This is a genomic window from Streptomyces sp. NPDC031379 (assembly GCF_055569615.1).
On the sequence record NZ_JBVIIT010000025.1, the window covers coordinates 1 to 57671 of the forward strand.

At 69.4% G+C, this 57671-nt stretch carries 41 protein-coding genes and 7 pseudogenes; 28 read left to right on the top strand and 20 right to left on the bottom strand.

Annotated elements, in window-relative coordinates; translation table 11 throughout:
• Positions 1-940: 940 nt before the first annotated feature.
• Both ACZ5CW_RS31185 and ACZ5CW_RS31190 read right to left on the bottom strand, forming a co-directional pair.
• A pseudogene (locus ACZ5CW_RS31185) lies at positions 941-1296 on the bottom strand (nuclear transport factor 2 family protein).
• Between the two features lie 69 nt (positions 1297-1365).
• A complete protein-coding gene (locus tag ACZ5CW_RS31190) occupies positions 1366-1755 on the bottom strand; it encodes a hypothetical protein (RefSeq protein WP_468607260.1) in 390 nt (129 codons plus the stop codon).
• Between ACZ5CW_RS31190 and ACZ5CW_RS31195 the strand changes: the two genes are divergently transcribed.
• Together ACZ5CW_RS31195 and ACZ5CW_RS31200 are read left to right on the top strand one after the other, a co-directional pair.
• Positions 1727-3181, top strand: a complete 1455-nt coding sequence (locus tag ACZ5CW_RS31195; protein ID WP_468607262.1) for an SPASM domain-containing protein — start codon at positions 1727-1729, stop codon at positions 3179-3181. The two genes, ACZ5CW_RS31190 and ACZ5CW_RS31195, sit on opposite strands and share 29 nt — an antisense overlap.
• A 534-nt stretch (positions 3182-3715) precedes the next feature.
• A complete protein-coding gene (locus ACZ5CW_RS31200; RefSeq protein WP_468607264.1) occupies positions 3716-4525 on the top strand; it encodes a hypothetical protein in 810 nt (269 codons plus the stop codon).
• 390 nt (positions 4526-4915) lie between these two features.
• Here ACZ5CW_RS31200 and ACZ5CW_RS31205 read toward each other — a convergent pair whose 3' ends face one another.
• The 3 genes from ACZ5CW_RS31205 to ACZ5CW_RS31215 all read right to left on the bottom strand — a co-directional run bounded on the left by ACZ5CW_RS31205 (position 4916) and on the right by ACZ5CW_RS31215 (position 7189).
• Positions 4916-5050, bottom strand: a complete 135-nt coding sequence (locus tag ACZ5CW_RS31205) for a hypothetical protein (protein WP_468607266.1) — start codon at positions 5048-5050, stop codon at positions 4916-4918.
• A 640-nt stretch (positions 5051-5690) separates the two neighbouring features.
• Positions 5691-6476, bottom strand: a complete 786-nt coding sequence (locus ACZ5CW_RS31210) for an MFS transporter (protein WP_468607268.1) — start codon at positions 6474-6476, stop codon at positions 5691-5693.
• A 530-nt stretch (positions 6477-7006) separates the two neighbouring features.
• Entirely contained in the window at positions 7007-7189 is a 183-nt protein-coding gene (locus tag ACZ5CW_RS31215) for a hypothetical protein (RefSeq protein ID WP_468607270.1), read from the bottom strand.
• A 128-nt stretch (positions 7190-7317) separates the two neighbouring features.
• Here ACZ5CW_RS31215 and ACZ5CW_RS31220 point away from each other — a divergent pair, with 128 nt between their 5' ends.
• Entirely contained in the window at positions 7318-10428 is a 3111-nt protein-coding gene (locus ACZ5CW_RS31220; RefSeq protein WP_468607272.1) for an SEL1-like repeat protein, read from the top strand.
• A gap of 1132 nt (positions 10429-11560) precedes the next feature.
• On the opposite strand, the gene ACZ5CW_RS31225 is transcribed toward ACZ5CW_RS31220, so the two are convergent.
• On the bottom strand, positions 11561-12034 hold the full coding sequence (locus ACZ5CW_RS31225; protein ID WP_468607274.1) for a nuclear transport factor 2 family protein: 474 nt from the start codon (positions 12032-12034) through the stop codon (positions 11561-11563).
• A 1110-nt stretch (positions 12035-13144) separates the two neighbouring features.
• Between ACZ5CW_RS31225 and ACZ5CW_RS31230 the strand changes: the two genes are divergently transcribed.
• The 12 genes and pseudogenes from ACZ5CW_RS31230 (at position 13145) to ACZ5CW_RS31285 (ending at position 30431) form a co-directional block, all read left to right on the top strand.
• A complete protein-coding gene (locus ACZ5CW_RS31230; protein ID WP_468607276.1) occupies positions 13145-14455 on the top strand; it encodes an ABC transporter substrate-binding protein in 1311 nt (436 codons plus the stop codon).
• Positions 14452-15477: a carbohydrate ABC transporter permease gene (locus ACZ5CW_RS31235; RefSeq protein WP_468607278.1), complete on the top strand. Its 1026-nt coding sequence runs from the start codon at positions 14452-14454 to the stop codon at positions 15475-15477. The genes ACZ5CW_RS31230 and ACZ5CW_RS31235 overlap by 4 nt, the downstream gene beginning before the upstream one ends.
• Positions 15474-16364 (top strand): carbohydrate ABC transporter permease, encoded by an 891-nt coding sequence (locus ACZ5CW_RS31240; protein WP_468607280.1) that lies wholly within the window; start codon positions 15474-15476, stop codon positions 16362-16364. Before ACZ5CW_RS31235 ends, ACZ5CW_RS31240 begins: the two co-directional genes overlap by 4 nt.
• 636 nt (positions 16365-17000) lie before the next feature.
• A complete protein-coding gene (locus tag ACZ5CW_RS31245) occupies positions 17001-18530 on the top strand; it encodes an RICIN domain-containing protein (protein ID WP_468607282.1) in 1530 nt (509 codons plus the stop codon).
• Between the two features lie 157 nt (positions 18531-18687).
• Positions 18688-21108, top strand: coding sequence for a ricin-type beta-trefoil lectin domain protein (locus tag ACZ5CW_RS31250; RefSeq protein ID WP_468607284.1), 2421 nt, complete (start codon positions 18688-18690; stop codon positions 21106-21108).
• Between the two features lie 215 nt (positions 21109-21323).
• Positions 21324-21728: pseudogene (locus ACZ5CW_RS31255) on the top strand (class II fructose-bisphosphate aldolase); the annotation flags it as partial.
• Positions 21729-21749: 21 nt separating this feature from the next.
• Positions 21750-23417: an RICIN domain-containing protein gene (locus ACZ5CW_RS31260; protein WP_468607286.1), complete on the top strand. Its 1668-nt coding sequence runs from the start codon at positions 21750-21752 to the stop codon at positions 23415-23417.
• A gap of 35 nt (positions 23418-23452) precedes the next feature.
• Positions 23453-25444, top strand: coding sequence for a ricin-type beta-trefoil lectin domain protein (locus ACZ5CW_RS31265; protein ID WP_468607288.1), 1992 nt, complete (start codon positions 23453-23455; stop codon positions 25442-25444).
• A gap of 80 nt (positions 25445-25524) precedes the next feature.
• Positions 25525-26130: a (2Fe-2S)-binding protein gene (locus ACZ5CW_RS31270; protein ID WP_468607290.1), complete on the top strand. Its 606-nt coding sequence runs from the start codon at positions 25525-25527 to the stop codon at positions 26128-26130.
• 2 nt (positions 26131-26132) lie between these two features.
• Positions 26133-27110 (top strand): FAD binding domain-containing protein, encoded by a 978-nt coding sequence (locus ACZ5CW_RS31275; protein ID WP_468607292.1) that lies wholly within the window; start codon positions 26133-26135, stop codon positions 27108-27110.
• Complete coding sequence (locus ACZ5CW_RS31280; protein WP_468607294.1) at positions 27110-29344, top strand: xanthine dehydrogenase family protein molybdopterin-binding subunit; 2235 nt, start codon at positions 27110-27112, stop codon at positions 29342-29344. Before ACZ5CW_RS31275 ends, ACZ5CW_RS31280 begins: the two co-directional genes overlap by 1 nt.
• 4 nt (positions 29345-29348) lie before the next feature.
• Positions 29349-30431 carry an XdhC family protein gene (locus ACZ5CW_RS31285; RefSeq protein ID WP_468607296.1) on the top strand — a complete coding sequence of 361 codons (1083 nt, stop codon included), beginning with the start codon at positions 29349-29351 and terminating at the stop codon, positions 30429-30431.
• On the opposite strand, the gene ACZ5CW_RS31290 is transcribed toward ACZ5CW_RS31285, so the two are convergent.
• Positions 30382-33120: an ATP-binding protein gene (locus tag ACZ5CW_RS31290; protein WP_468607298.1), complete on the bottom strand. Its 2739-nt coding sequence runs from the start codon at positions 33118-33120 to the stop codon at positions 30382-30384. The genes ACZ5CW_RS31285 and ACZ5CW_RS31290 overlap by 50 nt on opposite strands.
• A gap of 800 nt (positions 33121-33920) precedes the next feature.
• Here ACZ5CW_RS31290 and ACZ5CW_RS31295 point away from each other — a divergent pair.
• The 6 genes and pseudogenes from ACZ5CW_RS31295 to ACZ5CW_RS31320 all read left to right on the top strand — a co-directional run bounded on the left by ACZ5CW_RS31295 (position 33921) and on the right by ACZ5CW_RS31320 (position 39593).
• Positions 33921-34046 carry a hypothetical protein gene (locus tag ACZ5CW_RS31295; protein WP_468607300.1) on the top strand — a complete coding sequence of 42 codons (126 nt, stop codon included), beginning with the start codon at positions 33921-33923 and terminating at the stop codon, positions 34044-34046.
• A 122-nt stretch (positions 34047-34168) separates the two neighbouring features.
• Positions 34169-36436, top strand: coding sequence for an MMPL family transporter (locus ACZ5CW_RS31300; RefSeq protein WP_468607302.1), 2268 nt, complete (start codon positions 34169-34171; stop codon positions 36434-36436).
• Positions 36437-36722: 286 nt separating this feature from the next.
• Positions 36723-37535 (top strand): annotated as a pseudogene (locus tag ACZ5CW_RS31305) (NADP-dependent oxidoreductase).
• Positions 37536-37599: 64 nt separating this feature from the next.
• Positions 37600-37985 (top strand): annotated as a pseudogene (locus ACZ5CW_RS31310) (OsmC family protein).
• 100 nt (positions 37986-38085) lie between these two features.
• Positions 38086-38634, top strand: a pseudogene (locus ACZ5CW_RS31315) (RNA polymerase sigma factor); the annotation flags it as partial.
• Between the two features lie 587 nt (positions 38635-39221).
• Positions 39222-39593, top strand: a complete 372-nt coding sequence (locus tag ACZ5CW_RS31320) for an RICIN domain-containing protein (protein ID WP_468607304.1) — start codon at positions 39222-39224, stop codon at positions 39591-39593.
• Here the strand turns inward: ACZ5CW_RS31320 and ACZ5CW_RS31325 are convergent.
• From ACZ5CW_RS31325 to ACZ5CW_RS31350, 6 genes and pseudogenes are all read right to left on the bottom strand, one after another.
• On the bottom strand, positions 39523-40809 hold the full coding sequence (locus ACZ5CW_RS31325; RefSeq protein WP_468607306.1) for an LPXTG cell wall anchor domain-containing protein: 1287 nt from the start codon (positions 40807-40809) through the stop codon (positions 39523-39525). The two genes, ACZ5CW_RS31320 and ACZ5CW_RS31325, sit on opposite strands and share 71 nt — an antisense overlap.
• Positions 40810-41091: 282 nt before the next feature.
• Positions 41092-41196: pseudogene (locus ACZ5CW_RS31330) on the bottom strand (precorrin-6A synthase (deacetylating)); the annotation flags it as partial.
• A gap of 243 nt (positions 41197-41439) precedes the next feature.
• Positions 41440-41964 carry a GtrA domain-containing protein gene (locus ACZ5CW_RS31335; protein WP_468607308.1) on the bottom strand — a complete coding sequence of 175 codons (525 nt, stop codon included), beginning with the start codon at positions 41962-41964 and terminating at the stop codon, positions 41440-41442.
• Between the two features lie 107 nt (positions 41965-42071).
• Complete coding sequence (locus ACZ5CW_RS31340; RefSeq protein ID WP_468607515.1) at positions 42072-42461, bottom strand: PPOX class F420-dependent oxidoreductase; 390 nt, start codon at positions 42459-42461, stop codon at positions 42072-42074.
• Positions 42462-42630: 169 nt separating this feature from the next.
• Positions 42631-43983, bottom strand: coding sequence for an aldehyde dehydrogenase family protein (locus ACZ5CW_RS31345; protein ID WP_468607310.1), 1353 nt, complete (start codon positions 43981-43983; stop codon positions 42631-42633).
• Positions 43984-44066: 83 nt separating this feature from the next.
• Positions 44067-45575: an MFS transporter gene (locus tag ACZ5CW_RS31350; protein WP_468607312.1), complete on the bottom strand. Its 1509-nt coding sequence runs from the start codon at positions 45573-45575 to the stop codon at positions 44067-44069.
• Positions 45576-45731: 156 nt separating this feature from the next.
• On the opposite strand from ACZ5CW_RS31350, the gene ACZ5CW_RS31355 reads away from it, so the two are divergent.
• On the top strand, positions 45732-46151 hold the full coding sequence (locus ACZ5CW_RS31355) for a MarR family winged helix-turn-helix transcriptional regulator (RefSeq protein ID WP_468607314.1): 420 nt from the start codon (positions 45732-45734) through the stop codon (positions 46149-46151).
• 458 nt (positions 46152-46609) lie between these two features.
• Here ACZ5CW_RS31355 and ACZ5CW_RS31360 read toward each other — a convergent pair whose 3' ends face one another.
• A complete protein-coding gene (locus tag ACZ5CW_RS31360; RefSeq protein WP_468607316.1) occupies positions 46610-46942 on the bottom strand; it encodes a hypothetical protein in 333 nt (110 codons plus the stop codon).
• 348 nt (positions 46943-47290) lie between these two features.
• On the opposite strand from ACZ5CW_RS31360, the gene ACZ5CW_RS31365 reads away from it, so the two are divergent.
• Positions 47291-47944 (top strand): class I SAM-dependent methyltransferase, encoded by a 654-nt coding sequence (locus ACZ5CW_RS31365; RefSeq protein WP_468607318.1) that lies wholly within the window; start codon positions 47291-47293, stop codon positions 47942-47944.
• Between the two features lie 157 nt (positions 47945-48101).
• Here ACZ5CW_RS31365 and ACZ5CW_RS31370 read toward each other — a convergent pair whose 3' ends face one another.
• Positions 48102-48602: a zinc-binding dehydrogenase gene (locus ACZ5CW_RS31370; protein ID WP_468607320.1), complete on the bottom strand. Its 501-nt coding sequence runs from the start codon at positions 48600-48602 to the stop codon at positions 48102-48104.
• A gap of 23 nt (positions 48603-48625) precedes the next feature.
• On the opposite strand from ACZ5CW_RS31370, the pseudogene ACZ5CW_RS31375 reads away from it, so the two are divergent.
• Positions 48626-48744 (top strand): annotated as a pseudogene (locus tag ACZ5CW_RS31375) (alcohol dehydrogenase catalytic domain-containing protein); the annotation flags it as partial.
• Between the two features lie 524 nt (positions 48745-49268).
• Here ACZ5CW_RS31375 and ACZ5CW_RS31380 read toward each other — a convergent pair.
• The 3 genes from ACZ5CW_RS31380 to ACZ5CW_RS31390 all read right to left on the bottom strand — a co-directional run bounded on the left by ACZ5CW_RS31380 (position 49269) and on the right by ACZ5CW_RS31390 (position 51815).
• Positions 49269-49964: a type 1 glutamine amidotransferase domain-containing protein gene (locus ACZ5CW_RS31380; RefSeq protein WP_468607322.1), complete on the bottom strand. Its 696-nt coding sequence runs from the start codon at positions 49962-49964 to the stop codon at positions 49269-49271.
• A 642-nt stretch (positions 49965-50606) separates the two neighbouring features.
• Positions 50607-51011 (bottom strand): DUF4345 family protein, encoded by a 405-nt coding sequence (locus ACZ5CW_RS31385; RefSeq protein WP_468607324.1) that lies wholly within the window; start codon positions 51009-51011, stop codon positions 50607-50609.
• Between the two features lie 42 nt (positions 51012-51053).
• Positions 51054-51815: an SDR family NAD(P)-dependent oxidoreductase gene (locus ACZ5CW_RS31390; RefSeq protein WP_468607326.1), complete on the bottom strand. Its 762-nt coding sequence runs from the start codon at positions 51813-51815 to the stop codon at positions 51054-51056.
• A 121-nt stretch (positions 51816-51936) separates the two neighbouring features.
• Between ACZ5CW_RS31390 and ACZ5CW_RS31395 the strand changes: the two genes are divergently transcribed.
• From ACZ5CW_RS31395 to ACZ5CW_RS31410, 4 genes are all read left to right on the top strand, one after another.
• Positions 51937-52545 carry a TetR/AcrR family transcriptional regulator gene (locus ACZ5CW_RS31395; RefSeq protein WP_468607328.1) on the top strand — a complete coding sequence of 203 codons (609 nt, stop codon included), beginning with the start codon at positions 51937-51939 and terminating at the stop codon, positions 52543-52545.
• 1168 nt (positions 52546-53713) lie between these two features.
• Positions 53714-54100 carry an ATP-binding protein gene (locus ACZ5CW_RS31400; protein WP_468607330.1) on the top strand — a complete coding sequence of 129 codons (387 nt, stop codon included), beginning with the start codon at positions 53714-53716 and terminating at the stop codon, positions 54098-54100.
• A 281-nt stretch (positions 54101-54381) separates the two neighbouring features.
• On the top strand, positions 54382-55983 hold the full coding sequence (locus ACZ5CW_RS31405; RefSeq protein WP_468607332.1) for a ricin-type beta-trefoil lectin domain protein: 1602 nt from the start codon (positions 54382-54384) through the stop codon (positions 55981-55983).
• A gap of 84 nt (positions 55984-56067) precedes the next feature.
• Positions 56068-56379: a family 1 glycosylhydrolase gene (locus ACZ5CW_RS31410; RefSeq protein ID WP_468607517.1), complete on the top strand. Its 312-nt coding sequence runs from the start codon at positions 56068-56070 to the stop codon at positions 56377-56379.
• A 54-nt stretch (positions 56380-56433) separates the two neighbouring features.
• Here ACZ5CW_RS31410 and ACZ5CW_RS31415 read toward each other — a convergent pair whose 3' ends face one another.
• Both ACZ5CW_RS31415 and ACZ5CW_RS31420 read right to left on the bottom strand, forming a co-directional pair.
• Positions 56434-56808: a GntR family transcriptional regulator gene (locus tag ACZ5CW_RS31415; RefSeq protein WP_468607334.1), complete on the bottom strand. Its 375-nt coding sequence runs from the start codon at positions 56806-56808 to the stop codon at positions 56434-56436.
• Positions 56805-57587, bottom strand: a complete 783-nt coding sequence (locus ACZ5CW_RS31420; RefSeq protein WP_468607336.1) for a hypothetical protein — start codon at positions 57585-57587, stop codon at positions 56805-56807. The genes ACZ5CW_RS31415 and ACZ5CW_RS31420 overlap by 4 nt, the downstream gene beginning before the upstream one ends.
• Between the last annotated feature and the right edge of the window lie 84 nt (positions 57588-57671).

The window sequence follows — 57671 nt, forward strand, 5'->3', positions numbered from 1 at the left end:
TCACTCCCGGCCAGCTCGCCGACCCTGGCTGGAAAGCGGATCCAGCCGTCTGCCAGGCCCTGCCCACCTACCTCCGCAACGCCCTCGCCTGACCGTTACGAAGACACCAGCGTGGTCGGACCGCTCCCCCGGCGGGATCGCCGAGGAGGCGGGCCCGGCCGGCTCTCGGTCCTCGGCGACAAGCTCCACCGGGCTCGGCGAGGCGTGGCGGCAGTTGCCGCTCATCCCGGACGGTGCCGTCCGGCGGGTTGCAGAGCTCGCGCGGCCGGGCTGTCGGGGCGGCCCGTACCAGAGTGCACAGCAAAAGGGCCGCCCCCAACCCCGCCGCCATGTCACAGCAGAGCATGATCGACGGTATCCGTCCGCCCGCGAGAGCGCTGCCTCATGGGGGCAGGTTCAGCGATCCGAGTGGCCTGAGCTGCCGTCGCAGGCACTCGTGCCTGCGCGCTGTCCGTGCCTGAGGTGCCGGGCCCCGCCCGCAGGGGCCGAGGTCGCCGGTCAGGGGGCCGCAACGGCGAGTCGGTTGCGCGCCTGGAAGGCGGCGTGACCTTTCTGCAGGCCCAGGCGTTGAACACGGCACGCGTGCAACCCCCCGTGGACGCGTGCGCAGAAGAGGGGCCCGAACCTTGCCCGGCTTGCGGGCCCCTCCTCGCGCGCCGTGGAGCCCGCCAGGACTCTCGCCGGCCCAGATCCCGACATCCTCAAAAGACGTGGCCGCGCCCAGCGGGCCGACGATCTTCGCCTCCTGGCCCTCAGTGGCTGCCCGGCCCGGGCAGAGTCCATCCTCAATATCAGCGGTGCGGACGGATGACGAAGACGACCCGAGGTTCGCGGCCGCATGCGACGCGGTCAGCGCCGCCAGCGGGCATCACGGCCGCGAGGCACTCGACCGGGCCGGGCTTTCCCCGGCTTGCTTCAGCCGGGGCGTGGGCCTGGGGGGTCAGGCTTGCAGGAGCCGGTCGAGGAAGCCGAGGACGGAAGTGATCCGGCCGTCCTCGGCCAGGGTGACCACGTCCGAGCCGGCGACCGGCGCCGAGCCGTCGGCGGTGGACACCAGCTCCCGTCCACCTCACCGGCCAGCTGGAACTCGAAGCCGGGGAACTGCTCGTGTGCCGCCCGGATCACCGCGGCGATCTCCACGAGCCGGGATGGTCCCGCAGACTCGGCGCGTACTTCAGGCACGGGCACGGACGGGCGCTGCGGCTCATCAACCACCAGAGGCCGCGCCTCGCCCGCAGCCTCTGCGGCTGCGGGCGACGCCAGCGCCAACGTGTGCGGGAAGCGGTCCGCCAGCACCGAGCGGCAGGCCGGCGGGCTTTCCCCGCCGGCCTGCCTAGGGGTCGGTTCGTCACTGGTAGCGAGCGGTCAGGTCACGGTGCAGGCACGCCTCGGGCCTGCGGCGGTGGTGACGTCGCTGACCAAGACACGGTGGTCCTCGTTCACCGAGTGCAGAAGGCAGTTTCGGGAACCGACACCGCGGTGAAGGATGTAATCGAACTTCTTGCCCGTTTTGACGTGCGTACCGTTGCACCGGGGGTCGTAGGTGCCTCCGCAGAATGGATCGACGTCCGAGAGCTTGGATTGCCAGATCGGTCGCATCTCGCTGTACTGCGGTTGTGCGTTGAAATCACCTGCCAGCAGCGACTGGCTGTAGGGCTGCGCGGCGTGAAGCAGTTCCCTGCTGCGGGTCCGCGACGAGCACGGGCGGCTGTTCGAGTACCCCAACGTGCGGCTGGCGACGACGTACCACAGCACCGTCGCCGCCGAGCACGACGCGGTCACCGGCCGGGACGGCTCGCACAAGGCGACACGGGCCAACATCGTCGAGGCCGTCAGGCGCGGCATCCGGCTGAAGGTCGCCGTCCTCGACGGAGGCGACCACGAGCGCGCTGAGCGGGCCCGCGCCGAGATGCAGGCCCTCGGCGTCCACGAAGTGCACGTCAGCGAGGTGCGGGCTGTCTGCAACGCCGCGGGCACCGCGCTGCCCTCGACCGCGTCGCTGTGTGGGCGGTACGGGAACCAGCAGGCGGCCGTCCTCCCGGACGGCAACGTGTCGGTGTGCGAGATGGGAAGGTTCCTGACCGCGGGCAGTGTCAAGGACGCGAGTCTGGCGTCGGTGCTGGCCAGCGACCGGTGGGCCGAGGTGACCGCGAACATCCCGCGCCGCGCCGGCGCGGCTCTGTGCCCTCCCGACTGCGCGCCGAACGACGGCAGCTCGTGCGGACCGGACAACTCCGGCCCCTGTGGCCCGGCCGACGACGGCTGGCACGGGCGAGCGAGCGGACACGGAAGGGACTGCAGGGACTTGGATCTGGACTGGGAGCCTCACGCACGCCGTCTCGCTGATGGGCACCTACGGCCGGAGTCACCGTGGTGGTGGCCGATCGCCTCCACCCCCCGGCACCTGTTCGTGCCGAACTGGTGGGAGCGGGACACCCACGGCCGGGTGGCCCGCAGCGGTCCCGGTAACCCCGAAGCCTGGCTGAAGGCCGCGACCGACCGGCTGGCCGGCATCGGCCTGCACCCGCGCACCGCCGTCTGCGACATCACCAAGACGCTGCCCGGCGACTTCGACCGCATCGTGTCCACCGTCTCCGTCCGCCCCGTGCCTGCCTCTTGGCTGACCGCGCTGCGCCCCGGCGGTCGGCTGGTCACCACCATCACCGGCACCGCGATGATCCTCGTCGCCGACAAGACGCCGGACGGCGGCGCCCGCGGCTTCATCGCTTCCGACCGCGCCACGTTCATGCGCGCCCGCCACGGCGACGATTACGACGATGCCTCACCGGCCACCGAGGTGTGGCAGGCCGCGGACGGAGACGGGGAGACGGTGTCCACCAGCCGCTACCCGCTCACCTACGTGCCGGACTCGTGGGCGGTGCACGCCACTCTGGAGTTGGAGGTGCCCGGCATCGAGCACCGTACCGAGCAGCACGAGGGCGGCGGGCGCACCGTGTGGATGGCCCATCCCGACGGCTCCTGGGCCCGCGGCAGCACCGAGAAGTCGCGTGAGCTGCCGCTGGTCCACCAAGGCGGGCCCCGCCGCCTGTGGGACCTGCTGACCGACGTCCTCGACCGCCTCATCATCGGTGGGGAGCTGCCCGTGAACGGAGCCCGGGTCACCATTACCCCGGACGGGGAAACCACGCTCTCCCGCGGCCGGTGGGCAGTCACGCTGTGAGAGGCCGGTCACGGGTGGGCCGGGGCCTGCCTGGGCGCCGCGTGTTGCGGGCCTGAACCTGGCCGCCCTGAGCCCGCTCCCCCGCGTCGGCCGGGTGCGCCGCACGCTTCACGTCGGCTCGAGAAAGAAGGGCGCCTGACGATGCCACGGCAGCCGGTGCGCGGCGGCCACGGTCATCACGCGCCCTGGTAGTCCCGGCAAGACGGTCGACGAACGTGACCAGCGGGCGGTGCAGGGAAGTGGTCATGGAACCGTCCACACGGCGAAGCATGGAAGCAGGAGTGGGACACCTTTCGAGGGGCCCGGCCCCCAAGCACACATGCAGGGTGTTGGCTGGACAGCACTTCGACACCAATTGGGGAGGCATGAGGCTCCCGAGGCCGGAACGGAATGTTCACGAGTTTCGACAGCACCGTCCTCTCCTCGGGCAGCTGACGCACCGTGTCGTCGCTCTCCGCATCGTTCGCCGCAGCGAGAATCTTGCCGATTGCCCCGGGCCGGCATGGTCCGAAAGAGACGGCCTAAAGTGGCGAAATGATCACGATTGCTGACCAGACCGCCCTGGACCTGCTGGATGCGCACCTGGAGGCGCTATGGGACGGAACGGACCTCCCGCTCCCGCAGGGGCCGGTCCGCCTTGCAGCGGAAGGAGGGGGCGAGCTCGTCCACTGGGCCCTTGACCAGCTCCGGCGCGTCCCTCGCGAGCCGAAGGACGCCTTTGCCCGTCAAGTCGGCAGTCTGCTGGCGGAGTTCCGCTACCGTCGCTGTCCCTGGAACGCGGCGGCGCTGCGGCTGCTCGACGACACGTACACCTTCGCGGCTACCGGCCCTCGGCGGTACGAGGACTGGGCGCACGACGTCCGCGCCGTGCTGCACCGGTCGGTCCCTGACCCCCGGGGCTGGGTCCGACTGGACTGGGACCGCACCAACGCCGCCCGCCACACGGTGCCTGCGTACCCCTTCGATCCCCCGGACTCATCAGAGTTGCCCGGCCGCCTGTATCCCCTGGAGCCGGAGGCGGCGGTCGCCGCGCTCGCCATCATGGCCGAGGAATGGCACTCGGAACCCGCCCCCGTCCGCTCCCGCCCGGACCGGGAAGCCGTGCTCGCGGATGCCCGGACCCTGCTCGACCGGTACGGGCCCACCGCGCGCTACTGGACCAACGCGACGGCCGCCGCCTCTGACCCGGACCCGGACTTCCTCGCAGCGGGCCTCCAGGGCACCGAATCCCATGCTTTCCTCACCTCCGAGTACCTCAACGGCCTCGACTTCCTCGGGGACCTGGGCCTGATCGCGGTGACCGACGACGAGGTTGGCGTCTTCTGGTCGTTCGGGGCGTACTGACGACGTTCAATGAAGGCACCTGGCGACCGTCTGCCCCCGGCCGGGCACCGCCGCCCCGTTGAGGCGGACCGTGCCTTGGCCGACCGCCTCGGGGTGCCGTTCCGCTTCCCCTCCTGGGACGTCCCCGACGACGAGACCCCGCGCTGGCGGACAGCCCAGGTCTGTCCGAGGGGCATGATCGGAAGGTGGATCGGGACGACTGCTCGGAAGCAAGGCCAGCCGCCGGGTGCCTCCCGTTCTCGTGAACACCGCCCCAGGACTGATCCGGCCGCCTCCCGAGATGGTGAACAACCGCTGTCGCAACTCGTGCACGTAGCCAGGCAGCGCCCGCCCGGACGGATGGACGAGCGGGGGCCCGGGCGGGCGCTTGGACGGGGAGCTGCCGTAGGGCTACGGGCGCGCCGACACCACGGCGAAGGGGCGCTCGGTGAGCTCCTCGCCCGGGCGGGCGGCCAGGCACGGTCGGGCGGACTCCAGCGGGCGGACGACGGACGGTGGACGGGACTTGAACGGGCACTGGTTCATCTCGATGGCTCCTCGGAGAAGACGGTGAAGCATTGGTTGGACAGAGGTGCCGTAGCAAAGGGAGGACTCGATGCCTGTAGTGCGCCAGCTCACCGCCTGCTCCGCGCCCGCCCCCCATGTGGTCGAGGACCGCAGCTGCACGAAGGGGCGGGATATGGAGTGCCGGGTGGAGGTGTGTGCGAGCCACCGGTGGCTCGCTGGGCACTGGCCGGGCCGGCACACGAAGCGGGAGTCGGGCCGGCGCTGCGGGACGATGGCCGACCACCGGGACTACCCGCTGGTGGTGCAGTCGCACGTCGACACGTGGATCCTTCCGCTGACCGGCGAGGACCTGGACATCCACGGAGGCGACGTGACCGACATGCCGCAAGCCGCCCACCAGCGGATGCGAAAGGAATACGCGACCGTGCGACGGCCCGCGGCGACCTCTGGGACACCCGTGGCGGTCGCGCTCGGACACGCGGCCTGGCTGGCCCGAGGCAGTCGCGGCCGACCTGCTCGAGCAGGGGGAGGGCGAGCGTCAGGTCCTGGCGGCGCTCAGCGCAGCCGAGACGCTCGACAGTACGGCCTGCGGGTGGTGACGGCACGATCGTGGTCAGCGGCCCGGGAGGCGGGAACGGAGTGCCGGGCGCGGCTCGTCTCATACCGGGGTGGCTGCGGCTGCGGGCGCGGTGCGGGCGCAGAGCAGCAGTGCGCAGCCGGAGGCGGCCATCAGCGGGACGGCGAAGTGGCCGCTGAGCGGGCCGGCCAGGGCATTGCCGCCGGCCAGCCCGAGACGGATCGCGCTGGACATCCAGCCGACCTCCTCGGTTGACGTGCCCGGCGGGGCGAGCGTGGTGACGGTCAGGCTGGCGACGGTGAGCAGGGGGACGAACAAGGCGCCCGGCAGCAGCGCCAGGAGGAGGACCACGGGTGCGGAAAGCGGGGTGAGCAGGGGGAGCCAGCAGGCCGCGTAGGCGGCACCCAGCAGCATCAGGTGACGCTGCCGCCAAGCGGTGGTGGGCTGGAAGCGGGCGAACAGAACGCCGCCCAGCAGCCCGGCGGCGGAGAACGCCGCGGGCAGCACGCCCGCCAGCCAGGATGCGTCCTGCCGCTCGGCCACGGCGATTCCGGCGACGTCGAGGGCCCCGACCGTGGCGCCGAGGAAGACCATGGAGAGCAACAGGGGCCGCATGGCGGGTGGGCGCAGTACGCCGAGCCGCTCGCTACGGCGTGGTGCGGCGCGCCAGGTACGGGCCGGTGGGGCGGTGGCGAAGGCGAGGGAGCCGGCCCCGGTGACGGCGGCGGCCAGGGCGAGGGCGGCGGCCGGGGGGATCCAGGTGGCCATCGCGATGGCCAGGGCAGGGCCGGTGACGTAGACGATCTCCTGGGTGGAGGAGTCCAGGGTGTAGGCGGTGCGTACGTGTGCGTCGTCGGGCAGTACCAAGTGCCACAGGGACCGCAGTCCCGCCCTCCAGAGGTGGGCATCCGGCTCCTGCCAGGGCGACGCACGCCGGTCCGCCTCACGGGTCCGCCGCCAGGGGGGCAAGAGCGGCGAGTAGCAGCGTCGACACCTCGCCACTGGTTCGTCGGCTATCGGCAGGCCGGAAGGCGGCGCGCCGTCAGCACCGCCGCGCGGGTACGCCCGTACGGCGCGGCACGCGACGGCGCCCCGGCGGCGCGCCGGACACAGGGCGAAGCGCGGGCCGATCAGCCTTGGCCCACCGCTTCCAGGTCCGCCGCTGCGGTGAGCTGTCGCGCGAGGGGGCGGCCGCTCGAAGTGTTGGACGGCACGAATGAGTTCAGTAGCCGGGTGCCTGACCTGGGCGCTGACCTCTTTTCTGCGCAGCTGGGATCGGGAAAGTGCGCACTGATTTGTTCAGTGCGCAGACCTTGGTAGGTGCCTTCCTGGGCACCGCCGACAACCAGGCCTGTGGGAAGTGCCGGTCCGTGACCTAGCAAGTGCTGATCACGTGGTCAGTGGTAGGCGCTGACGGCTGTCAGGTACAGGGCGCAGGCGGTGCCGGTGGCGCTGCCGCCGATCAGGAGGGCGGTGGCGGGGTGGGTGCCGGCGCGCCAGGCGGTGAAGGCGGCGGCGCTGCCAATGTGCAGGGCAACCGAGAGCGCCAGCAGCAGGCTCAGCGTCTGGAGCGTAGACATCGCGGTCTCCTTGGATGAGTGGTCCCCTCCGCTGTGTGGACCAGATGAGACCGACGCTGCCTGTCCGGGGGCGTGTCCTGCCGCTGTCTGCCGCAGAGTTGGACAGATCCGCTGCCGGGCAGCTGGTGGTGGGCCTGGAGATTTCAGGGTCCGACGCGTCCGATCAGGACACGCCGGACATTGGCACGTACGGGGCGGGCATGGGCGGGACGCCGGATTTCTTCGAGGACCTGCGGCGGGTAGGCGTGCTCAAGAAGGGCCTTCTGGGCGGTCGGCCGTCGGACAATGCGCTGTCCAAGATCCCGCGGCCTCCGGTGTCCCGGGACACGGTCGGCGCGTGGCTGCGTGGTGCACGCTTCCCGCAGCGGATGGAGCCTTTGTGGGCCGTCCTGCGGGAGATCCGGACAGAATGCGTCCGTCAGGGCTGGATGGACAGCCCGGTCGATGAGATCTCGGGGGAGAGCGTTGCCGATCTGCTGGCCGAAGACCGCTGGCGCCGGACGTGGCGGGCCGAGCAGCAGCGCCGGATGCAGTCGAACCAGGAAGGGCTGGAAAGTCAGCAAGCCCGCAGGGCTCTGGCGGAGGAGGAGCGGCGCGCTCGTCAGGCGGCGCTGGCGGACCCGCCGCGTCCAGTACGGGCCTGGACCCCGAAGCGGCTCGGGGTACACCCGGCCATCTCAGGACATCCCACCACGCCGTCCAGCGCCGACTTCGTGCTGCCCGCCTACGTGCTACGCCCCCACGACAACTGCCTGCGCGCACGTCTGGCTGCCGCGGTGGCCGACAGCGCGTCGCTGCTGGTGGTGGTGCGCGGGGAGTCATGCACTGGCAAGACCCGCACCGCTCTCGAAGCTCTCACCGCGGTGCCGGACGACTTCCAGCTGCTCTTTCCCACCGACACCAGTAGCCTCCTGTCCATGCTGGCCGCGAACGTCCTCGGCCCACGTACTGTGCTGTGGCTGGACGAGGCCCAGCACTACCTGAACGGCCCGGCCGGCGAGCCCGCTGCAACCGCACTGCTGCGCCAACTCGATTCAGAGGGCCCATTCATCGCACTCGCCACCTTGTGGCCCGCTTACGACAAAACCCTGACCACTGCTCCCGAGCGTGGCAAGGAGCAGGAGGATCCTCACCGTCAAGCCCGAACGCTGCTGGCTCAAGCCCACTACATCCATCTGCCCCCCTCCTTCGCCGAACACTTGGACGCCGTCCGCGACGCCGCTGGTCATGACACGTCCTTGGCCACCGCGCTGGAAGCTGGAGGACCCGACGTCACCCAGGTTCTGGCTGCCGGACCGAACCTGGTAGCCCACTACGAACACCCCAGCGGCCCGCACGGCGTCCATGGCAAGGCCCTGATCAGCGCGGCCATAGATGCGTACCGCCTCGGCGTCACTGGGCCGCTGCCCCTGGCCCTTCTTCAAGATGCGGCGCCCGGCTACCTCACCGGCAGCGAACGCGCCGCCGCCGACCCCGACACCTGGTTTTCCGGCGCCCTCGCCCACGCACGAAGTCTGATCAAACAGGTCACCAGGCCGCTTCAGGATGTGCCTTGCTCCTCCGGAATGGGCGCGCTGCCTGGCGTGGTCACCCTCGCTGACTATCTGCAACAGCACGGCCGCCGTACCCGTGGGCTTCTCTGCCCACCCGCCACCTTCTGGAACGCTGCCGCCCATCACCTCACCAGCCCGGAAGACCTTTATCGCCTCGCCGACGCCGCCCTCAAGCGGTACCGGATCCACCACGGGGCACTCCTGCTTTGCGCTGCCGCCAACGCCGGAAGCACCAGCGCCTTGGCACGGCTGGCGGAGATGCGGGAGGAGGCCGGGGACCAGCAAGAAGCCGAGCGGCTGTACCGCGCCGCTGCCGAAGGCGGAATCCTCAACGCCCTGGGGTGGATGACCAGGATGCTGCGGCAGGCCGGGGACCAGGAGGGAGCAGAGCGGCTGTGCCGCGCTGCTGCCGACGCCGGAAGTCTCGAGGCCCTGCTGTGGCTGGCGAATTGGCGAGTGCAGGCCGGGGACCAGGAGGGAGCAGAGCGGCTGTGCCGCGCCGCCGCCGACGCCGGAAGTCTCGACGCCCTGCTGTGGCTGGCGGAGATGCGGGAGGAGGCCGGGAACCAGCAAGAAGCCGAGCGGCTGTACCGCGCCGCCGCCCGCATTGACCCCGAAGCCCTGGTGTCGTTGGGGCGGCTATGGAAGATGAACGGGGACCAGGAGAGAGCTGAGCGGCTGTACCGCGTTGCCGCCGATGCCGGAAACCACGGCTCCCTGGTGCGGCTGGCGAAGATGCGGGAGAAAGCTGGGGACCAAGAGGGAGCCGAACGGCTTGCCCGCCAGGCCGCCGACGCCGGAAACCTCGAAGCTCTGATATGGGTGGCGAAGATGCGGGCCTGGGCCGGGGACCAGCAGGAAGCTGAACGGCTTGCCCGCCAAGCCGCCGAAGCCGGAAAGTTCGACGCCCTGGTGTGGCTGGCAGAGATGCAGGAGGAGGCCGGGGACCAAGAGGGAGCCGAACGGCTTGCCCGCCAAGCCGCCGACGCCGGAGCAGCCAGCCACCTGCTATGGCTAGTGCAGATGCGGGCTTGGGCCGGGGACGAGGAGGGAGCCGAGCGGCTGTGCCGCGCCGCTGCGGATGCCGGAAGCTTCGATGCCCTGGTGTGGCTGGCAGAGATGCGGGAGAAGGCCGGGGACCAGCAGGAAGCCGAGCAGCTTGCCCTCCAGGCCCGCGCCGGAAACGTCCTGGCGTGGCTGGCAAAGGTGCGGGAGGAGGCTGGGGACGAGCAGGAAGCTGAGCAGGTGTGCCGTGCCGCCGTCGAAGCCGGAAACCTCGACGCCCTGTGGTGGCTGGCAGAGATGCGGGAGGAGGCTGGGGACCAGCAGGAAGCCGAACGGCTTGCCCGCCAGGCCGCCGAAGCCGGAAACCACAGCCCCCTGGTATGGCTAGTGCAGATGCGGGCTTGGGCCGGGGACCAAGAGGGAGCCGAGCGGATTGCCCGCCAGGCCGCCGACGCCGGAGCAGCCAGCCACCTGATGCATGTGGCAGAGATGCGGGAGGGGGCCGGGGGCCGGCATGGAATCGAGCGGCTATGCCTCCCCGCCCTCCCCAACGACAGCCCCTGGGCCTGGACGTGGTCGAAGAGGCTGAAATATTGGCGCCACGGCTTTGAAGCAGACGGAACGGCCTCCCGGCCATGGGTATGGCCAGAACCGTGCACGGCTGCCAACGGCTACTCGTAGGCACGCCTGCTCTGCCCGATTTCACTGCGCTACTCAACTCGGCATGTTCGCAACCAGGGCCCCGCTGCGGTGTCGGCGCCTCCACGGGGCGGTTCGTCACCGAGCGGGTAGCAAGTCCGCTACCGCCGCGCGGGTACGCCCGTACGGCGCGGCACGCGACGGCGCCCCGGCGGCGCGCCGGACACAGGGCGAAGCGCGGGCCGATCAGCCTTGGCCCACCGCTTCCAGGTCCGCCGCTGCGGTGAGCTGTCGCGCGAGGGGGCGGCCGCTCGAAGGGGCTGCGTAGGTGTGGGTGGTGGTCCACACCGCGCCGTAGGCCAGGGCAGTGCGAGGTCGGCCGTCTGGGCAGTTGAAGCCCACGGTGCGTTACGGCGGCGGAACAGGGTCTCCAGCACCTCGTAGGCGGCGATGAGTTCCGGCGCCGTGCGGGTGCGGTGATATCCGACGTGGTCGCCCAGTGCTTCGACCGCCCTTTGGCGGCGCGTGTGGCACCGTCGCGTCGACCGGGACAGGCCCGCCAGGTCCACCGGCAGCGGCACCGTGGCGTAGAGGGTTTGCTCTGCTGGGCGATGAGTTCACCGGCCGTGTATGCGTGCAGCCGGCCGTCCTCGGTGCCGATGAGGGCGAGCTGTTCCTCCGGGCTGTCGAGCTGGAGCCAGCGGCGCAGCGTTTCGGGCCGGCCGTGGGTGACTTCCTGCAGCAGCAGGCGGGCAGGGTCGGTGCCGGGCAGGGCGATGCCGGTCTTGCCGACGGCGGGTGCCAGGGCGGTGGTCCAACGGGTGGGATCGTTGCCCTGGCTGACCCAGGCCAGGGCGTAGGCGTCCGTGCCCCCGCTCGGCCAGCCAGGTGGGAAAGTCGTCGGCGCGGGTGTCCTGCTCGCTCATCGAGGGGCTTTCTGCTCGGCGGTGGGACGCCGCGCGGCCCGTGGACGGCGGCCGGCCGCAGCTTGCCCGCGCCGCGACCGCCTGGCCGGCGGGCCGACGAGCCCGTTCCGCCACGCGGAATCCGGCACGCGATCCGTGGCGGGGTTGTCCCGCAGGGCGGGGCGCACACCGAGGCATTGCCGCGTTTGGCTGCGGGCCGCCGGGAGCGTGCAGGGCGTGGCTTTGTTCGCGGGCTGATCATCCGAGGGTCATGGCTGACCAGGGTCGTCGAGGCGTTCCGTGGGGCCGGCGAAGGAGAGGAACAAGGTTCGGGTGGACAGCAGCCAGGTGTCTTCTACCTTGCGGAACTTGTCTTCGTAGTGCCCCACCTGAACTGGGGGCCGGGGCGGTACGAGCCCTTCGGAGTAGCCGTCGACTCGGTACGTCGTGAAGTAGGTGGTGGCGGCAGCCGTGTCCCCGGAGGTCACGGTGACCAGGATGTTGGTGCATATACGGCGTGACAGCCGGTCCGCCGGTCGGCCACCGAAGTAGGTGCGCAGTGCGTCGTGACCGGCTATGCGGCGATCGCCGGCGGGCCATTCCCAAGTGCCGTCCTGCGTGAACAGATCGGCCACTGAGCTCGGGTCCCCGAGGTCGAGCCGGTGGACGAACTCCACGATCAGCCGCTCACAGGCCCGCTCTGCGAGCAGCCGTTCCATCGGGTCAAGAGTTTCAGCATTCATGATCAACTCATATCAGTTCAAGCACGGCCGAGGGAGACTCGCTCCGAGCTGCGGCCAGGTGCCGGGGGTTCTGGAGCCGTGCCGCCCCGACTGCCAATCTGTGGGACTAGCGGTTGTCCAGGGCGTCGCCGACGGTGTCCAGTCGGGCCTGGGCCCAGTCGTTGACCCGCGCCTGGGAGCCGACACAGGCGATCATGGTCGATGTCTGCTGCGCAGCGCGGTAGGTAGAACGCGCCGCACTCATCGGCCGAGATTCAGCTCTCCGCGCCTGATGCTGCCATGGCGAACCGCTCACCCTTTTGCCGGAAGTGTTGCGTGGGTGGAGCCGATGGAGCGCCAGGTGGTTTCAACGGTGCCGCCTCCGACGCGGACCCGCAGCAGTGCTTGGACGTTCAGCGTGGCGCCAGAGCTGTGGCGCGCGGTGCCGGTCTGCCGCCTGCTTGATCGGTAGGGCCGCGATCAGCTTCTGGTCGAGGTTGTTGCCGAGTGGTATGCGCGCGGACGTACCGCAAGAGTGAAGCGGCCCAACCTGGCTCGCTGTCAAGGCCGTTGTCGCTACGCAACCCGGCCTGCCTGCGGACGGCTTTCCGGAGTGGTCGACGTTCCCAGTTGCTGCTCATTGCCGACATGCTGACGTCCCTGTCCGGAGTGGGGCTACTGCACTTGCGGCTCGGCGTGAAATGGCTCAAATGGCGCCAGGTGCCGGAACGTTAGGGCTCCACCGGAGACTTTGGCTAGGGGTTGGACGAAGATCTCTCAAAACTCCTCGGGAACCGCATCGGTGTGTGGATGGATGAGGCCTGAACCCGTCTCGGGGCTCTCGGCGTGTCTTGCAGCTACTTGCTCGATGTGCGGTACACGCACACTCGCGCCATGGGAGCGCACCCATCGCGTCGGTCCTGCGGGAATCCGGCAACGGGCGCCAGGTGAAAGCGATTTCCCCAGGTCGTCGGTTTTCGCAGGGGTCACATAAAGGTCGTGCGCGGCTCTTGACGTTCGGCAGGCCGAACGGATCTCATGGGCTTGCTGTTCGGTCTCGTTTAGTTCTGATCGATCGTGTGCCCTTGCGGCCTGGAACTCGATGGCCGCTGCCCTGCCCCAGGAGTCGTCATGCAACTCTCTTCCTCCGATCTCTCCTCTCCCGGCCCCGACCGCCGCACGCTGCTGCGAGGGATGGGCGGGGCCGTTGCGCTAGGCGCCGGCATCCCCTTGCTGAGCGCCTGCGGCGGCAGCGGCACGGCGAGTGACCCGAAGACCGTCACGGTCGGTTCCAACGCGTCGGACGCGGTGCCGAAGAAGGCGTTCGCGGACATCTACGCGGCCTACAAGAAGAAGTCCGGGGTCACCGTCGACGTGAACACCAAGGACCACAACACGTTCCAGGAGCAGATCAACTCGTATCTGCAGGGCACGCCGGACGACGTGTTCCACTGGTTCGCCGGCTACCGCATGCAGTTCTTCGCGGGCAAGGGACTGGCCACGCCGATCGATGACGTGTGGAAGACCATCGGGGACAACTTCTCCGTCCCGATGAAGGTGCTCAGCCAGAGTGAGGACGGCAACCACTATTTCGTCCCGCTGTACACGTACCCCTGGGCCCTCTTCTACCGGAAGAGCGTCTTCAAGCAGTACGGCTACGAAGTTCCCACCACCTGGGACCAGTTGGTCGCGCTGTGCAAGCAGATGAAGAAGGACGGCCTCGTCCCGATCTCCTTCGGCGACAAGGACGCCTGGCCCGCGATGGGCACCTTCGACCAGATCAACTTCCGCGCAAACGGCTACGACTTCCACGTCGAGCTGATGGCCGGCAAGGCCTCCTGGACCGACGCCAAGGTGCGCAAGACCTTCGACCTGTGGACCGAGCTCCTCCCCTACCACCAGGACGGCGCCGTCGGCCGCACCTGGCAGAACGCCGCCCAGACTCTGGCCTCGAAGAAGGCCGGCATGTACCTGCTGGGCACTTTCGTGGCCCAGCAGTTCACCAACCCGGCCGACCTGGACGACCTCGACTTCTTCGCCTTCCCGGAGATCGACCCGGCGTACGGGCAGAACACCGTCGAGGCGCCGACCGACGGCTTCATGCTCAGCAAGGCCCCGAAGAACAAGGCCGGTGCCGTCAAGCTCCTGGAGTACCTGGGCACACCGGAGGCCGAGGCGCTCTACCTCAAGGCCGACCCGAGCGTCGTCGCCGCCTCCACCCACGCCGACACCTCCTCGTACAGCCCGCTGCAGAAGAAGGCGTACGAGATGATCTCGGGCGCGAAGAGCCTGACACAGTTCATGGACCGCGACAGCCGCCCCGACTTCACCTCCGCGGTGATGCAGCCCGCGCTGCAGAAGTTCATCCGCGATCCGAAGGGAATCGACAGCCTGCTCTCGTCGATCGAGCGCCAGAAGAAGACGATCTTCGCTACCTCATGACTGTCACGCGGAACACCGGTACCGGGACCGGACTCACCAGCACCCCGGGAGCGACCAATCCCATGCCCCCGCACCCGGGGCCCCCGGAGACACTGTCCGCAAAGGGGAGGAGCGAGCGGGTGCGACAGGGGCACCGACGGCTGTTGACCCGCCGCGACCGGCTCACGCTGTGGCTCATGGCCGGCCTGCCGACCGTCCTGCACATCGCCCTGGTGTGGGTCACGGCGCTGGCTTCGATCGGGCTGGCCTTCACCACCTGGGACGGCATCGGCTTCGACTCGATCCAGTGGGTCGGGCTGCAGAACTTCAAGGAACTGTTCACCAACAACCCGCAGTTCTGGCCCGCCGTCCAGCACAACGTCATCTGGCTCGCCGTTCTGATCCTCCTACCCATGCCGCTGGGGATGTTCCTGGCGGTACAACTGGACAAGAAGATCCGCTTCAGCAGGGTCTACCAGACCGCGTTCTTCCTGCCCGTCGTGATGTCCTTCGCCGTCATCGGCTTCGTCTGGCAGCTCGTCTACAACCCCGACACCGGCCTGATCAACAGCCTCATCGGCGCCAACAAGCCCGGCCACTACATCGACTGGATCGGCGACCCCGACCTGAACCTCTGGGCCGTGCTGGTCGCCGCCTGCTGGCGGCATACCGGCTACCTGATGATCCTCTACCTGGCGGGCCTGAAGGGCGTCGACCCCTCGCTGCGGGAGGCGTCCGCGATCGACGGCGCGAACGAGTGGCAGACGTTCAGGAACGTCATCTTCCCCACACTGCGGCCCACCAACACCATCGTGCTGGTCGTCACCATCATCGAGGCCCTGCGCGCCTTCGACCTGGTCTTCGTCTTCAACAAGGGCGCCGAAGGCACCGAGCTGCTCTCGATCCTCGTGACCAACAACATCATCGGCGAGTCCAGCCGCATCGGATACGGCTCCGCGATCGCCGTCGTCCTGCTGGTGATCTCGCTCGCCGTGATCATCCCGTACCTGGTGGCCACCTTCCGGAAGGAGCGGCGATCGTGAGCGCCTTCACCACCGCGCTCAGCAAGCAGCGCACCCCCCTGCGCCCGGCCCGGATCCTGCTGCACGTCTTCCTCGCCGGCACCGCACTGGCCTGGCTCGCTCCGCTGCTCTGGGCGATCCTCGCGGCCCTGCGCCCGTACGGCGAGACCAGCGAGAAGGGTTACGTGTCCTGGCCCGACAAACTGAGCCTCGACAACTTCACCAACGCCTTCCAGCAGTCGGACATGATGCACTACTTCGGCAACACGCTGCTCATCGCGGTGCCGGCCGTGCTGGTGACGCTGTTCCTGTCGTCGATGGTCGCCTTCTACGTCAGCCGCTTCGACTTCCGCCTCAACCTCTTCCTGCTGCTGGTCTTCACGGCGGGCAACCTGCTGCCGCAGCAGGTCATCATCACCCCGCTGTACCGGATGTACCTGCTCGTCGACCTGCCCGGCATCACCATGTCCGGCAAGCTCTACGACTCCGCCCTCGGCCTGGTCCTCATCCATGTCGCGTTCCAGTCGGGGTTTTGCGCCTTCGTGCTCAGCAACTACATGCGCACGCTGCCGCACGAGCTCACCGAGGCCGCGCTGGTCGACGGCGCCTCGGTGTGGCGGCTGTACTGGCAGATCACGCTGCCGCTGTGCAAGCCGGCGATGGCGGCCCTCGCGACCCTGCTGTCCATCTGGATCTACAACGACTTCTTCTGGGCCATCGTCCTGATCTCCACCGGCGAGAACATGCCGATCACCTCGGCCCTGAACAACCTCTCCGGCCAGTACTTCACCGACCCCAACCTGATCGCCGCCGGCGCCTTGCTCACCGCGATCCCGACGCTGATCGTGTACTTCGCGCTCCAGCGCCAGTTCGTCAGCGGTCTGACCCTCGGCGCCAACAAGGGCTGACCATCGGCCGCGCCGGCCCCTTTCCGCCTTCCCACCCCTCATTCCTCTGGAGCCGGTATTGAGCACAGGGCGGCAGTTGCCCCTCCCCAGCACGAGCGCCAACGCCCCACGACGCCAACCTCGATCAAGAGCAGGAGACTCCGGACAGATGAATGCCGACCTCTGCTGTAGGTGCAACCGCTGGACAGACGCCCCCATTTCCGTGGGCCACATCCAGCGGTCTAGTGCCCCCGACCGGACGCTATCCGTCTGCCCGGACTGCATCCCCCGTTTCACCTGAGCCGCTCTCGCAGCCGACGAACCCCATCCATCCCGCACCAGTAGCCGTCGGCGGGGCGCCGATGACGGCGTCGTCGGCCGCGGCGACGGCCTCGCCAGGCTCCTGCCGAGCTGCCGTTGAACACCTCCGGGAAGTCCGCTGAACGGGACTCGGCCGAAGGCCGACAGCGGACGTACCCGACGTCCAATCCCTCGATCCTGGCCCCACCTCACACATCATGTCAGCCCCGATCCGGGGTGGGGCCAACCCTCATTCTCGATCAGGCCCAGCGCAGATCGACCATGGGGCCGAGAGCCGCCCGAGGGTGGGTTCGACCTCCTTCCCGAAGCCGCCCTCCCGTTCACGAAGGAGCAATGATGCTCAGACGTGTTCTCACGGCAGTGCTGGCCGCCTGTGCCGGCGTGCTCGCACTCCTGGTGGTCGGGCCGCCCGCCCATGCCGCCCCGGTCACGTCGACCAACCCCATCGATTTCACCGGGACCAATGGCGATCCCGTCGACGCCCATGGTGGCGGGGTGATCAAGCACAACGGCTCGTACTACTGGTTCGGGGAGAACCGCCACTCGGACGACACCTTCAAGGCCGTCTCCGTCTACAAATCGGCCGACCTGAAGACGTGGGAGTGGGTGGGCGATGCCCTGAACGAGGCGAGCGATCCCGAGCTGGAGTCCGCCAAGATCGAGCGTCCCAAGGTGATCTACAACAGCACCACCAAGAAGTTCGTCATGTGGATGCACAAGGAGAACGCCACGGACTACCTCGAGGCCCGCGCCGCCGTCGCCGTCTCCGACACGATCGAGGGCCCCTACGACTATCAGAGCAGCTTCCGGCCGCCGAGCGGCACCGAGTCCCGGGACATGACGCTGTTCGTCGACAAGGATGCGAACGGCAATGAGACCGCTTACCACGCCACGGCCGCCAAGGACAACGCAGACCTGCGCATCTACAAGCTCAACTCCGCCTTCACCGGGTACGACACCAACTACAAGATGAAGGAAGAGGTCGCCCTGGTCGCCAACCCCTGGCCGGGCCAGTATCGGGAGTCCCCGGCGCTGTTCAAGCGAGACGGTGTCTATTTCATGTTGACCTCCGGCACCAGGGGCTGGAATCCCAACCAGCAGAAGTACGCGACCTCCACCAGCCTCAGCACTGGTTGGTCGGAGATGAAGGATGTCGGTAACGACATCGCCTACGACTCCCAGACCACGTTCGTCCTGCCCATCCAAGGCACGTCGGGCACGTCGGGCACCTCGTACCTGTACATGGGCGACCGGTGGGCCGGCGCCGATATCAGGGGCAGGCGCCCGGTCAACGAATCCACGTACGTCTGGCTGCCGCTGACCTTCCCGACCAAGACCACCATGAACCTGCCCTGGTACCCCCAGGTCGAAATCGACACGGCGGCGGGGACGGTCAAGGGCGTGGGCGGCGGCCCCTACTACAACCTCGTGGCCCGGCACAGCAACAAGTGCGTCGACGTCAAGGACAACTCCTCCGCCGACCACAACTCCTCCGCCGACGCACCCGATACCCAGAAAGCCCCCGTCATCCAATTCACCTGCCACGACGGCCTCAACCAGCAGTGGCGCCTGGAGGGCGCAGGCGACGGCTATTACCGCATCCTCGCCCAGCACAGCGGCAAGTGCCTGGACGTTGAGCATGCGTCCACCGCAGACGAGGCCTTCGTGAACCAGTACAGCTGCGGCAGCGGCCAGAACCAGCAGTGGAAGTTCGACGACCAGGGCAACGGCTACTACCGCCTGGTTGCACGACACAGCGGCAAGTGCCTGGACGTCCCGGCTGGCTCCAAGAACGACGTTGTCCGCCTCATCCAGTACACCTGCGGTACCGGCACCAACCAGCAGTTCACGCGGCCCAAGGTCTGAACCTCCTGGGTCAACGCATCTATGCGCACCACCGCACGCTGGGCCCGGGCCCACCCCGGTCCGCGCCTCGCGTCGGGCGCTCCCCGGACATGCTCGGTACCTCACCGTCACCGACACGAGAGGCGACACCATGCGCAGATCGGTTCCTCGTGCCCTCTTGGCAGTCTTCGTGGTCTGCCTTTCACTGCTCGCCCTTCCGCCGACGCCGGCCGCGGCGGCCGCCCCAACGACAAACATCACGGTCGACGGGACGTCCGGCGGCCGGACCTTCGACGGCATCGGGGCGATCAGCGGCGGCGGCGGTAACAGCCGCCTGCTGGTCGACTACCCGGAGCCGCAGCGCAGCCAGATACTGGACTACCTCTTCAAGCCCGGCGTCGGCGCCTCGCTGCAGACACTCAAGCTTGAGATCGGAGGGGACACCAACTCCACCGACGGCGCCGAAGCCAGCCACGAGCACACCAAGGGCGATGTGGACTGCGACGCCGGCTATGAGTGGTGGCTGGCCCGCGAGGCCAAGGCTCGCAATCCGGAGATCAAGTTCGCCGGCCTGGCCTGGGGCGCGCCGGGCTGGATCCCCGACGGGAACTTCTGGTCCTCCGACACGATCGACTACCTGATGGGCTGGATGGACTGCGCGAAGCAGCACAACCTGACCATCGACTCTCTCGGCGGCTGGAACGAGCGGGGCTGGAAGGCCTGGTGGTACGTCGACCTCAAGAAGGCGCTGGTCTCGAAGGGCTACGCAACCAAGGTCGTGGCGGCTGACACCGACTCCTGGGCAGTTGCCGACGACATGAAGGCGGACGCGGCGTTCCGGGACGCGGTGGACGTCATCGGCGTGCATTACCCGTGCGGCTACAGCAACGGCGGGGCCATCGGCAACAACGCCCCGTTCACCACCTGCAACAGCACGAGCACCGCGCAGAACATCGGAAAGCCACTGTGGGCCAGCGAGAACGGATCACAGGACACCGAGGCGGGCGCCGCACCGGTGGCACGGGCTCTCAACCGGGACTACATCGACGGTCGGATGACCGGGTACTACAACTGGCCGCTTGTGGGCTCGCTCTATCCGAACACGTACTTCGCCTTCAATGGACTGGTGTCGGCCAACCAGCCCTGGTCGGGCCACTATCGCGTCGGCAAGACCACATGGGTCATGGCCCACACGACACAGTTCGCGCAGATCGGGTGGCGGTACCAGGATTCCGCCAGTGGCTATCTGGGCGGTGACCGGTCCAACGGCAGCTACGTGACGCTGCGAGCGCCCGACGGTGGCGACTACAGCACGATCATCGAGACGACGGAGGCCACCGCCCCGCAGACCTTGGATGTCCGGGTCACCGGCGGCCTGTCCACTGGTCAGGTTCACGTGTGGGCCACGAACCTCAACACCAACTCGGACAGCGCTGCTGACAACCTGGCGCACACCACCGATGTCACGCCTTCCGACGGCCGGTACACCGTGACGCTGCAGCCCGGCCGTGTCTACACGCTGACAACTACGACCGGGCAGGGCAGGGGCACGGCGGGATCGCCGGCGGCCTCGTCACTGAGCCTGCCGCAGTTCAATGACTTCGAGGCCAAGGGCGTCACCTCGTCTCCGAGGTACTTCACGGACATGAACGGTGCCTTCCAGACCGTGTCCTGCGGTGGCGGACGTGGGGGCACGTGCCTGCGTCAGATGGCCACGGCCGCCCCGATCCGCTGGACCGGTGAGCCGTACTACGCGCCGTACACGTTCATGGGCGACGACTCGTGGAGCAACTACACCGTCAGCGCGGACGCGATGCTGGAACAACCAGGCGCGGTGGAACTCCTTGGCCGCGTGACCATGCAGGGCAGGAACAACAACGGCCTGGAGGCCTACCACCTGCGGGTGAGCGACACGGGTGCCTGGTCGATCCTCAAGAGCGACTCCGCGTGGAAGTTCACCATCCTGAAGAGCGGCACCACAGCGGCCCTCGGCACGAACCGCTGGCACTCCGTCGCCCTGACCATGCAGGGCTCAACGATCACGGCCAGGGTCGACGGCACGGTGCTGGGCAGTGTCACCGACTCGACCTACGCTCACGGCCGCGCCGGTCTGGGCGCGGTCGATTCCGCCGACGCGACGACCGGCGGCGGATACAAGACGCAGCAGTTCGACGCGTTCTCCGTCACGCCCGGGACCGATCCGACCCCTGCACGTGTCGGCTCCGTCCCGTCGGGCATCTCCGGCATGTGCTTGGACCTCCCCGCAGGCAACACCGCTGACGCCACGCCGGTGAAGACCTACAGCTGCAACAACAGTTTCGCGCAGATCTGGACCCATAACCCGGCCGACGGCACGATCAGGATCGGCGGCAAGTGCCTGGACGTCCCTGAGCAGGCCACGAAGAACGGCACCAAGGTTCACATCTGGACCTGCAACGGTGGAAGCAACCAGAAGTGGACTCCGCAAGCCGACGGCACGCTGCGCGGCACGCAGTCCGGGCGATGCCTGGACGTCCCGGAGGGCAGCACCAGCCCTGTGCAGCTTGTGATCTGGACCTGCAACGGCGCAAACAACCAGAAGTGGAAGCTCCCCGGTTAGGAAGGTGGCGGAGATCCCTTGTAGTCCAAGGGATCTCCGCCCCACCTCGGCACCTCCGACAGCCTCATCCACCCTGCCGATCCTCTGCCCGTGTGGCCATCGCCGACGCCATCAGATCTGCTCACCCCCCTTCCGGATCACGGTGCGGTCGGCTCGCGCGACACGGCCTGTCCCGTCCCGAGGAGGACGTGCGACATGATCAGTCACCGATCACGGTGAACGCCCCCGGGGTGCGCACCGACCCCGACGAAGCCGCGTCGTTCGTCAAGGCGACCGGTGTCGATGCCCTCGCCGTCGCAGTCGGCACCTCGCACGCGATGGTGCAACGCACGGCCGCACTGGACTTCGACCTCATCACCCGGCACCGCGCCGCAGTACCCGTACCGCTGGTCCTGCACGGCTCCTCCGGGGTCGGTGACGCCGACCTCGCCGAAGCGGTGGCAGCCGGGATCACCAAGGTGAACATCGCCACCCACCTCAACCAGGTGTTCACCGGCGCGGTCCGCAGCCACCTCGCCGACCACCCCGCCGGGGTCGACACCCGCGAATACCTTGCCCCCGGAAGCGCCGCGATGGCCCAGGAGGCCGCGCGGCTGCTGTGCCTGCTCCGGGCCGGATGAACACTCAAGAAGGAAGTTCTCATGCGAACAACCAGACATCTCGCGGTCCCGGTCGCCCTGGGCCTTGTGGCCTGCGCCCTGACCTTTGCCGGCGCTACGGCCCACGCGGCGCCAGCAGCACCCGCTTCCGGCACCGTCTACACCCTGACGAACGCCGCGAGCGGCCAACTGATGGACGTCAGATACGGCTCGACCGCCCCCGGCGCACCCGTCGTTCAGTGGCCGTCGAAAAACGGGGCCAACCAGCAATGGTTGCTGACCCGGACCAGCTCCGGCGCCTATACCGTCAGGAGCGCCAACAGCGGCCTGTGTCTGGACACCCCCGCCCCGCAGAGCTCCATTCCGCAGCTCGTCCAGAACACCTGCAACGGCTCCGGCAACCAGCAATGGAAGATCCAGCCCGTCGGCGACGACACCACCTACACCCTTGTCAACGCCGCCAACGGCCTGCTCGTCGACAACAAGCAGTCGTTGGACAAGGACGGCAACGAGATCATCCAGTGGCCGTCCAACGGCGGCGCCAACCAGCACTGGACCCTCACGCCCGCCCTCACTCCGCTCACACGGGTCGGCACTTACACCGCCGGCCTGATGTCCAACGGACCCTCTTTCACCAACCAGAGCATCCGCATGGTCGCCCACACCACCGTCGCAGGGTCCAAGCTCCGCGTCCGACTGAGCAACCGCTACGGCACCGCACCGCTGACCATCGACGCCGTCGACCTTGCCCAGGAAGGCGGCACCCCCGGCACCGCCGTCCCCGGCACCCACCGCACCGTCACCTTCAACGGCAGCGCCTCCGTCACCATCCCCGCCGGGCAGGACGTCGCCAGCGATCCGATCCCGATGGGCGTGGCCGCGAACACAGACCAGCTCGTGAGCCTCCATCTGCCGGGCACGCCCGCCGGCACGACCTGGCACGCAGAGGCACAGCAGGATGCTTGGGTCTCCACCGTCGGCAATCACGTCACCGACGACGGCCTCGGCAACTACCCGTCCAAGAAGTGGTCCTGGTTCTTCCTCGAAGGCCTGGACGTCATCTCCTCGACCGCCACCGGAACACTGGTGTGCGTCGGGGACTCCATCACCGACGGCGTCGGTTCCACTTGGGGCGCCAACCGCCGCTGGCCCGACTACCTCGCGCGGCGCATGAACTCCGCCCCCGGCGGCCCCACCCTCGGCGTCGTGGACGCCGGCATCGGCTCCAACCGCGTACTGACAACCGCCGGCGGCAACAACCCCAGCCTCGTGAGCCGATTCGACCACGACGTGCTCGGCCAGCCCAACGTCAAAAGCGTGATCCTGCTGGAGGGCATCAACGACATCGGCAGCAACCTCGGCTCCAACGGATCCACCCCACTGACCGCCACGGACCTCCAGAACGGCATGCAGAAGGTGATCGACAAAGCCCACGCCGCAGGCGTGAAGATCATCGGCGGGACGATCCTGCCCTACGAGGGCGCCGGCTACTACACGCCTGACGGCGAGAAGGTCCGCCAAGCCGTCAACCAATGGATCCGCACCAGCGGCGCCTTCGACGGCGTCATCGACTTCGACAAGGCAGTGCAGGACCCCCGCAACCCTCGGGCCCTCAACGACGCCTACGACAGCGGCGACAACCTGCACCCCAACGACGCCGGCTATCAGGCGATGGCCAACGCCGTGAACCTCGCCCTGCTCACCCCGTAGCACCGTGTCAGCCTCCCCTTCCTTTGGAGAGCCGCATGTCCCGCACCACTGCACGTAGTTGGACCAGACGCGTCATCGCCCAGCTGCTCGCCGCCGGACTCGCCGTCGCCGGCCTGGCGTCCCTCGACCGGCCGGAGACTTCGTCGCCCCTGTCCGCCGAACCGGCTGCCGTGAGCACCTCTCAGATAGGCGTCACCCCGCCGCCCATGGGCTGGGCATCGTGGAACAGCTTCTTCAGCAGCATCGACCACAACGTGATCAAGCAGCAGGCCGACGCCCTGGCCTCCTCGGGTATGACCGCCGCCGGCTACAAGTACGTCAACCTCGACGACGGCTGGTGGCAGGGCGGCCGGGACGCGAACGGCAACATCGTCGTCGACGAGAACCTCTGGCCGGGCGGCATGAAGGCGATCGCCGACTACATCCACAGCAAGGGCCTGAAGGCCGGCATCTACACCGACGCGGGCAAGAACGGCTGCGGCTACTACTACCCCACCACCCGGCCCAAGGCGCCCAACACCGGTATGGAGGGCCACTACCAGCAGGACCTGGAGACCTTCCAGCGCTGGGGCTTCGACTACGTGAAAATCGACTTCTGCGGCGGCCGTGTGGAGGGCCTGGACCAGGAGACCACGTACCAGCAGATCGCCGCCGCCAACGAGGCCGCCTCGGCCGTGACCGGTCGCAAGCTGGTGCTGTCGTTCTGCGAGTGGGGCTCCGGACTGCCGTGGAACTGGGCGCCGGGATACGGCGACCTGTGGCGCACCAGCGTCGACATCCTGCAGAAGGACGAAACCCCGCAGCTGACCAAGATGTACTACAACTTCGACGAGGCTCTGCAGCCCGCGGCCCAGCACACCGGGTACTACAACGACCCCGACATGCTGATGGTCGGCGTGAACGGAATGTCCGCCGCCCGCAACCGGCTGCACATGAGCCTGTGGTCGATCGCCGGCGCCCCGCTGCTGGCCGGCAACAACGTCGCCACCATGAGCGCGGAGACCCGCGACATCCTCACCAACCCCGAGGTCCTCGCCGTCAACCAGGACCCGCGCGGCCTGCAGGGCGTCAAGGTCGCCGAGGACACCCGGGGCCTGCAGGTGTACGGCAAGGTCCTCTCCGGCACCGGCAAGCGCGCGGTGATGCTGTTCAACCGCACCGGTTCCGCCGCGAACATCACCGTCCGCTGGGCCGACCTCGGCCTGACCTCGGCCTCCGCCACCGTGCGCAACGCCTGGACCCGCACCGACGCCGGGTCGTTCGCGACCAGCTACACCACCTCCGTCCCGGCGAACGACGCGGTACTGCTGACCGTTTCCGGCACCGAGGCCTCCGGCAGCACCTACGAGGACACCACCACCGCCACCACCCCCACCTTCAGCAACATCACCGCCTCCACGGCGGGCACCAAGCTCGTCGACATCACCTACGCCGACGGCGGCAGCACCGCCCGCAAGGCCACCATCCAGGTCAACGGCCAGTACAAGTACGTCGTGGCCTTCCCGCCGACCGGCTCGGCCACCACCTATCGGACCGTGTCCGTGCTCGCGCACCTGGCCAAGGGCGCGAACACCGTGAAGTTCGCCGCGATCTCCGGCAGCACCACCCCCGACATCGACGCCCTCCGCGTCCAGGGCATCCCCGGCACCGACGGCGCGGCCCTCGTCGGCGCCGCTTCCAACCGCTGTGTGGACATCGACAAGAACACCCACATCAACGGCAGCAAGCCACAGTTGTGGGACTGCTCCGGCGGACGCAACCAGACCTTCCAGCAGACCTCGCGCGGCGAACTCGTCGTCTACGGCGACAAGTGCCTCGACGCCGTAGACGACAGCGAGGACGACAAGGTGGTCCTCTGGGACTGCCACGACGGCGCCAACCAGAAGTGGACCGTCCACTCGAACGGCACCATCACCGACCTCAACGGCAAGTGCCTGGACGCCTCTGGCGCGGCAACCGCCAACGGCACCCAGCTGATCCGGTGGACCTGCAACGGCCAGGCAAACCAGAAATGGGCCCTCACTTGACGAGACCAGTCGAAGTGACAGATGTACCCGGGACGACCGGGACGGAGGCTGAAGGCCCGATCAGAAAGGCAGGGCACTCCATGCCGGACGAGGTGTCCCCTCACCCCAGTCGCCGCGTTGTGGTGGCCGGTGGGCTGACCGTCGGAGCCGCCGTCGCGGCCGGTTCGTACCTGTCCGCGAGGGCGGCGGAGGGCACCCAGGTCCCCGAAGCGACGCGACAGCTCTCCCTCACCGTCAACGGCGAGCGCCTGAAGCTCGCCGTCGACCCGCGCAGCAGCCTCCTCGACACTCTGCGCGACGAGGTCGGCGTCACCGGCCCCAAGAAGGGGTGCAACCAGGGGGCGTGCGGAGCGTGCACCGTGCTGCTCGACGGACGGCGCGTCCTGTCGTGCCTCACCTTCGCGGTCCTGCACGACGGGCAGGAGGTCACCACCGTGGAAGGCATTGCCGACGGCGACCGCCTGCACCCGGTGCAGCAGGCCTTCATGGACCACGACGCGTTCCAGTGCGGCTTCTGCACCTCCGGGCAGATCATGTCGGCTGTCGCGCTGCTCGAGGAGCAGCCGGGGATCACCGAGGACCGCATCCCCGAAGCCATGAGCGGCAACCTGTGCCGGTGCGCGGCCTACTGCAACATCAGGGACGCGATCGCGTCGGCCTCGGACACGATGGCGAAGGGGCGATAGTCGTGGAGCCGTTCCAGTACGTCCGCGCACGCAGCGTCGGTGAGGCGGTCGGTCTCCTGGCTCGTCACCCCGGGGCAGAGGTGATCGCCGGCGCCACCGATCTGACGACCCTGATGCGCGACGGCATCCGGCAGCCGAGCCACCTCATCGACGTCAACGGGCTCGCTCTCGACGAGATCTCCGCCCTGCCGGACGGTGGGCTGCGCATCGGCGCGCTGTGCCGCAATGCCACTGACGACCAGCGGATCGTGCGGGGCTTCCCCGTCCTCGTCGAGGCGCTGCGCTCGGGCGCGTCCCCGCAGATCCGCAACCGCGCCACGTTCGGCGGCAATCTCCTGCAGCGGGTGCGCTGCCCCTACTACCGGCAGCCCGAGTTCGCCTGCAACCGCCGCGATCCGGGCTCCGGCTGCGCGGCACTGGACGGTGACAGCAGCAAACACGCCATCCTGGGCACCAGCGGCTCCTGCATCGCCGTCCATCCTTCCGACTGCGCCGTCGCGCTCCAGGCACTCGACGCCGAGGTCGTCGTCCGGGGGCCCCGTGGGGAGCGACGTATCCCGATCGACGCCTTCCACCGGCTGCCTGGCCGCACACCCGAGCGTGAAGTCATGCTGCGCGACGACGAGATCATCCTCGCCGTCGAGCTGCCGGGCCGTGCCTCCTCGGCGCACTCTCACTACGTCAAGTTCCGCGAGCGCGCCTCGTATGCCTTCGCGCTGGCGTCCGCCGCCGTCGCCGTGGAGGTGCGCGGCGGCACGGTCCGCTCGGCCCGGATCGCGGTGGGTGGCGTCGCACCCAAACCCTGGCGCGCGAGGGCGGCGGAGCGCGCCCTGCTCGGCCATCCCTTCCGCAAGGACGCCATCGACGCGGCCGCCCGCGCGGCGACCAAAGGCGCTGCCCCGCGCCCCGACAACACGTACAAGGTGAGACTGGCCCAAGCGGTCGTGCGGCGGGCCCTCACCGAACTCGGAGGTGCGTGATGACGTCCAGGACCGAGGTTCCCGAATCCGGGATCGGCGCGCCGGTCAACCGCGTCGAGGCGCGTGACAAGGTCACGGGATCGGCCCGTTACACCGCGGACGTGCGCTTGCGGGGCATGGCGCACGCCACCGTCGTCACGAGCACGATCTCCGCGGGCCGGGTGCGCCGTATCGACACCACCCGGGCCCTGGCCGCACCCGGCGTGCTCACCGTCATCACCCACCGCGACCGGATGCCGTGGCGGAGCACCCCCGCCGACACCGGTTACCTGGAGAATCGCTTCCCGCTCGCCGACGACAAGATCACCTACTACGGGCAGCACCTCGCGATCGTCGTCGCCAAGAGCCTGGAGCAGTCCCTGCACGCGGCGTCGCTCGTGGACGTCGACTACGAGGTGGACGCGTCCGTGCCCACACTCGACGAGGCATTGCCCGACGCCTACACCGCGAGCGGACGCCTCATCCGCCCGCCATGGCCGCAGCACCTGGTGCTCCCGCCCGGCGCCGACCCGCACGCGGCGCTGGCCGGCGCGGACGTGCGTACCGACTCCACCTATCGGGTGCCGCACTTCAGCCACGTGCCGCTGGAGCCGGGCGCCGTGGTCGCCGCATGGTCGGGCGGCACGCTCACGCTGCACGACTGCAGCCAGGACGTGCACGGCCACCGGGAGGTCGTGGCCGCCGTGTTCGGGCTGCCGCCGGAACGCGTCCGGGTGCTGTCCCCGCTGGTCGGCGGGGCATTCGGCAACAAGACCGACGTGTGGGGGCACTCTCTGCTCGCCGCGCACGCGGCCAGGGTGGTCCGACGCCCCGTCAAACTCGTGCTCAGCCGCAAGCAGGTGTTCACCTCGACGGGCCACCAGCCGCCGATCGTTCAGCGCATCCGGCTCGGTGCCAGCAGGGAGGGGAGGCTCGCCGTGATCCTCCACGACACTGTGAACGCGACCGAGATGCGCGGTGACCGGCCCGAGCCCGCCATCATCTCCACCGCCTCCTCCTACGCCGCGCCGGTCCTGGCCGTGGACGCGAAGATCGCGAAGGTGAACATCGGCCCGTCCATCAGCCTCCGCTCCCCGGGTGACGCCCCCGGCTCCTTCGCCCTGGAGAGCGCCATGGACGAGCTGTCCTACCGCCTCGGCATGGATCCACTGGAGCTGCGCCGCCGCAACCACCTGACCACGGACCCGCTGACGGGCAAACCGTGGAGCGCCAAGCACCTCCTCCAGGCCTACGAGTTGGGAGCCGAGCGCTTCGGATGGGCCCGGCGCACGGCCGAGCCCCGCTCGATGCGCGAGGGCGCCGAACTGGTCGGCTACGGCATGGCCACCGCCGTACGCGGCGAGATCCCCGACCGGGCGCGGGCCGAGGTGGAGATCCGCGCCGACGGGACGGCACAGGTGCGCACGGCGACCCAGGAGATCGGCACCGGGGCCCTCACGCTGGTCGCTCAGATCACGGCGGCGGGCACCGGGGTGCCCCTGGGCAGGGTGAACGTCCGCTTGGGCGACACCGACCTGCCCAGGACCGCGGGCAACGCCGGCTCGCGCACCACGGGCTACACCGGCTCCGCCGTCCACCTCGCGGCGGAGAAGGCCCGTTGGACCGCGGTGCGGATGGCCGTCACCGACCCGGACTCGCCCCTGTACGGGCTGACGGACGGCGAGGTCGAGGCGGCCGACGGGCGGCTGTTCCACCGGGACGACACCAAGCGCGGGGAGACGTATCGTGCCCTGCTGGCCCGCCACGACGGCAAGCCGGTGGTGGCCGAGGCGAGTTACGCCCCTCGGACCTCCCACGCCGTGGCAACGTTCGGCGCGCACTTCACCGAGGTGCGGATCGACCCGGATCTGCCGAGGGTCCGCGTCACCCGGCACGTGGCGGTCTTCGACGTCGGCAGGATCACCAACCACAAGGCGGCCAGGAACCAGGCCCAGGGCGGCATCGTGTTCGGCATGGGCTGGGCGCTGATGGAGAAGCTGACGCCCGATCCGGTCTCCGGCCGGTTCATCGACCCCGCGCTCACCGACTACCACATCCCGGTGAACGCCGATGTCCCCGACATCGAGGTGCTGTTCATCGACGAGCCCGACACCATCGCGCATCCGCACGGCAGCAAGGGCATGGGCGAGGTGGTCTCGGTCGGCGTCGCCGCGTCCATCGCCAACGCCGTCCATCACGCCACCGGCAGGCGGATCACCGACCTGCCCATCACCCCCGACAAGCTGGTGGGATGACGCAATGCGCGACATCCTTCCGCAGCTGGCGGGGTGGTGGGCCGAGTCCCGGCCGTTCGCCCTGGCCACCCTCGTCGACGCGGCCGGCAGCACACCCTTCCCCGTGGGCACGGCGATGGCCGTCGACGGCGCGGGCGCGGCGCTCGGCGCGATCAGCGGCGGCTGCGTCGACGCCGATGTCGCCGCGACGGCGCAGGAGGTGCTGCGCGACGGCCGCCCCGTGCTGCGCCGCTACGGCCCCGCCGGACTCGCCAGTGGACCGTTCGACGTTGGTCTGACCTGCGGAGGCACGGTCACGGTTTGGATCGAGCCGGTGCCGCCGGACAGCGCTTGGTGGCTGCCCGTCCTGGCCACGGCGGTCGAGGCCGGGCGCCCCGCCGCGCACGCCATACGGCTGCGCGGATCCGGCTCCCGGCACCTGGTCGTGCTGCCCGACGGCGGCCGGGAGGGCAGCCTCGGCGCGGGCGAGGTGGACCGCGATGCCGAGGCGGCGGCGCGGAGCCTGCTGCCCGAGGGCGGCACCGCGGTTCTCGGCTCCGGTCCGCAACCGGACGTCTTCGTCGCCGCACACGCCTCCCCGCCGCGGCTGGCGATCGTCACCTGGACGCCGGTGGCCGGGCCCCTGGCCCGGATCGGCGGCGAACTCGGCTACCGGCCGATCGTCCTGGAGCACCGGCCGGTCTTCGCGGCGCAGGCACGGGACGCCGGTGTGGAGGTGCTCCCCGGACTGCCGCAGACAGGGCTGCGCACCCTGCGCGGCGAAGGCGCGCTCGACGGCCGCTGCGCCGTCGTGGTGCTCACGCACGATGCGCGGGTCGACGTTCCGGCGCTGCTGGAAGCCACCGAGGCGGGCGTCGGGTACCTGGGGGCGATCGGTTCGGCGGCGACGGTCCGTGACCGGGACGGACGACTGCGCGACGCCGGACTCGGCGAGGCGGGGCGCGCCGCGATCCACTCGCCGATCGGCCTGCCCCTCGGTGGCCGCACCCCGGCCGAGGTGGCCACGGCGATCGCGGCCCAACTCGTCGCCGTACGGGTCAGCCAACCGCATCCAGGTCCGCGTCGCGCAGTTGGGAGCGGCTGCTGATGCCGAGCTTCGGGAACACCTTGTACAGGTGGTAGCCGACAGTCCGCGGGCTCAAGGAGAGCCGCGCGCCGATCTCCCGGTTGCTCAGCCCCTCCGCTGCCAGCCGGGCAACCTGCAGCTCCTGGACTGTCAGCCGAGCCGACGGATCGCCGCCGCGGCGCCGTGGCGCACCACCCGCCCCACGCAACTGGGTGCGGGCGCGCTCCGCCTCGCCCCGCGCCCCGAGACCCTCCAGTGTGTCCAGCGCCGAGCGCAGCTGTGCTCTGGCCTCGCCTTCGTGCCGGTTCCGCCGCAGCCACTCCCCGTACAGCAGCGCGGTGTGCCCCCGGGCGAGCGGAGCGTCCGCCGCGCCCGCGGCCGCCAGGGCCGCCCGGAAGTGCTTGTCCGCCGCGTCGCCCTCCGTGAGCAGGGCGCGGATGCCGTGCCGGGACAGCTCGGGCCAGACCAGAGTGGTCTGCTCCGCCCACTCCTCGAACGCCCGCGCCGACTGCTCGGCGGCTTCCCTGCGGTTCGCGCGCACGTGCGCCTCCACCACGTCGAGGGCGGCCTGCCGGGCCACCCGGCTGTGGGCGAACGGTGAGCCTGGCTCGCCGAGCGCCGCCAGCCGTTCGCAGGCCTCCGCGTAGTCGCCGGCGGCGAGGGACAGCCGCCCCAGCGCCCACTGCGCGGTGCCCGCTGCCGACCTGTTGGCCTGCGGCACCGCGAGAGCTTGGGCGCGCTCGGCGTACCCGCGGCAATCCTCCGCCTCGCCCTGCCCGGCGGACAGCAGGGCCAACACCGCGAGCAGATCCGCCTCCAGGACGGGCTGCCCGACGTCCCGGGCCATCCGCAACCCCTCCTGCGCGTGCGCCTCGCACTCGGGCCACAGCCCGGTCCGGTACTCCAGGGCCGCAAGCCACGACAGGAGCAGTCCGCGGACCGCCAGCATGCCGGACACCGCCAAATGGTCGCAGGCTTCCACGATGAAGGACCGGGCCATCCGGGGGGAGGGCCCGAGGTGGCCCAGCGCGGCAGGCCACGCGTGGAGGTGCGCATCGTTGCGGCTGAGGCCCTCTGGCGCGGCCTGGAGGATCTGCCAGGGTGTCAACCCGTCCAGGGGACGGCCGACGACAGCGTCCGCCAGCCAGTTCCCGTACCGGGAATACCCGGGATCCTCAACGCCGGCGGCCTCGATGAGCCGCGCGGCCCGCAGGGCCTCGTCCGTCCGGTCGGCGCGCAGCGCCCCGTCCACCGCCATGAAGGCGAGAGTCACCGCCTTATCGGGGGACCGGCCGGCCAGCGCGGCGGCGCTGTCCAACAGCCGGGCCACCGCCGCCTGTTGATCGCCGCCCCAGAGCTCCATCATGCCCCGCAGTCGGTCGAGCTCCAGCTGAGTCCCGGCGTCCGCGGGCCGGGACAGTGCCTCCCTCAACAGCGGGTGGGCTAGCTGGGGGCTGCCCGACTTCCAGGCGGCGTGGGCCGCGGCGGCGAGCCGCCTGGTGTGCATCTGCTCCGTGGGGCTCAGCAGCGCGGCCCGGTGCAGTACGGCCGCGGACGCGGCGAGTCCGCCCCTGCGGCGCACCGTCTCCGCGCCGGCTTCCAGTGCTTCGGCCAGTTGCTCGTCGGGGCCGGTGGTCGCGAGCGCGCGGTGCCATACGGCCCGTGCGCGCTGCCCGCCCTCCGGGTGTTGTGTCGCCAGCTCGTCGGCGAGCGCGCGATGCGCGAGCGCACGTCGGCGAGCGGAGGCGTCGGCGTACACCGCGGCTCGTACGAGCGGATGCCGGAAGCGCAGCCGGGCACCCGACACTTCCTCCAGGTACCCGGCGGCCTCCACGACGTCCAGTGCCTGCGCGTCGACCGCCAGCCGTCCGGCCGCGGCGAGCACGGTGGCGGTGTGGCCGCTGTCTTCCGCCGCCGCCACCAGCAGGAGGGTGCGGGCCGATTCGGGCAGTTCCCGGGTGCGTTCGACGAAGACCTCGCGAAGGCGCAGGCTGAGCGGGGCGGTGCCGGTGAGCACGACCTTCTCCGCGACCTCCGCCGGACTGCCGAGCCGGACCAGTTCCTGCAGCGCCAGCGGGTTTCCTCCCACAGCGGCGGCGATGGCGCGCCTGGCCGGACCCGGCGTCCCCCACCCGTGCTCGTCGAGGAGGGCGGACGCGGCGTCCGGGTCGAGCCCGCGGAGCGTGAGCTGTGGCAGGTCCCCGGTTGCCTCCCCGGCTTCGCGGACAGAGGCGAGGAAGGCGATGGAACGGCCCTTGAGGCGGCGGGCGGCGAAGAGCAGCACACCGGCGGTGGCCGGATCGAGCCAGTGCAGATCGTCCGCGACGAGCAGCAGGGGGGTGCGTGCAGCGGCCCGGTCCAGCAGGGACAACACGGCTGTGCGGACCAGCAGATCCGCGGCGGGTGCGGTGGACAGGCCCAACGCGGTGCGCAGCGCGGCGGCTTGCTCGTCCGGCAGCTGCGGCAACTGGTCGAGCAGCGGCGTCAGCAACCGCTGCAGTCCACCGAAGGCCAGCGCGACTTCGGCCTGGACGCCTGAGCAGGTCAGTACACGCGTGTCGCTGCCGGCCGCGGCAATGGTACGCCGTAGCAGCGCCGTCTTCCCGACCCCGGCATCCCATTCCATGATCAGCGCTCCGCCCCGGCCCGCACTGGCCTCGGCGACAAGCCGACTCAGTGCCTGGAGTTCCTTTTGCCGCCCGTAGAGCATGTGGGGAGGCTACCTCCGGCGGGCCGCGCTCTTGTCACCGGCGGATGAGTGAGGGACCTCTCAGTCGGGTCGAATTGTGGCGCGAGAACCCCGGAGGAGCTATTGTCGAGAGGTAGAACGACCGGTCTTTCTATGAAGGTGGCCTCTGGCTGCCCGGGCGGGTCTGCCCGCAGCCGGAGGACTCTCGTGGGGTCCCCGGTGCACGTCGAACAGGGATGAAGAACTTCCATGAAACCAATCCGCTCCAGGGTCGAGGTGGGCCCCGTCAGTGAGCTCCTCGCCAGCCTGACGCCGCGCGCCCAGCCGGCTATCGCGACCCGGTACGCGATGCCGTGATGACCGGTCTCGCGTGAGTCCCCGCTGGGGTCAGTCTCCCGACCGGATCAGTCGGACCGCGTCCAGCAGGTCCTTGTGCGCCGCCGTCGAGTCGTCCGTCCGGGTGGTCGGCGGCCACCGCACCGTCGTACAGCATCAGCGGCGACCGGCGGCCGACTCCGCTTCGGCGCGGCCGAGCTGGGTCGGGCAATCCGTGAAAGGTGTGCGGATCCAGTTGCGGCGGGCCGCCCCCCAGGCAGCGGACCGGATGGGCCGCCTCCGAGAACCCGGCGCCCCGCTCATGCACGACGATCCGCGAAAGCCGCGCTCGCGCGCGTGCTCGCCGATTGCCTCGAAGACGAGGTCGATCGCCTCGGCGGTCGGCGGTTCGGCTGTCTCCCCGTGATGGCGGAGTACCTTCCCATGCTGCGGCGGGTGGTCGACCGGGGTGAGTTCGTGCGGACACCCCGGCCAGCAGGTTCACGATGCACATGATGAGCGGCGCCTTCGCCGCCCACACGCTGATCGACGCGCCGCCGCCGACGCATTACTTCCTCCTTGCGTACATCGACGCCGTGGCCCTCCCCGCCCTCGGCGCGCCCACGGCCTGACAAACCCCGCACTCAGCACCTGACGTGACCGCTCACGTCGTCGGGCCGATCAACCTTGCCTCCCCGCCGGGCTGATCACCCCTGCCCTGAACACCCCACGACCTGACTGGGAGTACGCCCTCGTGGCCACGTTTCTCTACAGACTCGGCCGACTCGCCTTCAGGCGACGGCACTTCGTCGCCCTCCTATGGGTGGCACTGCTGGCGCTCGCGGGCTTCGGCGCGGCCAGCGCCCCCTCGGCGGGCAACACGTCCTTCACCGTCCCCGGCACCGAGGCCCAGAAGGCCTTCGACCTGCTGGAACAGCGCTTCCCCGGGATGAGCGCCGACGGCGGCACCGCCCGCGTCGTCTTCAAGGCACCCGCCGGCGAGAAGATGACGGACGCCGCCAATAGGAACACCGTGCAGAAGACCGTCGACGAGCTGGCAGACGGCCCCGAGGTCGCCGCCGTCGCCGACCCCTACCAGGCCGACGCCGTCAGCAAGGACGGCACGATCGCCTACGCATCGGTCAAGTACAAGGTCCCCGGCATGGAACTGGAGGACGGCACCCGGGAAGTCCTGGAGGAGACCGCGCAGGACGCGCGGGACGCCGGGCTGACCGTGGAGGTCGGCGGTGACGCACTCCTGGCGCAGCCCGAGACCGGCGCCACGGAGGTCATCGGTATCGCGGTCGCCGCGGTGGTCCTGGTCATCACCTTCGGCTCACTGGTCGCGGCAGGGCTGCCGCTGCTGACGGCGGTCATCGGCGTCGGTATCGGAGTCTCGGCGATCACGGCCCTCGCCAGCACGCTCGAACTGGGATCGACCACCTCGACGCTGGCCACGATGATCGGCCTGGCGGTCGGCATCGACTACGCCCTGTTCGTCGTCTCCCGCTACCGGGCCGAACTGGCCGCGGGCCGCGAGCGTGAGGATGCGGCCGGCCGGGCCGTCGGCACCGCGGGCTCGGCGGTGGTGTTCGCCGGCCTCACGGTCGTGATCGCGCTGGTGGGCCTGTCCGTCGTCAACATGCCGATGCTGACGAAGATGGGCGTCGCGGCCGCCGGCACGGTCGCCATCGCCGTCCTCATCGCACTGACGATGATCCCCGCGCTGCTCGGTTACGCGGGTCGGAGGGTCAAGCCGGCGGGCGAGAAGAGCAAGTTCCTGGGCGGCGCCCGGGCCGCGCGGAAGGCCGCTTCGGCCGAGGCCAAGCCCAACATGGGCACGCGCTGGGCGAGGTTCGTCGTACGCCGTCCGATCGCCGTCCTGCTCCTCGGCGTTGTCGGGCTCGGGGCCGTCGCCGTCCCCGCCGTCTCCATGGAACTGGGCATCGGGGACGACAGCTCGCTGCCGACCTCGACGACGCAGCGCCGGGCGTACGACCTGCTGTCCGAGGGCTTCGGCCCCGGCTTCAACGGCCCCCTGGTGATCGTCGTCGACGCGAAGGCGAGCGATGACCCGGATGCCGCGTTCACCGAGGTCACCGACCAGATCAAGGCCCTCAAGAACGTCGCGACCGTGATGCCGGCCGCCCCCAACAAGGCGGGCGACACAGCGACGATCACCGTGATCCCGGACTCCGAGCCGTCGTCGGTGACCACCGAGGAGCTGGTGCACGACATCCGGGACGCGGGCATGGAGATCAAGGCCGACACGGACGCGGACGTGCTGGTCACCGGCACCACAGCCATGAACATCGACGTCGCGCAGAAGCTGAACGACGCGCTGATCCCGTACCTGGCCCTGGTCGTGGGCCTGGCGTTCCTGCTGCTGATCGTGGTCTTCCGCTCCATCCTCGTCCCGCTGAAGGCGGCCCTCGGCTTCCTGCTGAGCGTGATGGCAGCCCTCGGCGCCGTGGTCGCGGTCTTCCAGTGGGGCTGGATGGCCGACCTCGTGGGCGTCGAGGAGACCCGCCCCATCGTGGCGATCATGCCGATCTTCATGATCGGCGTGGTCTTCGGCCTCGCAATGGACTACGAGGTGTTCCTCGTGACCCGGATGCGAGAGGCGTACATCCACGGCGAGAAGGCGAGCCAGGCCGTGGTGACCGGCTTCAACCACAGCGCGCGGGTCGTGACGGCCGCCGCGGTGATCATGACTGCGGTCTTCGCCGGCTTCATCGGCTCCAGCGAGGCGATGGTCAAGATGATCGGCTTCGGCCTGGCGATCGCTGTCCTCTTCGACGCGTTCATCGTGCGGATGGCGATCGTCCCGGCCGTCCTGGCTCTGCTCGGCAGGAAGGCGTGGTGGCTGCCGAAGTGGCTGGACCGGGTGCTGCCGAACGTGGATGTCGAGGGGGAAGGGCTGCGGACGCAGGGCGACTCGGCCCATTCGTTGGGCTCGTCCGGCTCGGGCGATTCGAAGGGTGCGGATCCGGATGAGGACCGGGACCTGGTGAAGTTCTGAGTGCTCGGACCTCGGCGGCCCCGGGTCTGATGGTGTGCGGTGAGCACCTCTTCAGACCCGGGGTTGCTATCGGTAGGCGGAGGGCTTCTCGGCTTGATCTTCAACCTCGTGCTGTCGAACGGCTCTCACAGGCGTTCGCTCTGACGGGCAATCCCCGTATGTCCACGGCCTATGCGCTGACGAAGCCCCGGAGGGGACGGGGTCGCGCCCCGCGGCTCCCGCGCGAAGTGCAGGGACTCCCAGCAGCTGCCGGGCCGTCTGTTGGCCCGCGTCCGTCGCTACGGCGATCTCGACTCGACGGCACCTCGTCGCCCGCCCGCAAGGCTGGCCCCAGACGGAGGACTTCGCCCTGCACGAGGCTCCGGTAGCCGCGCCTGGCGAGGGCCGGATCCTCGTCCGGAACCTGCACCTCTCGGTCGACCCGTACATGCGCGGGCGGATGAACGATGTGAAGTCGTACGTCCCGCCGTTCCAGCTCGACCAGCCCATGGACGGCGGTGCGGTCGGCGAGGTCATCGCGTCGAACGCGAAGGGCTTCGCGGTCGGTGACCACGTGCTGCACGGCCTCGGCTGGCGCGAGTACGCGGACGTGGACGCCAAGCAGGCCGTCAAGGTCGACGCGTCCGTCGCTCCGCTCCCAGGCCTACCTGAGCGTTCTCGGTATGCCCGGACTCACCGCCTACGCCGGCCTCTTCCAGGTCGCCTCCTTCGAGGAGGGCGACGCGGTCTTCGTCTCCGACGCCGCCGATGCGGTCGGCATCCTGGTCGGCCAGATGGCGAAGCTGAAGGGCGCCTCGCAGGTCATCGGCTCCGCCGGCTCCGACGAGAAGGTCAAGCTCCTCGTCGAGGAGTACGGCTTCAACGCCGCCTTCAACTACAAGAACGGCAACGTGGCCGAGCAGCTGCGCGCGGCCGCCCCCGCGCGACCACGAGGCGCTCCAGCCGCAGTTCGTGCGGGAGGTCGCGGGCTGGCTGCGCTCCGGTGAGCTTCAAGTACCAGGAGACCGTCGTCGAGGGCGTCGAGAACGGTGTCGAGGCGTTCCTGGGGCTGATGCGCGGCGGGAACACCGGGAAGATGATCGTCCCCCTGGATCGGTAGTCTCGACCGACACCGTCGCGATCGTGGGCACGAGTCACGGCGAACCACAGATGGAAGCGTCTTCATCTCGATCGAGCCGTCCGACGTCCTTCACACCGCCGTCGCCACCGCAGAGAACGGCCGTGACGGTTGCGCGGCCACCGACGATGGCAACCTCGAAGTCGTAATCAACTCGCGCGAGGGGCGGTTCGGGCGCCGGTACGAACCCGGAGCAGCTCGTCACAGCCGGACATCTCCGGCTCGGCTGTCCCCGCCGAGGTCGGCATCGGCAAGAGCGACGGGGGCTTCGGCATCATCGGCACGATGTCCGCGGACATCCTGAACGTGGACGCCGCCACCGCCAAGGACCTGATCGAGAAGGCCCACCAGGTGTGTCCGTACGCGGTGTCGCGGGCCGCGAAGGCGGCGTTGACCTGCTTGGTCATGGCGGCGCGCGGTTGTCGACGGTGATGCCGTCAGATCGCGGCTTCATAACGGCCCGGGACGGCGCGCGCTGACCGCTCATCGCCTTCGACAAGCCCTCCCGTCTGTCGCCCCCAGGATGACTATCATGCGCGACCGCACCTCCGTAGCCGCCGCTCCGGCAGCCGCCAGCGACGCTCACCTGACCGCCTTCATACGCAACGGCCCCCCGGACGCCGCCGACGCCGCGCTTGACGAGCTCTACCGGCGGCACCGCACTTCGGTCATCGCCTATGCCCGCACCTGCACACGAGACACGCACACGGCGGAAGACCTGACCTCGGAGGCGTTCGCCCGCGCGCCGTGCGCGGAGGTGCCGGTCCCGAGGGGGGCCTGGCGGCCGTATCTGCTGACCACGGTCCGCCGCACGGCCGCGTCGTGGGCCGCCACAGCCGACCGGATCGAGTTGTCCCCCGACTTCGGGACCTGGCTCTCCGAGGCGCCGAGCGGTGAGGAACAGGCGCTGCTGTGGGAGGACGCCGGTCTGGTGCAGCGCGCGTTCCGCAGTCTTCCCGAGCGCTGGGAGACCGTGCTGTGGCACTCGGCTGTGGAAGAAGAACCAGCGAAGCGGATCGCGCCACTGATCGGTATCAGCCCGAGCGGCGTCGCGTCCCTCACCGCCCGGGCGCGTGAGGGTCTGCGTGAGGCGTACCTGACCGAGTACGCGGCGGACCCGACGATGTCCGACGAGTGCCGGCACTTCACGGGCGTGTTGGCCGCCTCGGTCCGCCGCGGCGGGCGGCATGGCAGGCACTCAGGTCTTGAGCGCCATCTTTCGGGATGCCGCCGGTGTCGCCGTGCCAACCACCGACTGTGGGAGCTGAACAACTCGCTCAAGGCCGTACTCCCGGCAGGTGTGCTGTTGTGGGTGGGTGCCTCATACGGCACGAAGGTCGTGGGAGCGGCCGCGGTCGCCGGCTCGGCCGCCACGGGGTCCGCGGCCGGGACGACTACGGTCACCCCAGGGGCCGGCACGACCGTCAAGGTCGCCGGCGTCGGCGCCGCCCTCGTCGCCGTATCGATCGGCGGCTACGCGGCTCTGCCCGACGGCGACGACCCGCCGTCGCCGCGGCCCACCCTGGCGGTCACGCGGCCCTCGCCATCCTCATCCCCCGCCCGGAGCGAACAGCACGACCCTAAGCCCCCCTCCCGTACACCGTCCGCACGCGCATCCAAGACCCGACGACCGCCGCCCAGCTGCCGATCGTGTCCACCGGCCGCTGCATGGACGTTTCCACGGCCGAGGGCGCCGAGCCGTACGAAGCCGACTGCGACGGCAGCCGTACGCAGCAGTGGGAGCTGCTCATCGACCGTGCCACGCAGGAGGCCCGTATCCGGAACTACGGGACCGGCATGTGTCTCACCCACAGCGGCACATCGACGGACGGCGCCCCGGTCCGCCAGGAGCGCGCCTGCAACTCCACCGCGGTCACGGCCCGGTGGACCTGCTTCTTCCAGGCTTCCGGCACGGTCAACTCACCTCCCACCCGCGAGAGGCGCCCAGAACCGGTTCAGGAAGCCGGAGTCAGCGTGCGTGGCGGGCCATGGCCGCCCGCTTGCGGCGGGACTTCAGCAGGAACGCAGCGCCGACCGTGAACAGCGCGGCGCCGCCCGCCGCCATGGGCAGATAGTTGGTGGTGTCGGTGCCGGTCTCGGCGAGATCGGTGCCATTCTGGCCGCCGGCACCGCCGGTGCTTTCCGCACCGTGCTCGTTCTGGGAAGCGACCGGCTCACTGCTGCCGGTCTGCGGCGCCGAGCCGTTGCCGGACTCGCCCTCGGCCTTCGCGGGGCTCGGCACGCCATTGAGGCTGACTGCCACCGTCGCCGCGCCGTCACCGGACTGCTCCACCTTGATCTCGACCTTGTGTGCCTTGTCGGTGAAGACCGTGCCGGCCTTGAGAGCGTCGGCATCACCAGGCGTGGTGTCGATCAGGTCGGCGTCCTTGCCGAAGTCGCCGTTCTTCACGCGGTAGGCGTGCACACCCGTGAGGCGATCGTCGAGCGTGCCGGACGCGCCGCGCACCTCCACGATCAGGCTGTCCTGCCCGGCCGGAACGATCAGCGCGCGCACGCCGTCACCCGGTCCATACAGAGAACGCATCGTGTACGTACTGGACTTGGTGACCCTCACGGCTTCCGTCTCCGACAGCCACTTGGCGTGAATCAGCTCGGGCGCGGTCAGGCCCACCGCCACGCCGCCTCCCCCCATGGGGGTCATGAAGCTGTTCTCCTCCGTGTCCCGGCAGCTCGCCAGGTCCGAGTCCTCGCAGCGGATCCGCATCTGGTGACCGTAGCCGAGGTTGTGACCGAACTCGTGGGACAGCACTGTCTGGTCGACTGTGCCGTCGCCGGTCGGAATCCAGGTCAGGCCGCCTCCCACAGAGCCGAGTCCCCCGAAGCCACAGCCCGCCTTCTCGCCGGGGAAGACCATCGAGAGGTGATCAAAGTCGTCCACCCACGTCAAGCCCTGTTCCTCCAGCGCCTTCTGCGTCAGCCAATAGATCTTGCGCGTGTCACAGCCGGCGGCCGGCATGTCGAGATTGATCGGGCCGATCACTCCGCCCTCACCCCCCGCGGCCGGCTTGAACGTGGTGGCTTCCCGGGTCACCTCGTTGTAGTACGAGGTCAGGGACCGGGTCTTGCCGAAGTAGCTGTTCTGCAGGTTGCTCCTGGCCTTCGTGGGGTCGGCGAAGGAGCTGTCGCTGAAGTTGATCATCGCAATCTGGATCCGCCGCTGGGCGGGGCCGTCCACCGCAGCGGCGGTGGACGGTGCCGTCGCGGCCAGTGCGACGGACGTGCAGGCGGCGGACATGAGCAGGGCGCCGCGAGGCACACGCATGGGAGGGGTCCTTCCGGTGGTTGAGCGGCTCGCGAGGGGCGAGCGAACTCCGAGCTTGCACGGGGCTCCTGAGCGACGCTCATCGCACGAGCGCCCCGAAGGATCTGTCACCCGTTGAGGAGCGCAGCCGCCTTCTACCGTCCTGGCGCGTTATCCACTCGTTACGCGGGGGTGCGAGTAGCGGAACTTGCATGGGTCTGGCCCCGGACGCTGGATCCCGGGCCAGGGCTCTTCCGGTGGACCCTGCCGCAGGGCCGGGAAGCCCTCGGCCATCCGCCGTCCCGTGGTGATCTGCACGGGACGGGCGACCCGGTTCAGGCCGATCCGGTGGCGGGCGACGAGCGCCGAGACGCTGCTGACACGCGAAGCAGGCGCAGGTGGCAACAAGGAATGACCTTCCGGTGCCAAGCGGTGCGAATAGACAACCAAGGGCCCAGGTCAGCCCAACACCGCGGTGTCATCTACCCCGAGAAGCCGCTGGATCGCGCCCATCCAGAGCCTAAAGATCAGTGGGAACCGGCCGCCCCGCAGCTGGGGCGTGATGTGGACGCCGATCCACGGCGAGGCTGCCCGTCCCGCACGGCGGGCCGCCCGGCGCAACGGTCAAGCGGCGTGGAACAGCACCACGGGGCCGGCGGGTGCCGCGGCGCGGGCCGCGGTCGTGCGCACGGGACGGGTGGTGCGGACGGTGGCCGCGACCTGCGAGCGACTCCGCGCGAAGACAACGAGGCGCAGCACCGCGAACCGCGCGACACCGGCGAGCGCGGAGGCGGACAGGTAGACGACCTGCTCGAGCACCACACCGGGAGCTGCCACCAGTTGCCGCAGGACAAGCATCGCCACGGAGGTCACCACATAGGCGGCCACTGCGGAACCGGCCGACTGCGCATGCTGGCGCCAGGTCGCGCGCCCGCCCGCGCCGAAGGTGAAGCGGGAATGCAACTCGGTGGCGAGGAGGGTGGAAGCCACGGTGATCAGAGCGTTGGCCAGGCCCCAGTAGATCCAGGAGGCGAGGGCCGCCACGGCGAAGCTGGAGGCGAGCCCTACTCCACCGCCGAAGAGTACGAAGCGGGCGAAGGCGGTGAAGGTGCCGGGTGCCGCCTGCTGCTGACTCTGCGCTGTCTCCATCGTCCGACCCCCTTGATCGCTCACTCTTGTGTGCCGTGACCGTCTGACGGCATTCACCAAGGCCGTCCGACAGGCGGCCCCTAAGCGGTAGCTGACGGTTCGTCAACTCATTGCGAGGCGAGTCGCACACGGATGCCCAGCGTCGTGTCCCCTCCCCGGCGCAGCCGGCTGTTGAGGATCATGAGGCGGCCGAGGATGCCGTACTTGCGGGCGATGAGGGTGCGGTAGCGGGCGCTGGTCGCCGCGTCGGTGATCTCGGCGGTGGCCGGGACCGGGTCGCCGGTCGGGTTGCCGCGCAGGTCGCAGGGGCCGACGAGGACGTCGCCGCGTGCCTGGATCCGCTTGACCTTCCAGGAGTCGGCCTGGGTCTGCACGCCCAGCGTGTCCCCGTCGCGTACCACCCACACCGGTGTGGCGACCGGGGTGCCGTTCTTGCGGTAGCTGGTGATCAGCATGTACTTGCCGGCGCTGAGGTGCTCCAGCAGCGTGTCGTCCATGAGGCGTTTGTGCTCCTCGCTCTTGCGTTCGAGGTCGTTGGCCACGGGGGCGGCGTAATGCGATGTCAATTGGCGCATGGGGATGCCTTCTTCCGAGGAGGGTGCGGGACGGCGGCGCGTGTGAGGTTGCGGGGTGGGATTGCGTACGACCGCCTGGGGCCGGGGCGGTTCAGCTGAGCGGGACGTCGAGGACGGCCTTGCGGTGGCTGAACGTCTCGATGGAGTAGCGGCCGTGGTAGTTGCCCATGCCGCTCTCGCCGACACCGCCGAAGGGAAGCGTCGGCACGGCGAGGTGGTGCATCGGCAGGCCGAAGTTGAGGCCGCCCGAGGAGGTCTCGGCGGCCAGGCGGCGCTTGGTGGTGTCGTTCTCGGTGAAGGCGTACAGGGCGAGCGGCTTGTCGCGGTCGTTGATGAACGAGATCGCCTCGTCCAGGTCCGCCACGGTCAGCATCGGCAGGATGGGGCCGAAGATCTCCTCCTGCATCACGGGCTCGTCAGGCCGGACATCGGCCAGCACGGTCGGGGCGATGTACGTGTCCGCGCGGTCGCTCTGCCCGCCGGTGACCGTACGGCCGGAGCCCAGCAGCGCGGACAGCCGGTCGAAGTGCCGCTCGTTGATGATGCGTCCGTAGGCGTCGGAGGTCTGCGGGTCCGCACCGAACAGCCCCTTGATCGCGACAACCAGGGCGGCCTGCAGTTCGGCCGCGGTATCCGGGTCGGTCAGGACGTAGTCGGGGGCGACGCAGGTCTGTCCGGCGTTGGCGAACTTCGTCTGCGCCAGGCGTTGCGCGACCGTGGCGATGTCGGCGTCCCGGTCCACGAACACCGGGGACTTACCGCCGAGTTCGAGGACGACGGGGGTGAGGTTCTTCGCGGCGGCGGTCATCACGATGCGGCCGACCGCGCCGTTGCCGGTGTAGAAGATGTGGTCGAAGTGCTGCTCCAGCAGCACGGTGGTTTCCGGTGCGCCGCCCTCGACGACGGCGGTCGCGTCCGTGTCGAGATACGCGGGCAGCAGCTCGGCCAGCAGTGCCGAGGTGTGGGCGGCGTAGTCGGCGGGCTTGATGACGACGGCGTTGCCGGCGGCGAGCGCGCCCGCGACGGGCACGAGCAGCAGGTTGATCGGGTAGTTCCAGGCCGAGATGACCAGGGCGACACCCAGGGGATCGAACTGGGTGCGAGCGGTGCTGCCGGGGAGTCCGGGCACCGTCACGGGGGCCGGCTGCGGGGCGGTCCACTCCTCCAGGTGCTCCAGGTAGTCGTTGATCTCGACGATCGTGGTTTCGATCTCCATGGCGTCGGCCTCGGCGCGGTTCTTGCGCAGGTCGGCGTAGAGAGCGTCGGCTATCGCCGCGCGGTTGTCGGTGAGCAGGTCGCGCAGGCGGGTCAGCTGCTGTCGGCGCCAGGCCAGGGGCTTGGTGCGGCCGGTACGGAAGGCAGAGCGCAGTCGGTCCACCAGCGCGGTGGCTTCGGCGGAGGTGAAGGTGTCGTCGAGGGTGAAGGCTGCCTTGGTGTCAGTCACAGTCGTGTCCTGTTCGGTTTGGAGGGAAGGCCGGTCGGTCGGCATTCGAGGGAAGGAAAGCCGCGGCCGTGCAGGTGGTGCGGTCAGACCGTGGTGGCCGAGCGTGCGGGCGTGGTTTCGCCGTCGCCCGACGGGGCGGGCGTGCCGGTGGCGGGCGAGGCGGACCTGCGGCGGACCGCCAGGCCGACCATGGCCACGCCTATGACCAGCACGAACGCCATTCCGGCGAGGGCGAAGCTCAGGGTGTACTGGCTCTCGGCGGGCAGCGCGGGAACCCCGGGGGGCAGGTTGTCGAGCGTCTGGGAGGCAAGCAGCGAGGTGATGACCGCGCTGCCAATCGCACTGCCGGCGGAGCGGGAGATGGAGTTGATGCCGTTGGCGATACCGGTCTGGTGGTGGGGGACGCCCGCCACGATCAGAGCGGGCATCGCGGCATAGCCGAAGCTGATGGCAACGCCGACGACCATGCCGGCCAGGATCACCGACGCGGTGGTGTCGTGAGCGAAGGTCAGCCAGGCGAAACCGACGACGCCGAAGACGGCGCCGGCGGCAAGCGTGAGACGCGCGCCGATGCGGCGCACCAGCACCCCTCCGAACTGCGCGGCGACGAGCGAGACAAGGGCGGAGGGCAGCAGGTAGACGACGGAGGCGCGCAGGACGGAGGCGCCGAAGCCGTAGCCGGCGATCTCAGAGGGCGTCTGCACGAGATAGGAGACCCCGATGAACTGGGAGAACATGGCGAACCCGACGAGCAGTCCGGCGATGTTGGTGAAGAGCACCGGGCGGTGGACGAACATCTTCATGTCCACGAGGGGGTCGCGGACCCTGCGTTCGACGAGGACCCAGATGACGGTCGTGACGGCCGCGGCGGCGAAGAGGGCGAGCGTGCGGGTCGAGGTCCAGCCCCAGGTGTGGCCCTGCGAGATGGGCAGCAGGAACAGGACGAGCAGCAGGGCGAGACCGGCGGCGCCGAGCCAGTCGGTGCGCCCGCCCGTCCGGGTGCGGGGCGCGGGTACGGCCACCGCAACCGCGATGAGCGCGGCGGTGGCGAGTGCGGCGGCCAGCCAGAAGACCTGGTGGTAGTCGGGGTGCGCTCCCTGGGTGAGGAGTCCGGCGCTCACCAGGGCGAGGCCGCTGCCGAACCCGAGCGTTCCGCTCACCAGAGCCATGGCGCCGGGCAGCCGTGCGGGCTCGACCTCTGAGCGCAGCACGGACAGCGCGAGCGGGAAGATCGCGGTGGCGGCGCCCTGCATCACGCGGGCCACGATGAGCCACAGCATGGAACTCGTGGTCGCGGCGAGCACGGATCCGGCCACCATCACCACCAGCACACCGAGCAGGGTCGGCTTCGTGCCGTGCTGGTCGCCGAAGCGGCCCAGGAGCGGCGTGAAGACAGCGGCCGACAGCAGCGTGGCGGTGGTGACCCAGCTGACCTGCGCAGTGGAGGCGCCGAGGTCGTTCTGGATGATGCCGAGGATCGGGATGACCAGGGTCTGCATCATCGACACGACCATGGCGGCGAGGCCCAGCACCAGCACGAGGCTGAGGCTGCCGGTGCGGCGCTCCGGCGCGGTGGGGAGGGAGGACTTCACGGTCTTCTTTCCGATGGAAGGTTGCCAAAGGAGGGACACATCGATGGGCGAGAACCGAAACCATCGAGGTACTCCATACTTGAAGACATCAAACAATGTAAAGCTGGGGTATGTCAAAGGTTGAGAGATTCAAGCTTTTCGGGGTACCCTCCAGGCATGCCGCCCACCCCGTCCAAGGCCCAGCTCATGGAGCTGCTCGCCCACTCGGTCAGTACGCACTACGCCGACTTCACGACCGCCGCCGCCGACACGGGCCTTACCTCCAGCCAGGCAAAGACCCTCACGGTGCTGCGCCGCGCGCCCGCCTCGATGCGCTCGCTCGCGCACACCCTCGCCTGTGACGCGTCGAACATGACCGGAATCATCGACCGGCTCGAAAAGCGCGACCTGGTCCGCCGTGAGGTCAGCGCCACCGACCGCCGCGTGAAGAACGTCGCCCTCACCGAGGCGGGCCAGAAGCTGATCGACGCCATCCGTGAGCGGATGGAGCAGACGCAGACCGGCCTGGACCAACTGTCCAACGAGGAGCGCGCCGAACTTTTCCGCCTCCTGACGGTGGTCTTCCCGGCCCAGTAGCCCAACCCGCCCGGCTGCGGCCCAGCTTCTCGGTGCGGGCCCTCGTGTAACTCGCCGACCGAACGAAGCCCCCCGCCTGACAAGGTCCGGGCTCCCGACTTCGGCAGAGCCTTGAGCGCGTTGATCGCCCAGCGCCTTGATGCCGGCAGGCAGGGAAGACCTCGGTCAGGACCTCGGGAAGCCGAACCCCCGCCGCCGACCGCCAGGACCGGAGCCGGCCCGCCCTGGCAGGTGTGGCCGTACAGCAGGTCCCCCCCGGGGCTCGCCCGCCTCGTGGAAGCCGCCCTTGAGCGTGACCAACTCCTTGGTGCCGTCCGCGCGTACGCCGACAAGGCGAGTACGCGGGCTGGGCCTCTTCCGGGCGGACATTGAGGTGGATGCCGCCGACCCGCACACGCGCAGTCGACCTCTGCGAGGTCGCGGTCGAGAATGCGACGCGGTCGACCTGTCCCTGCTGGTCAGTGGTGATAAGTGAGGGCCACCTCAATCGGGTCGACGAGTGGCGCGAGGATCTCGGGAAAGCTATTGTCGGCGAGATAGAACGACCGGTCTTTCTTTGAGAGTAGCTCTCTGGGCTGTCTGGGCGGGTCCGCCACCAGCCGGAGGACTCTCACGGGCCCGGTGCACGTCGAACAGGGATGACAAGTTCCATGAAACCAATCCGCTTCAGGGTCGAGGTGGCCTCCGCCGGTGAACCTCTTGTCGCTGAAGAGGGTGCGGATCCATCCGATGGGAGCCATCAGGCCGCCCACCGCCTGGAGGGCGTCTGAGCACTCGGCGGCCACGTACATGAACGGCGATCCGCGAAAGCCGGGCCCGCGCGTGCTCGGGGATCGTCTCGAAGATCAGGTCGATCGCCCCGCGGGCGGGTGCCCGGCGGTCAGCTGTTCGGCCACCTCCCGATAGCAGGTGTCCCTGGTCGGCAGACCGGCCACGGCCAAGTCGTCCGAGAAGGCGAAGTGCACTGGAAGGTGCGGCGTCTTGCACGGCAGATATCCGCTGAGGGCCTTTGCGGCATCGCCCTCCAAGTCCTTCCGCCCCAACAGAACCGATCGCTGAGCCGCCGACGGGGCCCACAGCACATCGCCCGTTCACGCCGACGCGATGGACCACCCGCACTCCCCGACAAGGGCATCGATATGACCACCAGCACCGCGGACCACACAGCCCGGCACTGCCCTCCTTGCAGGCGGCCTTGGCAGGAGCCGAACGACTACACCTTGTTCCTGCGGCAGTGGGTGCGCGCACCGGCCCGCATGGGGGCCATCGCCCCCAGCTCGCGGCACCTGGCCGCGGCGGTCTGCGCGCCGGTGCCCGAACGCGGCGAGCCCGTCGTGGTGGAACTGGGTGCCGGCACCGGACCCTTCACCGCCGAGATCCAGCGCCGGCTGGGCGGCCGCGGCCGCCACCTGGCTGTCGAGATCGATCCGCTCCTTGCCCAGCGCCTGCGCCACCGCCACCCGGGAGCGGAGGTCATCCAGCGCGACGCCGTACACCTGCGCCGCCTGCTGGATGAGCACGGCATCGAGAAGGCCGACGTGGTGGTCAGCGGCCTGCCCTGGGCCCTCTTTCCCTCCGCCACCCAACTCCAGCTCATGGACGCGACAGCCTCGGTGCTCGCCCCGGCGGGTGCCTTCACCGCGTTCACCTACCTCCACGCCGTCCCCCTCACCCCCGCCCGTCGATTCCGCGAACTGATGGCCAGCCGCTTCGAAGAGGTCGTCCCCAGCCGCACCATATGGCGCAACACACCCCCGGCCTTCGTCCTCCACGCCCGCAGACCCCGCCCATAGCCCCGCGACCCCGGAACCCCGGTCACGAAGTTGACGCACGACGTCGGCGTACTGCCCGCCGGCGTCCTCGGGCCGGTCTCGCCGACCGCGCACCTTGGGCGGCTTTCGGCGCGCACGACAATCCTGCCGTCGGTTACGCGAGCGACGGCAGGTCGCGTCATGCGGTGTCGGGGTTGACCAGCACGATCTTGCCGATGTGGTGGGCGTCCAGGATCCGGTGCGCTTCCACAGCCTCGGTCATGGGCAGGGTCCGGTCGATGACCACCCGTACGGATCCGTTCTCGACGAGTGGCCACACGTGGTCCTGGACCTCGGCCACGATGGCCGCTTTCTGCCCGGTCGGGCGGGAGCGCAGGGTGGTCCCGTGTACGGACGCGCGCTTGACGAGGAGTTCGGCGAGGTTGAGTTCGCCCTCCAGGCCGTTCTGCAGACCGATGATGACCGGTCGCCCCTCGAGGGCCAGGGAGTGGACGATGCGCTCGAGGTAGTGGCCGCAGATGCCGTCGAGGATCACGTCGTACGGGCCGTGCTCGGCGAAGTCCTCGGTGCGGTAGTTGATCGCGAGGTCGGCGCCATCGTGCCTATGCCGCCGGCTCCACCGTGCATGAGGAAGGTTTCGCCCGCCTTCAGAGCACCCGTCCTCAAGACGTTCGACCACACCGTGGCGGCGGCTTCGGTCAGGGCCGCGCTTCGACACCGGGACTGGAGGTCTCCGGCCGGATCAGCGCCATCGGCGAGGGCGTGGCTCAGTGGCAACCGGCGACGAAGTATGCGCGTTGCTCGCCGGGGGCGGGTACGCGCATGCGACATCTGCCCGGTTGACCGCGCCGGCCACCACGTCGACGATGACCTCGCCCGCGGCCGGGGTCGGGTCCTCGACTTCGATCCACTCCAGGACCTCCGGCCCTCCGGGTCCCTTGATCGAAATTGCTTTCTGTCTCTCCTTCTCGCGCGCCTGCCGGGTGGCGGTGGGGACGCCGGCGCCGGCCCGGCCGTGACTCGCAGCAAGCCGCACGACATCGCGCCGTTCCTTGAGCCGAGCACATGCACGGACACTCGGATGGGCGGCGTCGTCGGCCTGCCTGTTCGCATCCGGTGCGGTTTCCCCACTGGGCCGTTCAGTCGGATTTCCTTCGGAGGCGCAGGTAGGGGGCGGGATCGCCGTCTGGATGTGCGCCGGTCCCTTCACAGGGCACATCCAGGTTTCGTAAGCCTGAGAAAGCGCGGGACCGGGACTTCAGGCATCGGCAGCATGAGGCGGGGAATCAGCCGCCTGTGCACGGAGGGGTACGGGAGCAGGTGCGGGTGCGGGGTCTCTGCTACGTCATGTCAGCTTCTTGAGCATCTCGGCCGCAGCCGGTCCAGCCGAGGCAGGGTTCTGGCCGGTGATCAGGTTGCGGTCGACGACCACGTTCGGGGCCCACGGCTCGCCCTCCTGGTAGTCGGCGCCGATCTCGACCAGGCGGTCCTGGAGCAGCCACTTGGCGCCCGCCGCAAGGCCGCCCTGGGTCTCCTCGGCGTTGCTGAAGCCGGTGAGCCGGTAGCCGGCGAAGGCGTTGCCGCCATCGGCCTTGGTGGCTGCCAGCAGGGCGGCCGGAGCGTGGCAGACCACGCCGAGCGGTCTGCCCGAGGCGAGGACGTCGATGAGGAGCTTGCCGGAGACGGCGTCGACGGCCAGGTCCTCCATCGGGCCGTGGCCACCGGGGTAGAAGACGGCGGCATAGTCGTCGAGGTCGACGTCCTCCAGCTTGACGGGGTGCTGGATCTCGCTGATCGAGGCGAGGGCGTCCGCCACCTTCCTCGCGCCCTCCTCGCCGCCGTTGAACTGCGGCGCCAGACTTCCTTGGTCCAAGGGCGGCACGACTCCGCCCGGTGTGGCGACGACGATCTCGTGGCCGGCGGCCGTGAACGCATGGTACGGGGTGACGGCCTCCTCGGCCCAGAAGCCGGTCGGGTGCTTGCTGCCGTCCGCCAGCGTCCAGTGGTCGGCGCCGGTCATCACGAAAAGGATCTTCGACATTGAGGGGTCTCCTAGAGGTGGGTTGGTCGGGAGGCGCCCTGCGGATGCCGGCGCCCCACGTGTCTGTGCTTGTTACTCGGTCTCGGCCAAGGCACGCCGCGCGTGACCGCCGTACTTGGCTCCCTTCGCGCGCACTTCGTCTTCCAAGAGGAACGGCACCCTGCTCTTTCACGCCGGCCAGTCTTTCCTCGACCGTCGCGAAGCCTGTGACGCTGCGGTTCTGTACGAGCGGGTTCCCGTCGGTCACGGAGGTCATGAGGGCGCAGGCGCCGTGGCAGACCGAGGAGACGATGCCGCCTGCGGCGTAGATGGCGTCGCCTGTTCGCTGCACGTCAGCGCTGTCGGGAAAGTCCCACATGGTTCCGTGACCACCCGTGAAGAAGATCGTGGAGTAGTCGTCCGGATCCGCCTCGGCGACAGAACGTTCACCCAGCCACAGGCCGGTCCGGTGCTCGCTCGCCTCGTAGGTGCCCTGGTTGGTCACCGCGCCGGAATCCTTTTCCGTCTCACCTTTCCCACGTCTCCTTGCCGGTCACATGCACATTCCGGGCCGGGCGTGGCCGAAGGGCGCTGGACGCAACCCGCTGCTGCACGCCCAGGCTGCGATCACGGTCCCTGCCCTGCCCACCCGCGACCTGCGCCTCAGGCAGCGGCCGGCGCTCGTCCGGATCTGAGCGCAGTGGAATGTGCCCAGACGATGACGATCGCGAGCAGGAAATCCAGGAGGGCGGAGGCGAGGAAGACTCCCGCTGGGCTGGGAATGTCGTACTGGGAGAAGGAGACCAGCCGACCGACGCCCCCGAGGAAGATCGGGACTGCCAGGAAGTAGACGAGCACTCCCTGCCGACGGATCGTTGCCGCCGCCCAGAACAACAGGGGAGCCCAGCCGATGTAGACGCCTGCCATGAAGCGGTGCAGGTTGTCCGCGTCCGCCGGGCCTCCCTGCGCCAATTGCTGCACGCCGTCTCCGAGCGTGATGGCGGTGGCCAGCACCAGGCAGACACGGACGATGGTGTTGGCTGCTGCGACACGAGTGCCGACCGCCACCACGCCTCCTTGCACGTCTGGGAATGGACGCCGGACTCGGGCTCAGGCCTGTTCGGTGGGGCGTACGAGCAGTTCGGCGACAGCCACGTGCCGGGGGCGGGTGACGATGTAGCCGACGGTGTCGGCGATGTCCTGGCTCTGCAGCCGCTCGATGTCGCCGAGGCCGGCGTTGAGCAGTTGCTGGACGGCTTCCGAGTTGTGGGTGCGCAGTTCGGTGTCGACGCTGCCCGGCTCAATGACGGACACGCGGACGTGCTGCTTTGCCAGTTCCTGGCGCAGCGCCTCGCTGAAGCCGGTAACGCCGAACTTGGTGGCGGTGTACACGGCCATCATGGCGTAGGCGTTGCGGCCGTTCAGCGAGCTGATGTTGACGATGTCGGCGACCTGGCGCGGCCCGTCGGCGGCGGCCTTGACCAGGTGAGGAACGGCCGCGTGGGTGGTGTGCAGCAGGCCCATGAGGTTGATGTCGACCATGCGCTGCCAGTCGTTCAGGTCGGCGCCGGGGGTGGGTCCGAGCAGCATGAGGCCGGCGTTGTTGACCAGGGTGTCCAGGCGGCCCAGGCCCTCGACGGTCCGCTCCACGGCTTCCGCCGCGGCCTGGGAGGTGGTGATGTCGGCGGGCACGACCAGGGCCTGTCCGCCGGTGTTTGAGATCTCCGCGGCGAGGTCGGTGAGCCGGTCCTCGCGCCGGCCGACCAGGGCCACGGACGCGCCCTCGCGGGCAAGCTCGAGGGCGGTGGCGTGGCCGATGCCGCTGGACGCGCCGGTGACCAGGGCGACGGTTCCTTCAAGACGACGAGTCATCGTTCAAACCTTTCGATGCGCGGCCACGTTGCTCGGGCCGTACGGGATAAGGGGTGGCGGCCCTGGTAGGCCGTAGGGGGGTGGGGGCCACTCAGGGCCGGGCCACGGGCAGAATGGGGAAGTGAGTACTACTGGGCAGAAGACAATCAACCCCAAGCGCCGGGAGAGCATGATCGACGGAGACCTGCCTCCTCGCGAACGCCTGGTCCGGGCCGCGTCGCGGCTGTTCTATTACGAGGGAGTACGCGCGATCGGCGTGGAGCGGCTGATCGCCGAGGCCGGGGTGACCAAGGCGACCTTCTACCGGCACTTCGCCTCCAAGGACGACCTGGTCGTGGCATACCTGCTGACCAAGGACGCCTACTACAAGCAGGTGGCCGAACCGCTGGCCGCCGGGCACCCGCCCGCCGAAGCGATCGACCTCATCTTCGAGGCGATCGCCGAGCACGCCCGTGAGCGCGGCTTTCGCGGATCCCCGTTCCTGAACGCGTCCGCCGAGTACCCGGACGCCGACCACCCGGTCCGCGACCTGGTGACGACCCACCGGAACTGGATCCGCACCCTCTTCCAGGACCTCCTCACCCGGCTCGGCCACGCCGACCCTGAGTCGGCCGCCGGTGCGCTGCTGATGCTGTACGACGGCGCGATGGCCGCCGGCTACCTGGACGACTCCACGGCCGCCTACGAGACCCTGCTGAACGCCGTCCGGCTGATCCGGTCGGGAAGCTGATCCCGTCGGAGCCGCATGAGGCAGCGGCTCTGTGCGGTGCCCCGGCTGGGCCGGGGCGCGGATTGGTTTCACGGAACCTTTTGATCTCTCTTCGACGTGCACCGGCGACCTACTGGGAGATCTCCGCCTGGAGGTAGCCCAGCCGGGAAGGTCGGTATAGACCCTTCCTCGCAAGGGAGGAAGACCGGTCGTTCTACCAATCGACGATAACCCCCTCGCCGTCCGCGCGCCAACTGATCGACGCGCTTGTGGGATCGCTCACGGGTCACTGCTGCTCCCGCAGAGCCTTTCTGGCTCGGCGGCCGAGCTCGCCGACTCCTTGATCTTCTGGCGCTACCTTCGAACCCGTCGCAGCAACCGAACCTGTCGCGTCAGCGAAGCGAAGACCGTACCGCGCAGTGAAGAAGCCCGATCCGTGCGGGTTTATGTAGATTTTCAACAAGCATTCTCAGCCACACGGCCAGGTGAAGGCGCCATGCGTTCCGGACCGATCGCACCCGTGCCGACTTACGCATTTCAGCAGGCAGTGATGCTTCCGGCCGGAACAGCGGTAAGAACCCTGCCCGGATCCACTCGGAGCGCGCCCGTTCTCTGCCTGCGCCTCCTACTCTCTGCCCAGTGCTCCCGCGCGGCCGGTACGCAACGCCGACCTGGCGACCCACCTCAACCGGACCCGTCACCAGGAGTGATTGACGTTCCCAGTCCTTCGTTGCCGACATGCTGGCATCCCTGCCTGAAGTGCGGCTGCCCCGCTTGCGGCTCGGCGCGAGATGGCTCAAGCGGCGCTACGTCGCCGGAACTTAGGGCTTCCAGTAGAACTTCCGCAAGGGGTTAGACGAAGGATTAGACTCCCGGCACCTCCCAGTTGCTCGCTCTATGTGCAGTGCGGGCTCATCCCGACCATGGGAGCGCATCCACCGCTTTGGCCTGCGAAGATCGGCGACGAGGCGCCCAGGGAAAGCGATTTCTCCAGGTCAACGGTTTTCGTAGGGGTCATGAAAAGAAGATGTACAGCTCTTGACGTTCGGCAGGCCGAACGGATCTCATGAGCGCGCCGTTTGATCTCGTTTGCTTCTGATTGATCTTGCGCCCTTGTGGTCTGCACCCCAGGGGCTCGCTGCTCTGCCCCAGGAGATGCCCCGCCGGGCTGGGAGGAGACAAGCCCGCCGTGAACGAAACCGATACAGAGGCCGGAATCAAGCTCCCGGGCCACGCCCCTGCTGAACCGACGCTTGTCGAGGTGCGGCTTCACTTGCGTAACGGATCCCTGTTACTCGAAGTCCGGGACAGCAGTCCCACACAGCCGGCAGTGCAGAGAGCGGCGGACGACGACGCAGAGGGAGGGCGCGGACTCTTCCTCGTCGAAGCGCTGAGTGTCGGCTGGGGGGTGCGGCGGGGAATGGTCGTCGGAAAGGTGGTGTACGCGGAGCTCGCCGTAACACCGTCGCCCGAGGCAGCGGCGACGCGCGAGGAGCTGCCCGAACAAGGCCAGGAGATGGACCACTTGGGAGGCGAAGCCTTGCTGGCTCGACTCCTGGAGACAGCGGAGAAGTAGCCCGGGGCTGGGCTGATCAGAGACGCCTCCGCACCCTCTGTGGCATCCCTGTCATCGACCAGGCATCAAAGGACACCGGCATCTTCGCCACCCCACAGCACGCGGGGGCGACCGGCGAAGCCGACTCCAGCGGACTCACCGGGAACTGACAGCCGCCACGGCTCAGGAGCGCCGCCGCCTCCGGCAATGCTCGTGAGCCCAGACCACCCGCACTCAACCAAGCCGACCTCGGCCTCGGCACACGACCGTGCCTTCCCGGTCGGCGGCCCGCACAGGACCGCATGCACAGAAAGGACACCACCATGCTCAACTCCCAGCGCACCCGACGTTCCAGTCCTCACTCCACCGCACTTCCTCCCGCCCGCACTCGTTCCCGCCGCCGCGTGGCGGCCGGCCTGCTGGCCGGGCTGATCACCGTGCCGACCAGTACTCTGTCCGGCGCACCACCGGCCGCCGCCGCAGACCCTGTGCTGGACGCCAGCCAGTTCAAGGGCGTGAACTGGGCCCGCGTGAATGACAACTTCACCTACGACGAGGTCGTCCCCGAGGGGCTGGAGGACGCCAGGGACTACGACGACGTCAAGGCGAAGGCCGACGCCATCCTCAGCGAGCTCCAGAGCACGCTCGGCGCCGGCACCGTACGCCTGCCGATCAACAGCCACTCGGTCCCCGGCACGACGTGGGGCGACAAGTACGTCGGCGCCATCGATGCCGCGACGGCCAAGGGCTTCAAGGTCATCCTCTCCTATTGGGACGGGGACGGCTACGACAAGGACAACGACGGGAGTCCGGACGGGCCCGGCTGGAACGGCAGGGTGGTCGACGCGGATGCGTTCAAGTCGATGTGGAAGGCCGTGACGGACAAGTACGGGTCCAACGACCTGGTCTACTTCGAGCCGTACAACGAGCCCAAGGGACACAGCCCCGACGAGTGGAAGGACGTGGCCGCCACTTGGATCGCCGACCACCCGACGATCCCCAGGAACCGGATCATCGTGAGTGGCCACGGCGACAATGTGGACGTCAGGGCCGTGTGCGCCGACAGCCGCCTTGACGGGACCTACCTCTCGCTCCACCACTACGCCTTCAGCAAGCCGAAGCGGGACTACGACGGGTGGGTCGCCGACTTCAGGCAGGGGGTGGGCGACTGCGACCCCAAACGCATCATCGTGGACGAGTTCGGCGCGCCGATGGACAGCCGGGACGACACCGGCGATGACCTGGACACCGGCTTCGACTACAACGACGCGAACAGCACCGAAAACTTCGTCCAGTACCTGCGCGCCGACACCGACACCATCCGTGCCCTCGGCATGGGCGCGGTCTATTGGCCGGCCATCGGCGGCAAGCGCCAGGAACGGCCCACCTACGACTACTACTCCCTCTTCGACCTCAAGGGCAGCGGCACCGACGTGGCGCTGGGCACCCGCAACATCAGCGGCATCGACCGCCTCAAGCACGCCTGGGGCATCGACATCGACCCCGGCTCGCACACGAGCATCCTGCGCAACGGCGGCGGCAACGGCTGCCTTGACGTCCCCGATCTCAGCCACGACAGCGTCCCGGTCCAGGTCTACGACGTGTGTTGGGGCGGCGACAACCAGCAGTGGACCAGGACGCCTTCCGGGCAGATCACCGTCTACGGCGGCACGAAGTGCCTGGACGCCTACCGCGAAGGCACGACCAACGGCACCGAGGTCGGCACGTACGCCTGCAACTACCGAGAGGAGGAGAACCCGGACCACCAGAAGTGGATGTTCTACTCCGACGGCACGATCCGCTCGGTGAAGTCCGGTCTGTGCCTGGACAAGGACCTGGCCACCTCCAAGGTCCAACTCTGGTCCTGCTGGGGCGGCGACAACCAGAAGTGGAAGACCAGCTAGAAGATTTCCCCGCTGGACACACCCGCAGGCCGGTCGCGGAGGCCAAGGGCCGCGACCGGCCTGCCCGGGACGCCCTTGTCCAGCGTGCGGCCATCCCCGCCTATCAGATCGACGGCGCGGCCGCCGAGGACGGCCGCGCCCCCGCCGCGATCGGTCCTCGTCACCGAGAACAGCTCCGTATACCCCGAACCTGCGGCACCCGGCCGCAGCGTGCACGATGCCGAGCGCACTGCCTTCCTGGAGTCTCACCTGGCAGCCTGCGCGCGGGCCGGCCGCCGCGGCGTCCCGCTCGCCGGCTACTTGGCCTGGTCACAGTTCTCGGAATCCGCCGAGACCCTGGCCACGAGCGACTGGGCGGGGCCGTTGCGGCCGCCGGCTGACCCAATCCCCGGGTAAGACCGGACGTGCCGAGTGGGCCGACGGAGGACGGCACCGGACGGCCGACTGGTCCTAGTTCAGCGCCTTTCGCAAGGCGGTCAGGATGGCTTCGTCGCCGGCGCCCAGAGCGCGGGCGGCCGAGATGAAGTCCCGTGCCAGCGTGGCGAGTTGGTCCGGATCGGGGTGTGTTGCATCGGACGGCGGCGCCGCGACCCGGGAGCCTGCACCACGGCGGGTGCGGATCAGCTCAGCGGCCTCCAGCTCGCGGTATGCGCGGGCCACGGTCCCCGGCGCCAGGCCCAGGTCGGCGGCGAGCTGACGCACGGTCGGCAGGCGTTCGCCCTCGGTCAGTTGGCCGGTGAGGATCAGGGCGGCGAGCTGGGTGCGGATCTGTTCGTACGGCGGCACCTGGCTGGTGGTGTCGACGCGGACGGCGAGCGCGGTCATCGTCGGGCCGCCCGGGGTGCCACCACGGTGAACAGGGACCAGGCCAGGGTGAGCAGGGCCAGCAGGCCCAGGGGGTAGATCGCCAAGGAGGCGACGGAGCCCATCATGCCCCCGCAGTTACTGTCCGCCAGATAGGTCGCGATCATCAGAACGACAAGCAACAGCAGGCCCGAGACCAGCACCCCCCAGGCTGCGACGATCGCCCGCGCGCGGTCGCGGCGCTGCTGTTCGTCGCCCGGGCGCCGGGCGATACGCCGCAGAGCCCAGGCGCAGGCGACTGTGCCGATGACGAGCGAGCCGAGGATCTGGCGGCTGTCCAAGATGCCGGGCCAGAGGATGACAGGTGGTTCGGTCCCGTCACAGCCGCCGTCAGACGCCATGGCCCCGATCACCCGGTCCGCGGCGCCTTGAGTGGCCGTGGCATCCCCGATGCCCACCAGCGCGACGAGGAATACCGCCTGGAGGAGAAGTAGAAGGGTGATGCGGGGCGGCACATGGTCTCGCACTCGGCGCGGGGTGAGACTGGCGGTGCGCACCGCCTCCCGAGGACGCGGGGTGAGGGCGTCGCCGAGCAGGACGCCGCCCACCGTGCACAGGCCGAAAGCGGTGACGAAGCTGACCAGGGGCACGCCGAAGTCGAAGCTGCTGTGGCCGAAATTGGTGATGCCTATGGTGGCCCACAGCGGTGCTGCGGCGACGCCCACGGCCGGACCGGCCCAGCGGGCGTAATGATCAGCACGGGCACGGAGGCGGGACTCGGGCCGGTCGGTGTCGAGCATACGGGAACCCCAATGAGTGGTGATGGCCGCATGGCTTGCGCCCAGCGGAAGCGGACGCTGCTCGCCGCAAGCCACGTTTGTATC

Coding starts and splice junctions, on each gene's coding strand:
- ACZ5CW_RS31265 (WP_468607288.1), top strand. CDS start 23,453: ATGTCCCGCACCACTGCACGTAGTTGGACCAGACGCGTCATCGCCCAG.
- ACZ5CW_RS31230 (WP_468607276.1), top strand. CDS start 13,145: ATGCAACTCTCTTCCTCCGATCTCTCCTCTCCCGGCCCCGACCGCCGC.
- ACZ5CW_RS31335 (WP_468607308.1), bottom strand. CDS start 41,964: ATGGAGACAGCGCAGAGTCAGCAGCAGGCGGCACCCGGCACCTTCACC.
- ACZ5CW_RS31320 (WP_468607304.1), top strand. CDS start 39,222: ATGGACGTTTCCACGGCCGAGGGCGCCGAGCCGTACGAAGCCGACTGC.
- ACZ5CW_RS31420 (WP_468607336.1), bottom strand. CDS start 57,587: ATGCTCGACACCGACCGGCCCGAGTCCCGCCTCCGTGCCCGTGCTGAT.
- ACZ5CW_RS31355 (WP_468607314.1), top strand. CDS start 45,732: ATGCCGCCCACCCCGTCCAAGGCCCAGCTCATGGAGCTGCTCGCCCAC.
- ACZ5CW_RS31365 (WP_468607318.1), top strand. CDS start 47,291: ATGACCACCAGCACCGCGGACCACACAGCCCGGCACTGCCCTCCTTGC.
- ACZ5CW_RS31260 (WP_468607286.1), top strand. CDS start 21,750: ATGCGAACAACCAGACATCTCGCGGTCCCGGTCGCCCTGGGCCTTGTG.
- ACZ5CW_RS31325 (WP_468607306.1), bottom strand. CDS start 40,809: ATGTCCGCCGCCTGCACGTCCGTCGCACTGGCCGCGACGGCACCGTCC.
- ACZ5CW_RS31340 (WP_468607515.1), bottom strand. CDS start 42,461: ATGGACGACACGCTGCTGGAGCACCTCAGCGCCGGCAAGTACATGCTG.
- ACZ5CW_RS31390 (WP_468607326.1), bottom strand. CDS start 51,815: ATGACTCGTCGTCTTGAAGGAACCGTCGCCCTGGTCACCGGCGCGTCC.
- ACZ5CW_RS31200 (WP_468607264.1), top strand. CDS start 3,716: ATGATCACGATTGCTGACCAGACCGCCCTGGACCTGCTGGATGCGCAC.
- ACZ5CW_RS31405 (WP_468607332.1), top strand. CDS start 54,382: ATGCACAGAAAGGACACCACCATGCTCAACTCCCAGCGCACCCGACGT.
- ACZ5CW_RS31415 (WP_468607334.1), bottom strand. CDS start 56,808: ATGACCGCGCTCGCCGTCCGCGTCGACACCACCAGCCAGGTGCCGCCG.
- ACZ5CW_RS31295 (WP_468607300.1), top strand. CDS start 33,921: ATGCACATGATGAGCGGCGCCTTCGCCGCCCACACGCTGATCGACGCG.
- ACZ5CW_RS31280 (WP_468607294.1), top strand. CDS start 27,110: ATGACGTCCAGGACCGAGGTTCCCGAATCCGGGATCGGCGCGCCGGTC.
- ACZ5CW_RS31235 (WP_468607278.1), top strand. CDS start 14,452: ATGACTGTCACGCGGAACACCGGTACCGGGACCGGACTCACCAGCACC.
- ACZ5CW_RS31215 (WP_468607270.1), bottom strand. CDS start 7,189: ATGTCTACGCTCCAGACGCTGAGCCTGCTGCTGGCGCTCTCGGTTGCC.
- ACZ5CW_RS31285 (WP_468607296.1), top strand. CDS start 29,349: ATGCGCGACATCCTTCCGCAGCTGGCGGGGTGGTGGGCCGAGTCCCGG.
- ACZ5CW_RS31290 (WP_468607298.1), bottom strand. CDS start 33,120: ATGCTCTACGGGCGGCAAAAGGAACTCCAGGCACTGAGTCGGCTTGTC.
- ACZ5CW_RS31245 (WP_468607282.1), top strand. CDS start 17,001: ATGCTCAGACGTGTTCTCACGGCAGTGCTGGCCGCCTGTGCCGGCGTG.
- ACZ5CW_RS31225 (WP_468607274.1), bottom strand. CDS start 12,034: ATGAATGCTGAAACTCTTGACCCGATGGAACGGCTGCTCGCAGAGCGG.
- ACZ5CW_RS31270 (WP_468607290.1), top strand. CDS start 25,525: ATGCCGGACGAGGTGTCCCCTCACCCCAGTCGCCGCGTTGTGGTGGCC.
- ACZ5CW_RS31380 (WP_468607322.1), bottom strand. CDS start 49,964: ATGTCGAAGATCCTTTTCGTGATGACCGGCGCCGACCACTGGACGCTG.
- ACZ5CW_RS31360 (WP_468607316.1), bottom strand. CDS start 46,942: ATGTACGTGGCCGCCGAGTGCTCAGACGCCCTCCAGGCGGTGGGCGGC.
- ACZ5CW_RS31205 (WP_468607266.1), bottom strand. CDS start 5,050: ATGAACCAGTGCCCGTTCAAGTCCCGTCCACCGTCCGTCGTCCGCCCG.